This window comes from Cupriavidus sp. 2KB_3 (assembly GCF_052115685.1).
Lineage (GTDB): Bacteria > Pseudomonadota > Gammaproteobacteria > Burkholderiales > Burkholderiaceae > Cupriavidus > Cupriavidus campinensis.
The window spans coordinates 1-44346 of the sequence record NZ_JBFRHD010000034.1; the positions used below are offsets into that span (position 1 = coordinate 1).

37 protein-coding genes, 1 tRNA gene, 1 pseudogene, 1 riboswitch and 1 other annotated feature are annotated in these 44346 nt (G+C 65.6%); of the genes and pseudogenes, 22 read left to right on the forward strand and 17 right to left on the reverse strand.

From position 1 onward, the window contains the following. The 5 genes from AB4120_RS26655 to AB4120_RS26675 all read left to right on the forward strand — a co-directional run. Positions 1-2007 (forward strand): hypothetical protein (locus AB4120_RS26655; RefSeq protein WP_441643043.1); only part of this gene is annotated, 2007 nt, incomplete at its 5' end. A 78-nt stretch (positions 2008-2085) separates the two neighbouring features. After that, positions 2086-3096, forward strand: a complete 1011-nt coding sequence (locus tag AB4120_RS26660; RefSeq protein WP_441643044.1) for a formylglycine-generating enzyme family protein — start codon at positions 2086-2088, stop codon at positions 3094-3096. A gap of 44 nt (positions 3097-3140) precedes the next feature. After that, entirely contained in the window at positions 3141-3404 is a 264-nt protein-coding gene (locus AB4120_RS26665) for a PAAR domain-containing protein (protein WP_149138371.1), read from the forward strand. 3 nt (positions 3405-3407) lie between these two features. Next, positions 3408-4592, forward strand: a complete 1185-nt coding sequence (locus AB4120_RS26670; RefSeq protein WP_441643045.1) for a hypothetical protein — start codon at positions 3408-3410, stop codon at positions 4590-4592. Between the two features lies 1 nt (position 4593). Further along, positions 4594-8082 carry an ImcF-related family protein gene (locus tag AB4120_RS26675; protein WP_441643046.1) on the forward strand — a complete coding sequence of 1163 codons (3489 nt, stop codon included), beginning with the start codon at positions 4594-4596 and terminating at the stop codon, positions 8080-8082. Between the two features lie 31 nt (positions 8083-8113). Here the strand turns inward: AB4120_RS26675 and AB4120_RS26680 are convergent, their stop codons facing one another. Further along, positions 8114-8335 carry a DUF2188 domain-containing protein gene (locus tag AB4120_RS26680; protein WP_144197672.1) on the reverse strand — a complete coding sequence of 74 codons (222 nt, stop codon included), beginning with the start codon at positions 8333-8335 and terminating at the stop codon, positions 8114-8116. A gap of 212 nt (positions 8336-8547) precedes the next feature. Here AB4120_RS26680 and AB4120_RS26685 point away from each other — a divergent pair, with 212 nt between their 5' ends. Together AB4120_RS26685 and AB4120_RS26690 are read left to right on the forward strand one after the other, a co-directional pair. Then, on the forward strand, positions 8548-8859 hold the full coding sequence (locus tag AB4120_RS26685) for a hypothetical protein (protein WP_149138368.1): 312 nt from the start codon (positions 8548-8550) through the stop codon (positions 8857-8859). A 58-nt stretch (positions 8860-8917) separates the two neighbouring features. Then, positions 8918-9598 carry an alpha/beta hydrolase gene (locus AB4120_RS26690; protein ID WP_149138367.1) on the forward strand — a complete coding sequence of 227 codons (681 nt, stop codon included), beginning with the start codon at positions 8918-8920 and terminating at the stop codon, positions 9596-9598. Between the two features lie 4 nt (positions 9599-9602). On the opposite strand, the gene AB4120_RS26695 is transcribed toward AB4120_RS26690, so the two are convergent. Both AB4120_RS26695 and AB4120_RS26700 read right to left on the reverse strand, forming a co-directional pair. Continuing rightward, a complete protein-coding gene (locus AB4120_RS26695) occupies positions 9603-10418 on the reverse strand; it encodes a MipA/OmpV family protein (protein WP_262389901.1) in 816 nt (271 codons plus the stop codon). A gap of 227 nt (positions 10419-10645) precedes the next feature. Beyond that, positions 10646-11107 carry an ion channel gene (locus AB4120_RS26700; protein ID WP_149139326.1) on the reverse strand — a complete coding sequence of 154 codons (462 nt, stop codon included), beginning with the start codon at positions 11105-11107 and terminating at the stop codon, positions 10646-10648. A 131-nt stretch (positions 11108-11238) separates the two neighbouring features. Here AB4120_RS26700 and AB4120_RS26705 point away from each other — a divergent pair, with 131 nt between their 5' ends. Beyond that, positions 11239-15594, forward strand: coding sequence for a response regulator (locus tag AB4120_RS26705; protein ID WP_441643047.1), 4356 nt, complete (start codon positions 11239-11241; stop codon positions 15592-15594). A gap of 235 nt (positions 15595-15829) precedes the next feature. On the opposite strand, the gene AB4120_RS26710 is transcribed toward AB4120_RS26705, so the two are convergent. Together AB4120_RS26710 and AB4120_RS26715 are read right to left on the reverse strand one after the other, a co-directional pair. Continuing rightward, a complete protein-coding gene (locus tag AB4120_RS26710; protein ID WP_149138365.1) occupies positions 15830-16300 on the reverse strand; it encodes a copper resistance protein CopQ in 471 nt (156 codons plus the stop codon). 429 nt (positions 16301-16729) lie between these two features. Then, entirely contained in the window at positions 16730-17446 is a 717-nt protein-coding gene (locus AB4120_RS26715) for a CerR family C-terminal domain-containing protein (protein WP_149138364.1), read from the reverse strand. Positions 17447-17559: 113 nt separating this feature from the next. Here AB4120_RS26715 and AB4120_RS26720 point away from each other — a divergent pair, with 113 nt between their 5' ends. The 5 genes from AB4120_RS26720 (at position 17560) to AB4120_RS26740 (ending at position 24547) form a co-directional block, all read left to right on the forward strand. Next, positions 17560-18717: an HlyD family secretion protein gene (locus AB4120_RS26720; protein WP_149138363.1), complete on the forward strand. Its 1158-nt coding sequence runs from the start codon at positions 17560-17562 to the stop codon at positions 18715-18717. Further along, the gene (locus AB4120_RS26725; RefSeq protein WP_187645289.1) at positions 18710-20323 is read left to right on the forward strand and encodes an MDR family MFS transporter; all 1614 of its coding nucleotides are present in this window, start codon (positions 18710-18712) and stop codon (positions 20321-20323) included. The genes AB4120_RS26720 and AB4120_RS26725 overlap by 8 nt, the downstream gene beginning before the upstream one ends. A 25-nt stretch (positions 20324-20348) precedes the next feature. After that, entirely contained in the window at positions 20349-21797 is a 1449-nt protein-coding gene (locus AB4120_RS26730; RefSeq protein ID WP_149138362.1) for an efflux transporter outer membrane subunit, read from the forward strand. Between the two features lie 186 nt (positions 21798-21983). Then, positions 21984-22814: a mechanosensitive ion channel domain-containing protein gene (locus AB4120_RS26735; protein ID WP_441643048.1), complete on the forward strand. Its 831-nt coding sequence runs from the start codon at positions 21984-21986 to the stop codon at positions 22812-22814. Positions 22815-22909: 95 nt separating this feature from the next. Further along, positions 22910-24547, forward strand: coding sequence for a phospholipase D family protein (locus AB4120_RS26740; protein WP_262389874.1), 1638 nt, complete (start codon positions 22910-22912; stop codon positions 24545-24547). On the opposite strand, the gene AB4120_RS26745 is transcribed toward AB4120_RS26740, so the two are convergent. Further along, positions 24542-24961 (reverse strand): hypothetical protein, encoded by a 420-nt coding sequence (locus AB4120_RS26745; RefSeq protein WP_149139323.1) that lies wholly within the window; start codon positions 24959-24961, stop codon positions 24542-24544. The genes AB4120_RS26740 and AB4120_RS26745 overlap by 6 nt on opposite strands. A 200-nt stretch (positions 24962-25161) precedes the next feature. On the opposite strand from AB4120_RS26745, the gene AB4120_RS26750 reads away from it, so the two are divergent. Then, entirely contained in the window at positions 25162-25470 is a 309-nt protein-coding gene (locus AB4120_RS26750; protein ID WP_262389873.1) for a DUF2917 domain-containing protein, read from the forward strand. Here the strand turns inward: AB4120_RS26750 and AB4120_RS26755 are convergent. Then, on the reverse strand, positions 25429-26379 hold the full coding sequence (locus AB4120_RS26755; protein ID WP_149138360.1) for a LysR substrate-binding domain-containing protein: 951 nt from the start codon (positions 26377-26379) through the stop codon (positions 25429-25431). The two genes, AB4120_RS26750 and AB4120_RS26755, sit on opposite strands and share 42 nt — an antisense overlap. Positions 26380-26551: 172 nt before the next feature. On the opposite strand from AB4120_RS26755, the gene AB4120_RS26760 reads away from it, so the two are divergent. The 4 genes from AB4120_RS26760 (at position 26552) to AB4120_RS26775 (ending at position 30279) form a co-directional block, all read left to right on the forward strand. Next, positions 26552-27856, forward strand: coding sequence for an MFS transporter (locus AB4120_RS26760; protein ID WP_149138359.1), 1305 nt, complete (start codon positions 26552-26554; stop codon positions 27854-27856). A gap of 46 nt (positions 27857-27902) precedes the next feature. Further along, complete coding sequence (locus AB4120_RS26765) at positions 27903-28445, forward strand: hypothetical protein (protein ID WP_149138358.1); 543 nt, start codon at positions 27903-27905, stop codon at positions 28443-28445. A 98-nt stretch (positions 28446-28543) separates the two neighbouring features. Further along, positions 28544-30136 carry a GGDEF domain-containing protein gene (locus tag AB4120_RS26770; RefSeq protein WP_149138357.1) on the forward strand — a complete coding sequence of 531 codons (1593 nt, stop codon included), beginning with the start codon at positions 28544-28546 and terminating at the stop codon, positions 30134-30136. Between the two features lie 56 nt (positions 30137-30192). Further along, positions 30193-30279 (forward strand) — tRNA-Leu (locus AB4120_RS26775). A 59-nt stretch (positions 30280-30338) separates the two neighbouring features. On the opposite strand, the gene AB4120_RS26780 is transcribed toward AB4120_RS26775, so the two are convergent. The 3 genes from AB4120_RS26780 to AB4120_RS26790 form a co-directional block, all read right to left on the reverse strand. Next, positions 30339-31613, reverse strand: coding sequence for a D-amino acid dehydrogenase (locus AB4120_RS26780; protein ID WP_149138356.1), 1275 nt, complete (start codon positions 31611-31613; stop codon positions 30339-30341). A 163-nt stretch (positions 31614-31776) separates the two neighbouring features. After that, positions 31777-31875, reverse strand: a riboswitch (glycine riboswitch). Between the two features lie 57 nt (positions 31876-31932). Further along, the gene (locus AB4120_RS26785) at positions 31933-32484 is read right to left on the reverse strand and encodes a cytochrome b/b6 domain-containing protein (RefSeq protein ID WP_149138355.1); all 552 of its coding nucleotides are present in this window, start codon (positions 32482-32484) and stop codon (positions 31933-31935) included. A gap of 2 nt (positions 32485-32486) precedes the next feature. Then, positions 32487-32753 carry a PepSY domain-containing protein gene (locus tag AB4120_RS26790; RefSeq protein WP_149138354.1) on the reverse strand — a complete coding sequence of 89 codons (267 nt, stop codon included), beginning with the start codon at positions 32751-32753 and terminating at the stop codon, positions 32487-32489. Between the two features lie 168 nt (positions 32754-32921). Between AB4120_RS26790 and AB4120_RS26795 the strand changes: the two genes are divergently transcribed. After that, positions 32922-33923: a LysR family transcriptional regulator gene (locus AB4120_RS26795; RefSeq protein WP_149138353.1), complete on the forward strand. Its 1002-nt coding sequence runs from the start codon at positions 32922-32924 to the stop codon at positions 33921-33923. Positions 33924-33943: 20 nt separating this feature from the next. Here the strand turns inward: AB4120_RS26795 and AB4120_RS26800 are convergent, their stop codons facing one another. Together AB4120_RS26800 and AB4120_RS26805 are read right to left on the reverse strand one after the other, a co-directional pair. After that, entirely contained in the window at positions 33944-34450 is a 507-nt protein-coding gene (locus AB4120_RS26800) for a DUF6630 family protein (protein ID WP_149138352.1), read from the reverse strand. 33 nt (positions 34451-34483) lie between these two features. Further along, positions 34484-35173 (reverse strand): ArsR/SmtB family transcription factor, encoded by a 690-nt coding sequence (locus AB4120_RS26805; RefSeq protein ID WP_149138351.1) that lies wholly within the window; start codon positions 35171-35173, stop codon positions 34484-34486. Between the two features lie 762 nt (positions 35174-35935). Between AB4120_RS26805 and AB4120_RS26810 the strand changes: the two genes are divergently transcribed. Beyond that, positions 35936-37161, forward strand: a protein-coding gene (locus AB4120_RS26810) for an IS3 family transposase (protein WP_149138350.1) whose coding sequence is annotated in 2 segments (ribosomal slippage) — positions 35936-36224 and positions 36224-37161 — 1227 coding nt in all. Because the reading frame shifts where the segments join, the coding sequence is not laid out codon by codon here. Then, positions 36214-36330 (forward strand) — a sequence feature (AL1L pseudoknot). (Overlaps the previous gene by 117 nt.) Before the next feature lie 127 nt (positions 37162-37288). On the opposite strand, the pseudogene AB4120_RS26815 reads toward AB4120_RS26810, so the two are convergent. From AB4120_RS26815 to AB4120_RS26825, 3 genes and pseudogenes are all read right to left on the reverse strand, one after another. Then, positions 37289-37663, reverse strand: a pseudogene (locus AB4120_RS26815) (DUF4238 domain-containing protein); the annotation flags it as partial. Positions 37664-37678: 15 nt separating this feature from the next. Further along, complete coding sequence (locus tag AB4120_RS26820) at positions 37679-38305, reverse strand: hydrolase (RefSeq protein ID WP_149138349.1); 627 nt, start codon at positions 38303-38305, stop codon at positions 37679-37681. Between the two features lie 96 nt (positions 38306-38401). After that, a complete protein-coding gene (locus tag AB4120_RS26825; RefSeq protein WP_149138348.1) occupies positions 38402-39604 on the reverse strand; it encodes an MFS transporter in 1203 nt (400 codons plus the stop codon). Between the two features lie 397 nt (positions 39605-40001). On the opposite strand from AB4120_RS26825, the gene AB4120_RS26830 reads away from it, so the two are divergent. After that, positions 40002-40931: an MBL fold metallo-hydrolase gene (locus AB4120_RS26830; protein WP_262389900.1), complete on the forward strand. Its 930-nt coding sequence runs from the start codon at positions 40002-40004 to the stop codon at positions 40929-40931. A 97-nt stretch (positions 40932-41028) separates the two neighbouring features. Here the strand turns inward: AB4120_RS26830 and AB4120_RS26835 are convergent, their stop codons facing one another. After that, entirely contained in the window at positions 41029-41322 is a 294-nt protein-coding gene (locus tag AB4120_RS26835) for an ATP-binding protein (protein ID WP_441643049.1), read from the reverse strand. A 95-nt stretch (positions 41323-41417) separates the two neighbouring features. On the opposite strand from AB4120_RS26835, the gene AB4120_RS26840 reads away from it, so the two are divergent. Beyond that, positions 41418-42952 (forward strand): IS3 family transposase gene (locus AB4120_RS26840; RefSeq protein ID WP_149138345.1). Its coding sequence is split into 2 segments (ribosomal slippage): positions 41418-41441 and positions 41444-42952, totalling 1533 coding nucleotides; the frame shifts between segments, so codons are not numbered across the junction. 478 nt (positions 42953-43430) lie between these two features. Here AB4120_RS26840 and AB4120_RS26845 read toward each other — a convergent pair. Then, a complete protein-coding gene (locus AB4120_RS26845; protein ID WP_149138344.1) occupies positions 43431-43658 on the reverse strand; it encodes a DUF3606 domain-containing protein in 228 nt (75 codons plus the stop codon). Between the last annotated feature and the right edge of the window lie 688 nt (positions 43659-44346).

Genomic DNA, 44346 nt, shown 5'->3' on the forward strand with positions numbered 1-44346 from the left:
GCATCCGATGCGCCTGAGAAGCCAAAGGAAGACAAGCAGAGCGCAGCCGGGGCCGGCAAGAAGCTTGTCGAGTTGATCGCCTTGAAGCATGACAACCGGAAGGAGCAACGGAGGAAGGCAGCAGAGGATACGAAGGGAAATTTCGACGAGGGATCGTTCAAGAAAAAGATTGCGTCGGTCAAATCCGCGGATGGCCTGCGGCAGTTCGCGAAGTGGCCAAAGACAATGCCGGAGAAACTGGTCTACGTGGAGTCCGGCAAGCTGAAACCGAAATGGCCGAAGTTCAAGGATACCGACAAGACCAAATGGTCCGAGGTCTACCAAAAGGGAAATAACGGGAAGCGGAGCCTGGACAAGGCAAAGCTGCGCACCTATGTGAAGGAGCAGGTCGCCAAACAGACCACCATCACGCCCAAAACGCTGTTTGGCGAAGATCTGGAGGGTGGCGCAAGCATCACGCTGGGCCAGTGGGCAGATAACTGGAACCAGGCGCATCAGCTTGAACGGCACGGATCGGCTTCATACGACGCGGCGCAGATTGCCGACATCGAGCTTGGCGCGGGTGCCCAGCTGATGCGCTTCTCCTATGGCGGCAGTCTCAACGGCGACATGTCGATGATGGATCGCCGCCTCAGCGTCAAGGCCGAGGGTCACGCCGCCGTGGACTTTGCCAAGGCTGAGGCGAAGCTCGACCTCTTCTTTCCACGCAAGGACGGTTGGTTGTGGACCGTTACTGATGGCGACGGCAGGACATTCAAGCTGATTGCGGCCCGTTGCCGGGTCACCGTGGAGGTGTCGGGCGTGGTGGGCGCCAGCATTGCCGCCGAACTGGCCATGAAGATCGAAGTCTCGCCTTTGGACAAGAACATGCCGAAAGCGGCCGGCAAGCGTGGCCGCAAAGACAAGAAGGCCCGCAGGAAGCAAACGGTGTCGATCAATACCAATGACGAGGCCGACGTTGCCACGCTCGATGCCTCCGCCAGTGCGTTCGCGGGGGTGAAAGCCAATGGCACGTTGACGGGCGAGCTCGAATGGCGGGATCCAAAGGACGAGAAGAAGGAATTCGCCAGCATTGCGAGTATCGCGCCTACCGTCGGGGGAATGGCCGGCATTGGGGCAGGGGCGAAGTTCAAGATTGAATACACCCGCGGAATCTTTCGACTCAGGGCGCACGCCAGCCTGTGTGTGGGCGTGGGTGCGGAAGGCGGATTGGATTTTGCGGTGGGAGCTGAGCAAATGGTGCGGTTCTTCCGCTGCCTGTTTTACAACATCGCGTACTGGCAGTTCAAGAATCTGAAGATTATCGATGAAGATGCCTTCGAAGCGCTGAAGGGTATTCAGTTCCTGGCGGTGCAAACCGGCCGCGCAATCGAGAGCTACTACGGGGATCCCTCTGAGAAAATTCAACGAATCGTTGCAAAGGTCGACGAGGACATGCAGAAGGCCAACGCCAGGCTGGAAATGGCCAACCGTATCCTCGGCAATCCAGATTCACTGAGGTATGTCACGCCCGAGGCAAAGGGCATGCTCATCTATCAACTGACGCGTCATAGCTACGCGGATGTGGTGGCTGGCGGTGCGATGGCCGGCGACAACTATCTGGGGCCTCAGCGAAAGGCGGTGCTGGCCGTTATCCAGACCGCCGTATCCAAGCCCGAGCTTGAGAACATCATCCAGCATGTGGGCAGGAGCGGAGCAAAGGGCGATATCGCAGAAAATCGGGCGAAGCTGAGGGCGTTCTTCAAGACGGAAGCCATTCGCGACATCGATATTCCGGTCTATCAATCGCCCTATCTGCGGGAATTCGATGCCCTGGAAAAGCTTGCGATGAATGGCGATTTCGATGGCTGGTATCAGGCCTTCGCCAATCATCTGATGGATGTTGTGCCACGCGGCTACGCGCTGGCCGACGCGACTTCCCCGGCCTACGAAGCGCTGCGGGGCGCGAACGACCATCCCTTCTTTGCGTCCACCGGTTGGAACGCCTATTACACCAGCGAGGCTTGAATGCACTTCAGAACGATAGTATCCATTGCTGCCGCGTTGACACTCCTCCTCGGGGCCGCTCAAGTGCAGGCCTCAGCATTGGCCGACGTCCAGCCACCACGCCAGCCCATCATGTCGGAAGACCCGGGCGAGGACGCGCCGATCTTGCATCAGCCTCCGGCACTCACAGCTGAGCTGCTGGCCTTGACGGAAGGCAGCATCGAGGAACGCATAGCAAAGCTCAAGCGCAAGGTGCTGAAGGACCTGATCCGGGTCGAAGGCGGCAGCTTCATGATGGGCGATTTCGGGCTCGGGTGGACCCCGGAGGGGTTGTACTACACGAGCGGACTCGATAACAAACCGCCCTTCAAAGTCACGCTGACGGGTTACAACCTTGCCCGGTTCAAGACCACCTATGCCGAGTACGACGTGTTCGCCGACGCCACCGGGCGACCCCGGGCGGGGATGGAGTTGGACCCGGGTTACGAGTCGCTACAGGGCGCCTACCGCCATCCGCTGGTACCGGCCGGCATGTACTGGCAGCAGGCCAGGGACTATTGCCAGTGGCTCGGCGAGCAGACCGGCGTGCCTTTCGGCCTGCCGACCGAAGCGCAATGGGAATACGCCGCCCGTAGCCGTGGCCAGAACTTCCTCTGGGCGACGGACAACGGGCATATGGACAAGGGCCGCAACATGGCTTCCGATGAGCAAAAGGAAAAGCTCAGGCCGGTGGTTCGGACCCGCCCTCATGAACCTTCCTATGCCCTCCGGGCCATGCTGTTCCCGGTCGGGATCTTTCCACCCAATCCGCTCGGGTTATATGACATGAACGCCAACGGATGGGAGTGGATGCAGGACTGGTATGACGAGGACTGGTACCGCGTAAGCCCGGAGCACGATCCGAAGGGGCCGCCGACCGGATCCTTGCGTTCAATTCGGGGATATTCGGGGGGCGACTATATCTCTGGCCTCAACATCAAGCGCTTTAAGCGCGATCCCATGATGACTGGGAAAGACATCCGAACGGGCGCCATTGGACCCGGATTCAACGTATCGCACACTGTTCGCTGTGTGGCAAACATCGACCACGCTATCGCACAGCCGCAATGACCCCATCGCCCAGCGTCTTCCCATCCACGAACCGAGGAGAAATCATGAATGCAATCGTATTTGAAGGGGATCCGACCGATCATGGCGGCTATGTGATGACAGCAACGTCCACCATTTTCGAAGGCGGAAAGCGCGCGGCGCTCCTTGGTGATCTCGTGTACTGCCCACGGGAAGGGCATGGCGTGAACCCGATCATCGAGGCTGATGAAACCATGTTTTCCGATGGGAAACGTCTGGTCACCCATCTCTGCAAATCGGCGTGCGGATGCACGATCTTCGCCACGCACTCCACACTTTCAGCCGGTTGATCCATGTCGTGGTCCATCCCCAGCGTTCCGCCGCGTCAGCGACCGGAAGCGCTCAAGCTACACATATGGCTGCCCATCCTCGTCGTGATCATGGGGATTGGCGCAGCAGCCGTACTACTGTTCTGGCCGCAAGACAGATCGACTCACACGCCGAAGTTTTGGCTGCTTCTGGTCGGTGCCCCCGCCAGCGTCTGCGCAGTGCTATTCGGCATGATCCTCACGCGGTGGGAGCGGAAGCAAGTCGTTGCCGAAGAGAGCGAGCGGGAGGCGACGCGGCTGGCTTCACTTTGGCGTGCGTGGGCCAGACATCATCTGGGGGCAGTGCGCGCAGTCGCGTTTCTGCCAACCATTCAAACGGCGGAGCAGCTTGTCGCGGGTGAGGTGGCCATGCCGGTGAACCTGCAACGCTCGGTCGGCTTCTACTGGGGCGAGAAGGACAAGGCCGACATCCGGCGGGATCGACTCCTTGGTTTGGTGGTGGACCGGTTTGCCGATGATCTGGCCAATGTTCGGTCCCTTGAGGTCGTGCTGATCCTGGATGGCACATCACAGGCGGGCGCGGCCCAATGGAAAGCCGAGAGCGGACGCCTGCTGGTGGAAGCATTGCCTGGGATCGCTTGCGACATCCGCGTTGCCGACGCCACAAGCTGCGTGGCGCGACTGGAAGCCAATCTCGGTCAGGATCAGATGCCCGCACAGCTGATTGTTGCCGCGCAGATCTGGGCAGATGCCGGCGAGAACACCTTCAGCGAAGGTGGCGCGGCAATACTGCTGAGTCCCCGCACGGCCGGTCGCTCAGTGTTTGGCGCGCAGCCTGAGGAGTTGGCAGGACGTATCTGTCGGCCCATGACATCGCAATCCTCTGCCATGGTCGATGATGTTTCGACGATGTTGAACATGCAGGTCGCGCCCGGCAGCTTGCAACAAGTCTGGTCAAGCGGTTTGAATCGGGCGTGCGGTGCCGCGATGTTAAGCGCGCTATCCACCGGAGGCGCGGATAGCCAGACGGTTATTCAGCTGGAAGACGCGCTGGGCGTCCCGGGGCCCGTCAGCGGATGGATGGCCCTTGCCCTTGCACTGGAAGCAGCACGGCACGGCAAGACGCATCAGTTGGTCGCGTGGCGGGACTCCGACGCGGAGCGCGTGCACTTGTGCGTGGTCGCGCCGGTACAGCCTGGAGGAGCGTGAATTGCGAAGCTACACACTGGGACGATGTCTGATTCTTGCGGGCGCGTTCGTTGCGGCAGCCATCTACGTCGGCCTCTCGGTGGAGGCCAGTCAGATCCGTCCTTGGTTGACTGAGCATCGTGTAGCGCTTGCAGCCATAGGTTTGGGCGCGTTGATGTGGGCCGTTGTTGCATTGTTTCGGCGGCGACTGGTTCGCCGCGAAGTTCAGCAGGCGTCTAAAGCGCAGGGATTGGAGCCCCCCGAGGCTGCCAGCGAGGCAATCATGGAGGCTAAGGCCGGCACTGCGTCGGCGGTAGAGAATCTGCTAGAACTCCGGGCAGTGCTGCGCGCGCAGAGGGGCTTCCGCTGGCGTGACCCCCTGCCGTGGCTACTGCTGACTGGGGACGACGCGGCAGTCGGCCGGCTGGTTCCCGGACTGGACCGACAAGGCTGGCTGATCACCCCTGATGCGGTGCTGCTGTGGAGCAAGGCAGGCAAGGACGGCCAACCGGATATCGCCTGGCTCACGCAGCTCTATAAACTTCATCGCCGTCGTCCCATCGATGCTGTGCTGCTCGTCACCAACGGCGAAGCTGAACTGCCGTCGCAACGCCACATCACGCATCCCCATCCCCTCACCCTCGCCCGCATCGCCGAGACACTGCGCTGGTCCGCACCGGCTTTCCTGATCGATGTGGCGCAGGAGAATGCCGCTCCCGACGGGGATAGCGCGCCAGTCGGCTGCGAGTTGCCGCGCCGATGGGATGCCGATGCCGTCAGGCGTGCACTGACCACCCTGCGCAACCGGCTATCGGATCACAGCATCGAGCAACTGATTCAGAACCCCCGCCATCGCCACATGGCCGAACTGTCCGCTCGTCTCGATACCCGCGCCACGGCCATTGCCGATTGGGTAGGGGGATGGGTGAACCGCCACCGGCGGCGCATCCCGTTGCGCGGCGTCGTGTTTGCGCGGTATCCGGCAGCGATTGGCGATGCAGAGAGCGAGGCCGGCATCGACCTGCCGCTCTGGCAACACATCGGCGCAGCCGCAAGGCGCCATGCCGGGCGGCGCATGGGGTGGCATCCGGCCACGGTGTTGTCGGTGGTGGCCCTAGCGGCCATCGGCCTGTGGAGCGCCGGCATGCTGGCGTCCGGCATTCATAACGGGCGGGACATTCATGCCGCACAGCAGGTCATCGACGGCCTCCGGTCGGCGCCTGACTCGGCCGCCCGCCTGCACGCGCTGCTCGCCCTGCAGCAGCAGATCGAGCGCTACGTCGATCGCACCGAACATCATGCGCCCATCGCGACGCGCTTTGGCCTGAACCGTGATGCGACGGTGCTGGAAGCGCTGTGGAAGCCCTATGCGCAGGCCAGCCGCCAGTGGCTCACTTTGCCCGTGCAGCAAGATTTGGAAGCCTCGCTGGCCGACCTGGCGCAGATGCGCACGAACGCGCTGGACGAGGAGACCAGCCGGTGGGCGCTCGACGGTCGGCAAGGGCTCAAGACCTACCTGATGCTGGCCCACCCCGAGCGGGCCGAGCCGGAGTTTCTGGCGCCGCAGCTGGCGCGCCACTGGTCTACCGACGCGCGGCTGACGCCCGGCGCGCAGCAGGATCTTGCCGAACGGCTGTTCCGCTTTCACGCGCAGTACCTGCCGGCCCATCCGGGGTGGCGCATCCTCCCGCGGCCCGAGTTGGTGGCGGGCGCGCGCCAGACGCTGCTGGCGGTCATCGGCGAGCGCAATGCCGTGGGTGCGATCTATCAGGGCATTCTCGATGGCTTCGACGGCAAGTACCCAGACCAGACCCTGGCCTCGCTGACCCCCGGCACGGATGCCCGCGGACTGGTCCGGACAGCGGCCAGCGTGCCCGGCGTCTTCACCCGCCAGGCCTACGAGGGCGATATCGCCGCCGCGATCGAGACGGCTGCCAGCCGCACGACGGTCGCCAGCGACTGGGTCTTGACCGACGGCAGGCCGGAGGACGCGCCACAGCCCGCGGGCCGCTCGCCCGAGGCCCTGCAGGCCGCGCTGACCGAACAGTATTTTGCGGACTATGCGGACCACTGGCGCGGCTTCATGAACAGCATGCAGTGGGCGCAGGCGCCGACGCTTCCCGCAGCCATCGACCAACTCAAGCTGATGGCCGATGCACGTCAGTCGCCGGTGATCGCGTTGATGAAATCACTCGCCAACCAGGGTGGTGCTGGCGCGCGCAAGGATTCGCTGTCCGATACGCTCGTGGCCAGGGCTCAGGATCTGCTCGGCAGGAAGGCGGCGGGGGCCGAGGCCGCACAGCCAGATCCGGCAGGGCCGCTTGGCGCCGCCTTCGGCCCGGTGCTGCGGCTGACGGCTCAGGCTCCGGGCACTAACGACGACCTGAGCCTCCAACGTTTCCTCGACCGCGCCACCGCGCTGCGGCTACGGTTGCAACAGATCAGCCACAGCGCCGATGCCGATGCACAGGCGCGGCAGATGGCGCAGGCGCTGTTCCAGGGCAAGGCGTCAGCGCTGGCCGATACCCAGTCCTATGCACAGTTGATGGCGGCCAGCCTTGGCAGTGAATGGGCCGGTATGGGCGAGGTGCTGTTCGTGCGCCCCATCGCCCAGGCCATGCAAACCGTGTTGCAACCCGCGCAAGCCAGTCTGAACGACGCCTGGCGGCAGGGTATCGCCACGGCGTGGGGCCGATCGTTCGCGGGGCGCTACCCCTTTGCGGACACGGCCAATGATGCCTCGCTGACGGAACTGACACGCTTCCTGCATCCGCAGACCGGGTTGCTCGCGGCGTTCCTCGGCACCCATCTGGCCGGCGCGCTGGAATTGCAGGGCGACCAATGGGTACCGGTGACGCCCGGCGGGCAGACGGGGGGCGAGGTACTCGCCTTCGACCCGGCCTTCCTCAGGGCAGTGAACGCTCTGCAGCGTGTGGCGGCCCACATGATGGCGCAGAGCGAGCCCCAGTATCGCTTCGAGGTCAAGCCGATCCCGTCTCCGGGTCTGACCGAAACGGTGCTGACCCTGGATGGTCAGAAGCTCCACTACTACAACCAGCGCGAGCGCTGGCAGGCCATGCGCTGGCCGGCCAATACGGTGGAGGAACCGGGTGCTCGCCTGCAATGGCAGAGCGAGGCCGCCGGCACGAACCGACACTACGAGTTTGGCGGCTACTGGGGATGGGTGCGAATGCTGGAGCGGGCGAGTATCGAGCCACTGGATAGTGCGACCTATCAGTTGACCTGGCATGGAATGCCGGAGACGCGCGCGGCGGCCACCGGGCCGGATAGCGCCGATGCCGATGCGGAAAGCCTGATGGCACGCGCCGCCAGACGATCACCGCCAGCGGATATGGGCTATCCCGTGAAATACCTGATGCGCACCGATGTCGGGCAGGGACCGCTGGAGTTGCTGGCGCTACGCGGCTTCGTCCTGCCGTCGCGGATCTTTGTGGGACGGGCCCCGCATGGCTTGGGGCGCAGCGTTCCTGCGACGGTGCCGAAGGGATAGTCGAAGCCTGCGGATGTGGGTCCGACCCCACCTAGCCAGCCACCTCCCTCGGATCATGGCCGTAGCTGTCGCGTTCGCGGATCTTGCCGTCGACGCCATGGATCAGCAACTCCACTTTCTGGCGCCGGGCCAGTCCGGTGCCGGCCTGGATGGCCTCATCCTGCGTGGCATGGTGCGACTCGGCGTAGCGGGCGCCCTCGTGGATCACGTCCCAACCGGAGCCGTGCGGCACGACATGGAGGTTGGTCTGCATGATGGTTCTCCGGGATCGTATGATCCTTCCATTATGGCTGCCATGGCGCAGAGCACAATCCGGCGCCGTCTGACACGCCACCCACGCCACCCGGGAAGCACCGCACGGGCGGCGTGCGCATCGCTTGTGTCCGGGGCGTGACGGTTTACCGTGCCTTTTCGGGGCGCCCCTATATATTCTTGTAGGGAAAACAACGCGCAGGAGACACAGCCATGCAAGCGAGGTTTGCGCGCGGCATTGCGCAGATGCCACTGACGGTGGCGGCCCGGGAATCCCTGCTGGCGGAGAAGGCCGCCATGCCCGAGGTCGGCGACCTGGTGACGGTTTGCAGCCAGGATATGGAAACCGAGTTCAGCGTCCGCCTGACGGCGGTGGCCGGACCCGAGCTTTGGTACGGCGTGATTCATGCCATCACGCGCGGTGCCGAGATGCTGGTCGTGGCCGAGGGCCTGGAGCTGGACGACGTGGTCAGCGTGCGGCGCCAGGAGATCGCCTCGGTGGTCAAGGCCAGTCACCACCATTGATCGTTCCCGCCGGGAGCGGGTATGCTGCGGATGCACATCCATCCGTCGCCCCCGCTTTATGTCTTCCGCCTACACCACGCAAGCTTCCACCCCCGTCTTCATTGCCGGCCCCGCCGGCCAGATCGAAACCCTGCTCGACACCCCCGCCGGCCCGCCCGTCGGCATTGCCGTGGTGGCGCACCCCCACCCGGGGCAGGGCGGCACCGCCGAGCACAAGATCCCCCAACTGCTGGCGCGCACGCTCCAGGCCCATGGTTTCGTGACGATGCGGCCGAACTACCGGGGCGTGGGGCAGAGCGAGGGCGCCTACGATGGCGGCCCCGGCGAGTCCACCGATGTGGAAGCGGTGCTACGCCATCTGCAGGCCGAGTATCCGGGCCTGCCGGTGGCGCTGGCCGGGTTCTCGTTCGGTGCCTTCGTGCAGACGCTGATGGTGGCGCGGCTGACGGCGGCGGGAGACGCTGCGGCGGAATCGATCCAGCATCTGATCCTGACCGGCATGCCGGCTGGCGCGCTGTCCGAGACGCTGTCCTACGACACCCCGCCCGTGCCGGCCCACACGCTGGTGGTGCATGGCGAAAAGGACGAGCGCGTGCCGCTGATCAACGTCTTCGACTGGGCCCGCCCACAGGAGCTGCCCGTGGTGGTCCTGCCGGCCGCCGGGCATTTCTTCACCGGCAAGCTGCCGGGGCTGCGCCGCGTGGTGGAGGGGTACCTGCGGCGCCCGGCCCAGGGGTGATCGGTCAGAACTGGTAGACCACGGAGACATCCCCGGTCAGGTTGGTCGTCCGCTGCACGATCGGGCTGTTTTTGGCATCGCCCACCAGCGCCGATACCCCGAAGTCCGCCGTGGCGAACCAGTGCTTGTTGATGAACCAGATGGCCGAGACGCCGCCGCCATAGGACTTGATGCCGGCGCTGGCGCGGTATTCCGGGTGGCCGGAGCGCGCCGCCTGCTCGGGCGTCACGCCGAACCAGCGGCCCATGTAGGCGGAATCAGCCACCGTCATGGTCGGGCCGGCGAACCAGAAGAACTTCTCGGAGCTGCCCGGCAGCGGCATATAGGCGCCCAGGTCGCCAATCCAGCCGTTGGCGCCTCCGAACTGGCGCCGCGCGTTGGCCCGGATCACCAGCGGGAACGACTTCGACACCACGTAATCGACAAACAGCTTGGTCTCCGCCGCCATGCCGATATTGCCCATGCCGGCCAGGTTGTCGTGGTCCTTCTTCTCGCGGCGGCCCAGGTCGTAGGTCAGGGCGATGCCCGCGCGCCAGTGGTCGTTGGAGACGATGTTCCAGCCCAGCCCTTCGCCGGTAGACATGAAGAACTTGTCGGCGTAGCGGATGTCGATGGTCGGCCCGCCGAAGACGTAGTAGTCGTGCGCACCGTCGTAGCGCGGCCGCACGGTCATGGCCGCGCCGAGCCGGAATTTCCAGCCCTCGGGCTGGCCCTGGAACATTTCCACCAGCGGCACGCCCACCGAGTACTGCCATTCGGCCAGCGGCGCGGGCGTCTGCGCCCGGGCGGCCGGTGCGTGCAGCAGGGCCAGCGCGAGCATCAGCGCGGTCAGCCAACCCGCCAGCGGCGAGTGGGGTTCCGGATGTCTGGACACGTCAGGGTCCTCCCGTTGATTGTTGTGGTTCGCATGACGGCAAATCATCTTTTCACCGGCGCGCCGCCCGCGCAACTTCCTCGAATCCCACAAGCGTGTAGGAAGGACGCCGATTTCAGCGGCGGCCCCCGTTGCCTACCATCCACCTACCGTCCAGTCACCGTGGCCGCATGCTAGTCGCGGTCGGCCAGTTCGTCCGTACGCCAGTCGCGCCGCATCACCAGGAACGTAAAGGAGGTGGACCAGCCGATCAGCATCAGGCCCACCAGCGGCTGCACCGACGCCACCAGCCGCAACTGGCCCATCGGAATGATGTCGCCGATACTTTGCGTGGTGAAGGTCTCCAGCGAGAAATAAACGTAGGCCGCTGCCCCATGGTCGTGCATGCCCTTGAGTTCGCCGATGCCGAACACGTCCGCGCCGAGCCAGTAGCCGGTGCTGAACAGCACCGCTTCCAGCACGTGGGCCAGGATGATGAGCAGGATCATCACGCCGATGTTGACCTTGCCGCTCCAGTGCTGGGGGTGCATGGCCGAGATCAGGCGCAGGGCTTCGTAGTGCACGGCCACGCAGACGATGGTCAGCGTGGCCGTGATCAGGATGGCAATCAGGTAGGGGGAGGCCGTGGCTTCCATAGTCGGCAAGGGTGGTTTTCTGACGCGGTGTTTCCCGGCAGACTATAGAAGCCCCCGCATGCTGACAATGCACCATGCGGCGCATGCCAGAAAAGTGAATAGAGAGATACATGCCGGAATCCGGAGGTTCCATGAAGAACACGGTGGGCAATGTGCCGCCGCTCCATGCCGAAGGCATCGCCCCTGCCTTCCTCGCCGGGGGCGGCGAGATGGGCGCGCTGATCCGCGCGCACGACTGGTCGGCCACGCCGCTGGGCGTGCCCGAGACCTGGCCGCAGAGCCTGAAGACGGCCATCCGCATCATGCTGACCTCGCGCCAGCCGATCTGGGTGGGCTGGGGCGCCGACCTCCGCTTCTTCTACAACGACCCGTACAAGGCGATCATCGGCGGCAAGCATCCGGCGTCGCTGGGGGAGCCGACCGAGCGCGTCTGGAGCGAGATCTGGCCAGAGATCGGGCCGATGCTGGACGCGGCCATGGAGGGCAGCGAAGGCAGCTTCGTCGAACAGAAACTGCTGATCATGGAGCGCAACGGCTACCCCGAGGAGACCTACTACACCTTCTCCTACAGCCCGGTGCCCGACGATCACGGCGGCACGGGCGGCATCATCTGCGCCAACAGCGACGACACCGAGCGTGTGGTGGCCGAGCGCCAACTCAAGCTGCTGCGCGAACTGGCCTCGTCGGCCACCAATGCCCGCTCCTGGGACGAAGCCTGCGCGCTGAGCCTGCGCGCGCTGGGCGCCAATCCGTTCGACATTCCTTTCGCGCTGCTCTATCTGGGCGAGCGCGGCGCCGGCACGGCCACGCTGTGCGGCCACCATGGCATCGAAGTGGGCCACCCGGCCGCGCCGGCGGAGATCCCCACCGGCGGCGGCCCCTGGCCGTTTGCCGAGGTACTGGCGCAGGGCGAGGTGATGCTGGTGGAAGACCTGTCCGCGCGCTTCGGGGCGACGCTGCCCGGCGGCGCGTGGCAGTTCGCGCCGCGCCACGCAGCGGTGGTGCCGGTCATGCCTTCGGGCGAAACCACCCGCAGCGGCGTGCTGGTGGTCGGCCTGAACCCGTGCCGGCTGTTTGGCGAGCGCTACCGCGCCTTTCTCGACCTCGTGGCGGGCCAGATCGGCCAGGCCATCAGCTACGCGCACGCCTATGAGGAAGAGCGCCGCCGCGCCGAGGCGCTGGCCGAGATCGACCGCGCCAAGACCACGTTCTTCTCGAATATCAGCCATGAGTTCCGCACGCCGCTGACGCTGATGCTGGGGCCGCTCGAGGAACTGCTGAACCGCGCGGACGAGACGGGTGGCGCCGGCGACGCCGACCGCCAGCTGGTGGAGATTACCCACCGCAACGGCCTGCGGCTGCTGAAGCTGGTCAATGCGCTGCTCGACTTCTCGCGGATCGAGGCCGGCCGGGTGCAGAAGCACCCCCAGCCGACCGACCTGCCCGCGTTCACGGCCGAGCTGGCCTCGCTGTTCCGCTCGGCCATCGAGGGCGCCGGCCTGCAACTGGTGGTGGATTGCGCGCCGCTGGGTTTCCCCGTGTCGGTGGACCGCGACATGTGGGAGACCATCGTCCTGAACCTGCTCTCCAACGCCTTCAAGTTCACCTACACCGGGGCGATTGCGGTGGCGGTGCGCGAGGCGGAAGACGGCGGCGTGCAGTTGAGCATCCGCGATTCCGGCATTGGCATTGCGGCGGATGAGCTGCCCCGCCTGTTCGAGCGCTTCCACCGGGTGTCCGGTGCCGTGGGCCGGTCGATCGAGGGGAGCGGCATCGGCCTGGCGCTGGTGCTGGAACTGGTGCGCCTGCACGACGGCGAGATCCGCGTGGAGAGCGAACTGGGCGAAGGCACGTGCTTCGTGGTCACGCTGCCGCGCACGGCCCGGGCGGCCGCGCCGCAGCCAGCCGCATCCGGGTCTGCGTCAAACCTGTCGTCACACGCCAGCCAGCAGGCGCTGGCCTACGTGGAAGCCGCGCGGCGCTGGACCCCCGAGGCAGAGGCGATGCCGGCTGCCGCGCTGGCCATGCTCGCGCCTCCGCCGGACGCGGTGCCCGGCGCGGTGCGCGGGCATGTGATGGTGGTCGATGACAACGCGGACCTGCGCGAATACATGCGTCGCATCCTGGGCGCGGCCGGGCACACGGTGGAGGTGGCGGCCGATGGCCAGGAGGCGCTGGACATGGCCCGCACGCACGCGCCGGACCTGATCGTCTCGGACGTGATGATGCCGCGCCTGGACGGCTTCGCCCTGGTGCAGGCCGTGCGCGCCGACGCGGCGCTGCGCGAGACCCCCGTGGTGCTGCTCTCCGCCCGCGCGGGCGAGGAAGCGCGCGTCAGCGGCCTGGCCACTGGCGCGGATGACTACCTGACCAAGCCGTTCACCGCGCGCGAGCTGCTGGCCCGGGTGGCCAGCAATCTGCAGTTGTCGCACCTGCGCCGCACCACGGAACGCCGCCTGCGCGAGGAAATCGCCATGCGCACCCGGGCGCAGGAGGCGCTGCGCGAGCTGAACGATTCGCTCGAACGCCGCGTGGCCGAGACCGTGGCAGACCGCGACCGCCTCTGGGAGCTGAGCGAAGACCTGCTGATGGTGGCCAGCTTCGACGGCGTGCTCGAACGCTTCAGCCCGTCCTGGCGGCGCACGCTCGGCTATGCGGACAGCGCGCTGCTGGGCCGCTCGTGCATGGCCTTCGTCCACCCGGACGACCTGGTGGCGGTGACCGAGCAGATGATCGCGCTGCGCCACGATGGCACGGCGGTGCGCTACGAATGCCGCATGACGCGGGCCGATGGCGGGCTGCGCTGGGTGGCCTGGACGCTCACGGTGGACCCCGCCACGGGCCGCATCCACGGCGTGGGCCGCGACGTCACCAGCGACAAGGAAGCCGCCGAGGCCCTGCGCCATGCCGACGAGGCGCTGCGCATGGCGCAGAAGATGGAGGCCATCGGCAAGCTGACCGGCGGCGTGGCGCACGACTTCAACAACCTGCTCCAGGTGATTGGCGGCAACCTGCAACTGCTGGCGCGCGATGTATCCGGCAACGAGCGCCCCGAGGCGCGGGTGCGCAACGCCCTGGCCGGGGTGGCGCGCGGCGCCAAGCTGGCATCGCAGCTGCTGGCGTTCGGCCGGCGCCAGCCGCTGGCGCCGAAGGTGGTGAACCTGGGCCGCTTTATCCGCGGGCTGGACGACATGCTGCGGCGGGCGCTTGGCGATGGCATCGAGATCGAGACCGTGGTGGCGGGCGGCCTCTGGAACACGCTGGTGGACCCGTTCCAGGTGGAAAACGCGCTGCTGAACCTGGCGATCAACGCGCGCGACGCCATGAACGGCCACGGCCGGCTGACCATCGAGGCCGGCAACGCGGTGCTCGACGATGCCTACGCGCGCCGCAATGCCGATGCGGCGCGCGGCCAGTACGTGATGGTGGCGGTGACCGATACCGGCACGGGCATGTCGCCCGAGATCCAGGCGCAGGTGTTCGAGCCGTTCTTCACCACCAAGCCCGAGGGGCAGGGCACCGGGCTGGGCCTGAGCATGGTGTACGGCTTTGTCAGGCAGTCCGGCGGGCATGTGAAGATCTACAGCGAGGCGGGGCAGGGCACCACGGTGCGGCTCTACCTGCCGCGCGTGCGCGAGGAGGAAGACCTCGAGACCGATGTGGATGCCGGGCCGGCAGGCGGCGGCACGGAGACCGTGCTGGTGGTGGAGGATGACGAGGACGTGCGCGCCACCGTGGTGGATATGCTGGCCAGCCTGGGCTACCGCGTGCTGAAGGCGCGCGACGCGCTGAGCGCGCTGGCCATCGTCGAGAGCGGCGTGCCGGTGGACCTGCTGTTCAGCGATGTGGTCATGCCCGGCCCGCTGCGCAGCACCGAAATGGCGCGCAAGGTGCGCGAGCGGCTGCCCGGCATCGCGGTGCTGTTCACGTCGGGCTATACGGACAACGCCATCGTCCACAGCGGGCGGCTCGACGAGGGCATCGAATTGCTGAGCAAGCCCTACACGCGTGAGGCGCTTGCCCGCAAGGTGCGCCACGTGCTGGTGAGCGGCGGGGCCGAATTGGGCCCGGCGGCGCCTGAGGCACCGGCTTCGATAGCCATGGAGGTGCCTGATACACCCCCCACGATGCAACTGGCGCCGCAACGCATCCTTTTCGTCGAAGACGACGCACTGGTGCGTGCCAGCACCGCCGAGCTGATGCGGACCTTCGGGCTAAGCGTGGTGGAAGCGAGCACCGATGCCGAGGCAATGGCCGTGCTGCGCGAGGGGCCGGTCGATGTGCTGCTGACCGATGTGGGGCTGTCCGGCGCCTCCGGCGTGGACCTGGCGATGGATGCCTGCCGGCTGCAACCGGCGCTGCGGGTGATCTTCGTGAGCGGTTACGACGTGGTGCTCACGCCCGTGCAGCGTGCCGCATTGCCAAACGCGGTCACGCTGCGCAAGCCCTACGCGCTGCCGGCGTTCATCGGCGTCTTGCAGGGCTGACCGGAATCGGTCCTGTGGCGAAGGGGGGTGGCGTTCAGATCAGCGTCTGCGCGACCACGGCGGCGGCGGAACCGCTCGCCACGACGACGGCGACCCAGCCGCCGACGATCACTGCACTGTTACGGAAAGTCATGATGGACTCCAGGAATGACAACCCGGAGCCCGCCTCGGGGAGCCCCGAGGCTAGTGCTCCGTTTGTCTGACTTGCTGCCAATCCGCCGTCATCGGGCGGGACTCAGGCGTTGGCGCCTTCGGTGAACGGGTCAAACTTGCCCTGGCGGGCGCCGTCCAGGTACGGATCAGCGGTGCGGGCCGGGCTGGCCGAGACACCGGTGCGATCCAGGCCGGCTACCGTGCGGGCGCCTTCCGTGAACGGGTCGAACGTGCCTTGGCGGGCGCCGTCCAGGTACGGATCAGCAGTGCGGGCCGGGCTGGCCGAGACACCGGTGAGATCCAGGCCGGCTACCGTACGGGCACCGTCGGTGAACGGGTCAGCCTTGCCAACGCGGGCACCATCCACATACGGGTTGCGCGGTTCGTTCACGCCGCTGGCACGGGCGCCATCGGTGAAGGCGTTGCGGGCGTCGTTCACGCGGTAGGTGTAACCGTAGACTTCACCGGTCTTGTTGGCGGGTGCGGCTTGCGCAGCGCCAGTCACGAAGGCGGCGGCGAGGGCGGCGGCGGTAAGGATGGTCTTGGCGTTCATGGTGTAGCTCCTTGTCTTCGTTTGGGCCGGGCGATCTCGGTAGGAGGTGGATCGCGGGGCCGTCGGTGCTGCGTTGTTTTGCTGCGTTGTGGCTGTCTCTTCTTTTGCTGCTATCTACTGGTAGGTAGATTTTCAGGGCTAAAAAAAAAGACCGCCTTCCGGTACTGATCGACAACTTGTACTGCGTGGACCGGTACTGCATCGCGGGGCTTGTTTCTGTTTGCCGGGTGGTGCAGCGCTGTCCATGGCTCGAATATTATCTACTACTAGATAGACAGGCAAGGACTTTTTGCGCCGCGCAATCGTATTTCGTTGAAAAAGTGGACGGTCTGCCCCGGCGGGCTGGAAGGTGTGATGACCTAAGTTATTGATTTATCGACACAACCACAAAGGTTCCATCCCACTACCCCGGGAGTTAGAGTAAACGCTCTACCCTCGTAGATCCTTTGCATTGCGCTGCGCAACGAGGGCTTCGAGCAACGTCCGTGTCTGCTCACGGATCACTTCCCGTACCCGGGCGGTCTCGGCTTCACCGAAGGCGTCCCAGTTCAGCGCCCTGAGTACGTGGCGTCGCATGACCTTGAATGCGGCCACCTGGCTGTCGATGGCGATGGTGCGGATGCGCGTGGCCTCGTCGGTGGCCGGCTGGCCGGTCAGGCGCCCGATTACCTGCGATGTCACCGCGAAAATGCGGCGGTTGATGCCCGCGTCGATGCGCTCGAACGCGGCGGGCGGCCCCAACCCGGCACGTTCGCGGGCCATGAACTGGCGCCAGTGGTCGGTGTCCGGGCATTCATGCAGGAAGGTGGTGAAGCGCAGTTGCAGGCCCAGGTAGGCGTCGATCAGTTCGGCGTCGGTGGCGTCCGGGCGGGCCGCGACGGCCTCGGCGCCGATCACCACATCGGCGAGCAGACCCCAGGCACGGTCCACGAAATAGTCGATGCACGCCAGATACACCCCTTCCTTATTGTCGAAGTAGTACTGGAGCGCTGGCGCGTTGACCCCGGCCTCGCGGGCGATGTCGCGCGTGGAGGCCCCGTCGAAGCCGTGCGCGCCAAACAGCCGCAGCGCAGCTTCGATGATCCTTGCGCGCGTCTCTTCGCCGCGCTGGTAACCCCCTTCGGTGGCGGGCTTGTGTCGGGCCATGTTGCGTTTTCCTCAGTCCGTGGGCAGGCAGAAATATATCAGTTGACACAATTATTCCAAGTGGAATAATTGCGCGGTCCCCCTCAATAGTGCTGTCCAAGCCCCGCGCCCCCATGTCTGCCCCCCAATCTTCCGCCGCCGCCAATCCGGCTGCCGGCCTTCCCGTTTCTGCTGGATCTTCGGCGCGCAGGCCGCGTGCCGTCTCGCGCCGCCGCACCGTGCTGCTCGCCCTGGGCGTGCTCGCGCTGCTGGCCGGCGTGGTGTTCGGCACGAGCTGGTGGCTGGTGGGCCGCTTTATCGAAAGTACCGACGATGCCTACCTCCAGGCGGACAGCGTGACGGTGGCGCCGAAGGTGAGCGGCTACGTGGCCGAAGTCTTCGTGCGCGACAACCAGCAGGTCACCGCCGGCCAGGCGCTGGTGCGGCTGGACAATCGCCAGTACCAGGCTGCCTTCGATGAGGCGCAGGCCACCGTGGCCTCGCGCCAGGCGGACGTGGCGCGGGCCGAGGCCGACCTCGCCCAGCAAAAGGCCCGCATCGCCCAGGCCGGTGCCGAGGTGGACGGCGCCCGTGCCAACGCCCGCTACGCCGCCTCGCAGGTGGAGCGCTACGCGCCGCTGGTGAAGTCCGGCGCCGAGACCGAGGAACGCACCGCCGAACTGCGCAACGCCCAGACCCGCGCGGGCACCACGCTGGCCGCCAACGAGGCCGCGCTGCGCGTGGAGCAAAGCCAGGTGGTGACATTGCAGGCGCGGCTCCAGCAGGCGCAGGCGCAGCTGGAAGTGGGGCAGGCCAGCGCGCGGCAGGCCCGGCTCGACCTGGACGACACCGTGGTCCGCGCCACCAACGCCGGCCGCGTGGCCGACAAGGGCGTGCGCGTGGGCCAGTTCGCCCAGCCCGGCACGCGCCTGCTGACCGTGGTGCCGGTGCAGGACCTCTACCTGACCGCCAATTTCAAGGAAACGCAGGTGGGCCGCATGCGCCCCGGCCAGCGCGTGACGCTGCATGTGGATGCGCTGCCCGGTGAAGACCTGCACGGCGTGGTGGACAGCCTCTCGCCCGGCACCGGCTCGCAGTTCGCGCTGCTGCCGGCGCAGAACGCCACCGGCAACTTCACCAAGATCGTCCAGCGGGTGCCGGTACGTATTCATGTGGATGTGACCCCGGAGGCACGCGCGGTGCTGATGCCGGGCCTCTCCGTGGTGGTGGATGTCGATACGCGCGACCTGCATCCGGTGCAAGCCCGCGCCGGCGAGGCCCGCCATGGCTGAAGCGGCGCTCCCCGCCGGGGCTGCCCCCGCCGCCCCTGCCACTCCACCTGCCGACAAGCCCGCCAACGCCTCCGCCGCCGACTGGATCGCCGTGGCCGCCGGCTCGCTCGGCGCGCTGCTGGCCACGCTCGACATCTCCATCACCAACTCGGCGCTGCCCCAGATCCAGGGGCAGATCGGCGCGGCCGGCACCGAGGGCACGTGGGTCTCCACCGGCTACCTGATGGCCGAGATCGTCATCATCCCGCTCACCGCGTGGTTGACGCGGGTGTTCGGGCTGCGCCGCTTCCTGATGTGGAACGCGCTGCTGTTCACGGCGTTCTCGATGATGTGCGGCCTGTCCCATTCGCTGCCGGAGATGGTCATCGGCCGGATCGGGCAGGGCTTTGCCGGCGGGGCGATGATCCCCACCGCGCAGACCATCGTCCGTACCCGGCTGCCGCGCCACCAGATGCCCATCGGCATGTCGATGTTCGGCCTGATCGTGCTGCTCGGGCCGCTGCTGGGCCCCGTGGTGGGCGGCTGGCTGGCCGAGAACGTGAACTGGCGCTGGTGCTTCTTCCTGAACCTGCCGGTGACCGCCGTGCTGGTGCCGCTGCTGTACTTCGGGCTCAAGCCCGAGCGGGCGGACCTGTCGGCCTTCATCAAGGCGGACTGGCTCGGCATTATCGGGCTGGCCATCGGCCTCAGCTCGCTGACCGTGGTGCTAGAGGAAGGCCAGCGCGAGCAGTGGTTCGAGTCCTCGGCCATCGTCTACCTCTCCGCGCTGTCGGCCATCGGCCTGCTGATGATGTTCGTCGCCCAGTTCACGGCAAAAACGCCCATCGTGCGGCTGCGCCTGCTGTTGAACAAGCACTACGCGAGCGTGATTTTGATCGTCTCGGTGGTCGGGGCGGGGCTGTATGGCGTCTCCTACCTGCTGCCGCAGTTCCTGGCGACGATTGCCGGCTACAACGCCGAGCAGGCCGGCGGGATCATGCTGCTGTCCGGGCTGCCGGCGTTCCTGATGATGCCGGTGCTGCCGCGCCTGCTCGGCAAGGTGGACAGCCGCTGGCTGGTCATTACCGGGCTGGTGTGCTTCTTCGGCAGTTGCATGCTCGACATTGGCCTGACCACGGACAGCGTGGGGCATGACTTCACGCTGTCGCAGATCCTGCGCGGCTTCGGGCAGATCCTGGCGATGATGCCGCTGAATCAGGCGTCGATGGCCGCCGTGGCCACCCATGAGGCCGGTGACGCCGCCGGGCTCTACAACATGGCGCGCAACCTGGGCGGGTCGATCGGGCTGGCGCTGCTCGGCACGCTGATCGACCGCCGCAACGCCTACCACGACGCGGTGATCCGCGAATCGGTCACGGCCAACAGCGCGATCGGGCAGGAGCATATGTCCTCCAGCATCGCCAGCTTTGTGGCGCAGGGGGGCGACTACGCCCACGCCAGCCTCCAGGCCGTGGCGCAGCTGTCTGGCGAGATCGCCCGGCAGGCCGCCGTGATGACGTTTTCGGAAACCTTCTATGCGCTCGGGCTGGCGCTGCTCTGCTGCGTGCCGCTGGCACTGCTGCTGAAGCCGCCCCGCCCGGGCGCCCCGGTCGAAGCCGGTCATTGAATCGATAAATAAAGCGGTACCTAATATGTACGCACCCCTTCGCGCCGCCCGGCCGGCGCTGCTTCTCCTGGTTGCCGCCCTGGCCGCCGCCGGCTGCACCGTGGGCCCCGACTACCGCAGCGCCCCGGAAGTGGCTGGCAATGCGGTGGCGGCCGGCACCTTCCCGCACGCACCGACACTGGCCGAGGCGCGCCAGCCTGACGTGGCCGACTGGTGGCACGCACTGGGCGACCCGCTGCTGGCCAACCTGATCGACACCGCGCTGCGCGACAGCCCGGACATCCGCGCCTCACGCGCCCGCGTGCGGCAGGCGCGTGCCGGGCTGGCCGGGAATCGCGCCAACCTGATGCCGAAGGTGAACGCCAGCGCCGCCATGCTGCGCACGCGCGAGCCGGACCTGGCCTCGTTTGGCGGCGAGGGTGGTGGTGGCGGCGGCCGGGGGCCGCTGTCGCTCTATATCGCCGGGTTCGATGCCAGCTGGGAACTCGACCTGTTTGGCGGCACGCGCCGCGCCATCGAGGCGGCATCCGCCGAGGCCGAGGCCGCCGATGCCGAACTGGCCGACGCCCACGTGCAACTGGCCGCCGAAGTGGGGCAGGCCTATGTCACGCTGCGCGAGCAGCAGGCCAGCCTGGCCCACCTGCGCGCGTCGGAGACGCTGGAGGCCGACATGCTCGACCTGACCCGCCAGCGCCGCGCGCGCGGCGTGGCCTCCGAACTGGAAGTGGAACGGCTGCTGACGCAGTTGGAGAACACGCGCGCCCGCATCGCGCCGGTGGAAGCGGGTTTGATCGAATCGTTCGACCAGCTTGCACTGCTCACCGGCCGCTCGCCCGGCACGCTGGACACCGCACTGGGCCCCGCGCGCGACCTGCCCACGCTGCCCGAGACCGTGGCCGTGGGCGACCCCGCCACGCTGCTCAAGGCCCGGCCCGATATCCGCGTGGCCGAACGCCGGCTGGCCTCGCGCACGGCGCAGATCGGCGAACGCAAGGCGGACTGGTTCCCGAAGGTGTCGCTGCTTGGCTCGCTCGGCTTCAGCGCGATGGACCCGGGCCACCTGGTCCGCAAGGAAAACGGCACGTGGCTGACGCTGCCGCGCCTGCAATGGAACATCCTCGACTTTGGCCGGGTGGCGGCGAGCGTGGATAACGCCGAGGCCGGCCGGGACGAAGCCGAGGCCAGCTACGAAAGCGTGGTGCTCAAGGCGCTGCGCGATGCCGACGTGGCGCTCTCCCGCTACGGGCACCAGCGCGACAACGTGGTGGTGCTGCGCCGCGTGGAGGCCTCCGCCGAGCGTGCGTCCACGCTCCAGCAGCAGCGCTACCGGGCGGGCACCGCCAGCATGCTCGAATGGCTGGACGTGGAGCGCACCCGCGTGGTGGCCCAGCAGGACCGCATTTCGGGCGATGCCAACCTGCTGAAGGACTACGTCTCGCTGCAGAAGGCGCTCGGGCTGGGCTGGCGCACCTAAGAAAACACCTACACGCAAACCAGACACCCACCGCTGTTGGCGCCGCCGCGCGCCCGGCACAGTGGCGTGTGGATAGAATCCGGGTGGGCGGCATCGCATCTGATCAGCTGGCGCCGCCCCCGCGCCGTGGTTTGCAACAATGTGTTACAGATCCCGCCGGCGCGCGCCCCCGGATGCCCGCCCGCCATGCACTTCAACGCCAACGACAGTCTCCTGATCAACGTGGTCGCCAGCATGGTGGTGGTCCTGGCGGGCACGCTGGTGGTCAAGCTGATCAACCGCTTCTTCTCGGGGCGGCTGCAGGCGGACAACCGGGGCGCCTATCGTGCCTGGACCGTGGCGTCGCGCAACGTGGTGGCGGCGGTGATGTTCCTGCTGTTGCTCGGCATCTGGGTGTCGGAGCTGAAGAGCGTGGCCATTTCGCTGGCGGCGTTCGCGGCGGCCCTGATCCTGGTCGGCAAGGAACTGGTGATGTGTTTCCTGGGCGCGTTCATGCGGATGATTACGCGCCCCTACCAGCTGGGCGATCTGGTCGAGATCGGGCCGTTCGGCGGGGAGGTCATCGACATGGATGTCATGTCCACCACGCTGGTGGAGGTGGCGCCCACGCGCCAGTACACGGGCTTTACGGTGCAGGTGCCGAACAGCCTGCTGCTGACCACGGCCGTGCGCAACCATTCGCAGGCCGGCAAGTACACGCTGGACATGGTGCGCATTCCGCTGGCGGTGGGCATGGACCCGGACGTGGTGGAGGCGAAGCTGCTGGCCGTGGCGCGCCAGGCGTGCGAGCCGTTCATGGAAGAGGCTGGCCGCACGCTGCGCCGCTACGGCGACATGCGCTTCGTGGACCTGTCGCAGTTCGAGCCGCGCGTGCTGTTCGAACCTGTGGACGCCGAGCGGGTGGACGCCATCGTGCGGTTCCCGGTGCCGGTGAGCGCGCGCCTGCCGGTGGCCCAGCAGATCGTGCGCGGGTACTACCGCGCGTGCACCCTCCCGCAGGTGGGGGCGGCGGTATAAGGTGGAGTGAAGGGTGTCGATTGGGGAGTCGGACGCAGAGCCGTTCCCGCAATGCAGCAAGATGGCCTGACGGGGATCTTCGAGGAGAGCGGATCATGGCGCCGATGCTGAGGCTCTGGATGGACGGGGTGGGCAGGCCGGGCTGGGCCGGCTGGCGGCGCGGACGCTCGCTGGCGGCGCTGCTGCTGACCGCTCTCTGCCTGGCCGCGCTGGCCGGTTGCGCGAGCCTGCCGGCCAATGCCGGCCGCACCCCCAGCTACGCCGCCAAGGACACCAGCAACACGCTGCTGGCCCGCACACTGGCGCCCCGGCTGGCGCAGAACCCCGGAAAGTCGATCTTCTATCCGCTCGGCGCCGGCCCGGACGCGCTGGCCGCCCGCATGGCGCTGGCGCGCGCCGCCCAGAAGACGCTGGACATCCAGTACTACATCTTCGACATCGACAACACCGGCAGCGTGCTGATGGGCGACCTGATCGACGCGGCCGACCGGGGCGTGCGCGTGCGCATCCTGATGGATGACATCCACACCGGCAAGCAGGACAAGACCTGGGCCGCCGTCGACTCCCATCCCAATATCGAGGTGCGCATCTTCAACCCGTTCGCCAGCCGCCACGCGCGCTGGTTCGAACTGGCGTTTGACTTCGGCCGGCTCAACCGCCGCATGCACAACAAGCAGATGACGGTGGACAACCTCGTCACCATCGTCGGCGGGCGCAATATCGGTGACGCCTATTTCTCGGCCAAGCCGGACATGGATTTCAGCGACCTGGACGTGATGGTGGCCGGCCCCGCCGTGCCGGCCGCGAGCGCCGTGTTCGACGAATACTGGAACAGCGCGAGCGCCTACCCGGTGGCCACGCTGGTGCCGGAGGGCAAGGAGGCGCCGGACGAGCTGCGCGCCTTCCGCAAGGCCATCGAGGCGCGCGGAGACCAGGTGCGCGCCAGCGAGTTCGTGCAGGAACTGCTCGACTCGGGGCTGGCGCGCGGGATCGAGCTGGGGCATCTGCCCGGCTACGTGGGCGGCGCGCGCATCATCGCGGACAAGGCCGACAAGGTGGAGGAAGACCCGGATGACCCAACCTCCCACGCCATTCCGCAGTTGCGCGCGATGATGGAAAAGGCAGAGCACGAGCTGGTGCTGGTGTCGCCGTATTTCGTGCCCGACGACGAGAACATGGCCTGGCTGGCCGGTATCGCCAAACGGGGGGTGAAGATCCGCGTGCTGACCAACTCGTTCGCCGCCACGGACGTGGCCGCCGTGCACGCCGGCTACGCGCCCCGGCGCAAGGCGCTGCTGCGGGCCGGCATCGAACTCTATGAACTGAAGCCCACCGCGAACGCCGAGCTGGCGCGCGGCCGGGCGCGCAAGAGCCGGATGTTCGCCTCCAGCCGCGCCAGCCTGCACGCCAAGACCTATGTGGTGGACCGGCGCCTGCTGTTCATCGGCTCCCTGAACCTGGACCCGCGCTCGATCAAGCTCAATACGGAGATGGGCGTGGTGCTGGACAGCCCCCCGCTGGCCGAGCGGCTGGTCAAGAGCATGGATGACGGGCTGCTCGACATTGCCTACAAGGTCGAGCTGCGCAAAGGGGAGGGCGGCGGGGAGTCCATGACGTGGACCACGCGCGAGAAAGGGCAGGTCTCCACCGTGGAGAGCGAGCCCGACATGAGTGTGTGGCAGCACATGGGCATCGGCATCCTGCGGGTGCTGCCGGTGGAGGACCAGCTATAGGGATGGGGCGGATGGGGCGGAATCGGCTTCGGGCGGCTCGGAGGACTGGAGCAGATGCTCCTGAAGCCGTGACAGCTCCTGGGCGATGCCGCCCGGAAAGCCTTGCCGGCCCCCGCGCTTGTCGATCAGCAGGTCGGCCAGGAAGAGCGTGATCGGGGTCGGGTAGCCCTGCTGCCCGGCCAGCGCGGCAAGCTGGTTGCCGATACGCGCGTAGGTATGGAACAGCTCCAGCGGGCGCACCTCGCGCGGCAACTGCGCGAGCCATTTCAGCGCGGCGGGTGTCAGCGCCTGCGTGGTCGGGTCCGGCGGCTGGCGGGCGTCGCGCCAGTCCACGATGCCGGCGGTCGGCACCTCGCCGTCAAGAATTTTCTTGGCTTCCTCGACGGAGACAAATTCGAACGAGATCGGGTCCATGGCAATCGGTGGCAAGACGGCACGGAATCCGCGCCGACACCGCATTCTATCGGCATCCCCTGCCGGAAAGTTGACGTCTTGTTGGCGAAAGCCAGCGCGAAAGTCAGCACGAAAGTCGGCGCGAAAGTCATGCGAGCGCGCCGCAACCCTCATGGCACCGGCCCGGCCGGTCGACGACGATGAAAGCGTTGCCGGAGCCCATGATGACCTACACCCTGATGATCGAGAATGACTGCCTGCCCATGGCCTTGCGCGCCGGGGCCGAACTGGCCTGCGCCGGGGGCACGCTGTGGCTGACGCTGGAAGGCGCCCGGCCGCGGCGTTCGCCCGATATCGTGCTGACGGCCGGGCAGCGGCACCGCGTGACCGAAGACGCCACCTATTTCCTGACCGCGCTGGGTCACGGGGCGGTGACCGTGTGCCGGGTGAGCGCCCCGCCTGCTCCGCCTTCCCTGCCTACGCCGCGGCTACGGCCCCGGTGGCGCTGGCACAGCCTGCCGCTGCGCTGAGGCGGGCGCCACCCGGGCGGCCTCGGCGCGAATCCAGGCGGCCACGCGCGCCACGTCTTCGCGCGGATGGTCCGTGGCGTGGATCAGCCAGAACGCATTAGGGCTGGCCAGCGCGGCGCCGGGCATGTCCACCACCGCCAGCTGCCCGCCGGCGATCAACGGCTGGATCAGTTCGAGCCGCCCCAGCGCCACCCCCTGGCCGGCCAGCGCCGCGTGAATCATCTGGTCGTACTGGTTGAAGCGCAGGATGCCGCGCCGGCTGGCCTGCCGGTAGCCATGCGCGCCGAGCCAGTTGCGCCAGTGCAGCCAGGGGCGCGGATCGTCGAATTCCAGCAGGGGCAGCTGGGCCAGCGCTGCCACGGTGGTCAGCCGGTGCGCGCCCAGCGACGGATGGGCAACCGGGGCGATGGTTTCATCGAACAGGCGGATGGCGTCTGCCGGGGCGTCGGCCTCGCGGCAATAGCGGATGGCGAGGTCGATGCCGTCCGCACGGAGGTCGCTGATCTGGTTGCTCGCGGAGAGCCGCACGTCGAGCTGCGGATGGGCGCGCTGCAGGCTGCCCAGGCGCGGCAGCAGCCACAGCCCGGCCACGCCGATGCTGGCCGTCACGGTCACCGGCTGGCGGCCATCGCGCTTGCGCAGTTCGCCGGCCACGTCCTGGAGCTGCTGCACGGCGCCATCGGCGCTGCGGAACAGCCGCTCGCCCTCGGGCGTGAAGGCCACGCCGCGATGCTGGCGCACGAACAGGCGCACCTGGAGGTGGTCTTCCAGCGCGCGGATCTGCCGGCTGACGGCGGACTGCGTCAGGCACAGGTCGTCGGCGGCCTGAGTGATGCTCATGCGCCGGCCCACGGCCACGAAGCCCTTGAGCAGATCGAGCGGGAACAGCCGGGCGAGCGGGACGGACATGGGGGGATGGGATGGGCGGGATGGTGTGGTGGGATTAAAGCACGGGAGACCCGCCGCTGCCATGAGCGCTACGCATGCCAGGCGGGCCGAAATGTCGCTTGAGCCTGCGCCGCCGATGGCCTGAAATAGAGCAATCCTGCGACCTGATCGCCATCTTCCGGACTCCATCGCCATGACCGACCGCCCCGCCTCCCATGCCGCTGGCGCATTGCCGGCCGATTCGCCGCCCTGGTGGCGCACCGCCTGGTTCCTGCTGCTGGCCGGCGGGCTGGTGATGGGGCTGGCGCTGGGCGCGCGCCACGTGCAGGGCCTGTTCATGCTGCCGATCATCACGGACCGGGGCTGGACGCGCGAAACCTTTGCCTTCGCCATGGCCGTGCAGAACCTCACCTGGGGGCTGGCCCAGCCGTTCACCGGCATGGTGGCGGATCGCTTCGGCTCCGCCCGGGTGATGCTGGCCGGCCTGGCGCTGTACGCGGTCGGCCTGTTCCTGATGGCGCAGGCGGCCACGCCGGCGGCCTTCGTCTGGTCGGCGGGGCTGTGCGTGGGCGTGGCGCTGTCCGGCACCACCTTCGGCGTGGTCTACGGCGCCTTGAGCCGGATGATTGCGCCGGGGCAGCGCAGCCGGGCGCTGGGCCTGGCCGGGGCGATGGGCGGCATCGGCCAGTTCCTGCTGGTGCCGGGCGCGCAGGCCATGATCCTCCAGGCGGGCTGGCGCGGCGCGCTGCTGATCCTGGCCGTGACCGCCGCCGCCATGCTGCCGCTGGCGCTGCCGTTCCAGGACCGGGCACAGCCGGCTGGCGGCGCCGGAGGCGGAGGCGGAGGAGGAGGAGGAGGAGGAGGAGTTGGGGGCGCCCAGCCGCCGCTGCTCGGGGCGGTGCGCGAGGCCTTCCGCCATTCCGGCTTCTGGCTGCTCAACCTCGGCTTCCTTGCATGTGGCTTTCAGTTGGCTTTTATCGCCAATCACCTGCCGGCCTACCTGCGCGACAAGGGCATGCAGCCGTCCGAGGGCATGGCCGCGCTGGCGGTCATCGCGCTGGCCAATATTGCCGGGACGTACTGGTTTGGCGTGCTGGGCGGGCGGCATTCGCGGAAGTATCTGCTGGCCGGTATCTATTTAGTACGGACGGCGGCGATGGCGCTGTTCGTGCTGCTGCCGCTCAGCGCCGCCACGCTCTACGGGTTTGCGGCGGTGATGGGCTTCCTCTGGCTCGGCACCGTGCCGCTGACCAGCGGCATCGTCTCGCAGGTCTTCGGGGTGCGCTATATCACCACGCTGTTCGGCTTTGTGTTCTTCGGCCACCAGCTGGGCTCGTTCCTGGGGGTCTGGCTGGGCGGGGTGGTATTCGAGGCTACGCGCTCCTATGACCTGGTGTGGATGGGGGCGATGGCGCTCGGCGTGGTGGCAGCCGCGCTGCACTGGCCGATCGACGACCGGGAGATCGTCCGCGCGGGCTGGCCGCAGCCGCAACGCTGAGTTCAGCCGGCTGGGCTATGCTTGGCATGGACTCTGGAGACATGCCATGCCCAACCCGTTTTCCGTGCGCGCTGCCCGCGTCGCGCTCCTGGCCGCTCTGGCCGCCGTGGCCGCCGTGGTGCTGGTCGGCTGCGCCACGCTCCAGCCGGTGCAGACCGCCCAGTCGATGCTCGGCAGCCCGCAAAGCGCGGTGCGCGAGACCTTCGGCAACCCGACCGAGACCTACCAGCTGGCGGACGGCACCCAGCGCTGGATCTATTCCAAGCAGCCCTACGGCTTCGAGGTCTACGCCGCGGACTTCGACGCCGCCGGCAAGCTGACCGGTTTCCGCCAGACCCTGACCGAGAAGGAGATCTACGAGGCGCGCCCCGGGGTCTGGACCAAGCGCGACATCGCCGAGCGCTTCGGCCTGCCGCGCGAGCCGGTGCAGTACTTCACCCTGATGAAGCGGGAGGCGTGGAGCTACCGGATGTACATGGCCGGCAACCTGCCGGCGCACTTCAGCGCCTATTTCGACGACGCCGGCGTGCTGGATCGCACCATGATCATCATGGACTCGCGCGGCGGGGACCGCAGCCGCTCCAGGTAAGTGGGGGGCGATGGGGTGGCGCCCCGGCTAGCCCCTATAATGGGGCGCCTCCGCCATGTCGGGCGCGGCGGCTCTTCATCAGGTTCCCCGCCGTTCTCATGCCCTCGTACCCTCTTGTCCTTTGCCTGACCATAGCCGTGGTGTGCAGCGTGGGCATGGTTATCGCCACCTGGCCGCGCCGTGACGATCCCACGATCAAGGCTTTCCTCGTGCTGGCCGGCGGCGTGGCGATCTGGAGCGGCGGGCGGCTCCTGGAAGTCAGTTCGGCCGACCTGGACGGACGCATCTTCTGGGCCAAGGCCCAGTACGTCGGTATCGTGATGGTGCCCATCGGCTGGCTGGTGGCGATGATCCACCTGAGCCGGCCGCGCTACGTGGTGCCGTGGTCGCGGCTGTGGCTACCGGTGCTGGCGGCGGTGGTGTCCGTGGTGCTGGTGCTGACCAACGAGCGGCATCACCTGATCTGGACGCGCATCGACCTGATGCCGGCCGGCGTCTCGCCGGGCGCCATCTTCCACCATGGCCCCGGCTACGTGGTGATGGCGGCGTGGACCTATTTCATGCTGCTGCTGAGCCTGGTCTTCCTGCTTACGGCGGAGGTGCCCAATGCGGCGCTGACGCGTTGGGGCCGGGCCATCGTGGCCAGCAGCCTGACCCTGCCGCTGCTGACCCACATGGCCTACCTGCAGCGCTGGACCAGCCCGCTGGGCGGCGACCTGACCCCGGCCACGTTCTCCCTGATGACGGTGGTGGTCTGGATCTGCGCGCTGCGCACCCATCTGGACGACATCGGCCACTACGCGCGGTTGCGCGTGTTCGACACGATTGGCGATGGCTGTGTGATCGTCGACACCAAGGGGCGCATCGTCGAGTTCAACCCGGCCGCCGTGCGGCTGGTGCCCGACCTGCGCCGGGGACAGCCGATGCCGGCCATGTGGGACGAGGCGCTGCGCCAGCCACGCGAGGCGGGGGCCGGCGACGACGCCATGCCCTACATTCCCCAGGACGCGCACTACGAGGTGACAGCGGAGCCGGTAATGCGGCTGGACGGCAAGCGCATCGGCACGCTGGTCTTCATGCGCGACATCAGCCGCTACCAGTCGCGCGAACTGGCGCTGACGGCCCAGCTCGGCCAGACCGAGGCGCGGCTCTCGCGCGTGGAGGCGGACCTCGACATCGACGCGCTGACCGGCATTCCGAACCGGCGCTTCTTCCAGCGCGAGTCCCTGCTGGCCGTGACCCGGGCCTTCGAGACGGACGCGCCGATCGGGCTGCTGATTCTCGACGTGGACCTCTTCAAGCAATACAACGACCTGTACGGCCACCCCTGCGGTGACGACTGCCTGCGCCGGGTGGCCACCGCGCTGACCAGCGTGCTGGCGGGGGAGCAGTTCTGCGCGCGGCTGGGCGGCGAGGAGTTCGCGGTGGTGCTGCCGGACGCGTCGCAGGACGAGACGCGCAACGTGGCGCGCCGCATGGTGGCGGCGGTGCGCGACCTGGAGATCCCGCACAACGGCACGCCGGTGCAGCCGTTCGTCACGATCAGCGTGGGCGCGGCCTGCGCGGTGCCGGACGCGCCACGGCTGGAGCCCCTGCTGCACCGGGCGGACAGCGCGATGTACCAGGCCAAGCGCGCCGGGCGCAATCGCTTCGTTCAGGATGGGAAGATCTACATGGGCCTGCAGGCGTAGTGGCGCGCGGGGGCTTGCAAAATCCGCAAGGTCATGTAGAATGCGCCGCTCACCTTGCCCAGGTGGCGGAATTGGTAGACGCACTAGGTTCAGGTCCTAGCGGTGGCAACACTGTGGAGGTTCGAGTCCTCTCCTGGGCACCAAAGTTTCAGCAAAAAAGCCCGCGACGAAAGTCGCGGGCTTTTTTGTTTCCTGCGATCGATCAGCCCTCGCCAGCCAGTGCCAGGCCCGTCCGCACCGTCGCGCGCTCGCCTGCCGCCTGCCGGATGACATCGCCCACCATCTCGGCCGTCACTGCCGACAACGTCCACCCCAGATGCCCGTGCCCCGTGTTGTAGAACACGTTGGCCTGCCGGCCACGCCCCACGCGCGGCATCATGTTCGGCATCATCGGCCGCAGCCCCGCCCACGGCACCACGCTGCGCGTGCTCACGCCGGGGAAGCAGGTGTTGACCCAGTCGATCAGCGGGCGGATGCGGTCCGCGCGGATGTCGCGGTCGATGCCGTTGAACTCGGCCGTGCCGGCCACGCGGAAGCGGTCCACGCCCAGCCGGCTGGTCACGAGCTTGGTCTCGTCGTCGAGCAGGCTGACCGTAGGAGCCGCAGCCTGGCTGGCGGCGTCGGGCAGGTTCACCGTGATCGAATAGCCCTTCACCGGGTAGATGTTCACGCGGTCGCCCAGCTGCGCGGCGAACTGCCGGCTGGCCACCCCGGCGCAGACCACCACGGCGTCGAAGGTCGTCGAGGTGGTTGCGGTGCCCTGCGCGCCGTCGCGGACGGTGATGGTGGCCCTGCGGCCGTCCGACGTGACCGTCTGCACGTCCTGGCTGTAGCGCGTGACCACGCCGAGCCGCTGGGCCGCCGCGGCCAGGCCGGAAGTGAATTTGTGGATGTCGCCGGTGGCGTCGCTCTCGGTGTAGTAGCCGCCGTAGTACTGGCCGGCCAGTGTCGGCTCGATCGCACGCATTTCCTCGGGCGTGACCGCGCGGCGCGGCAGGCCGCCCTCGGCCAGCAGGCGGGAGACCTCGCCGGCATGGTCGAAGCCCGCCTTGTCCCGGTAGATATGGAGGATGCCCTGCCGCTTGAGGTCGAAGTCGATGCCTTCCGCCTCGGCCCAGCCGAACAGGTGCGCCCGGGCGGCGATGGCCAGCCGGGCGGTCTCGATCGTGTTCGCCCGGTAGTGCGGCATGGCGGCGATGAATTCGGCGAACCAGCTCAGCTTGTGCCAGGTGGGACGGGGGTTCACGAGCAGCGGCGCGTCGTTGCGCAGCATCCACTTGATGCCCTTGACCAGCGTGGAGCGGTGGGTCCAGACCTCGGCGTTCGACGCGGAGAGCTGGCCGCCATTGGCGAACGAGGTTTCCATGGCCGCGTAGCGATGGCGCTCGAGCAGCGTGACCGCGAAACCACGTTTGGCGAGGGCGTAAGCGGTCGTCACGCCGGTGATGCCACCGCCGATGACTGCGATTGTCTTCATGTTGTCAGGTCTTCCAGGACGTCATGGATGGGGGGTACGTGGCGCACCATGCGCGACGCACGCCCCCTCTGTCCTTGACCTGAGAGATTCACGATGCGCGCGGGCGCATCGCTTGCTCCTTCGGTACCGTCGGCTGACGCGAGCCGGGGTTCTTCAGAGTGCAATGGCGTTACCGGTCCTTTGGCCTGAGAGTTTCCGGGGCGGTTGCTCCTTCGGCGCCGGCCTGCCGGGCGGCAGGAACGGTCTCTCCCGATAACGCGGGTAAAACGGGTACGACGGGGGCACTATGCCACGGGGATCGCTGCTCCGGCAACCCCGGCTAGTCGAGGTTGCGTGGCTTGCGGCCGGTAATCATCGCCCCGATCAGGTTTTCCTTGCCGGCCACGCTGGCAACGATGGCCACCAGCGCGTGCACCACCACCAGCCCGAGCAGCGTGTTGGAGAGCCAGCGATGGATGTCGATGGGCCAGTCCTCGCCCCAGAACGGGTCGAGGCGGGAGAGCCAGCCGGTGACGGCCAGCAGCAGGATCAGCGTCCACATCGCCAGCATCATCACCGCGCCGAGCGGCGTGTGGCTGATGAAGCGCGGCGCGCGGCGCCGGGCCATGGCCCGGGCATGGGCCAGCACGCCGGCAGGGCGCGGCAGCCAGGCGCGGAAGCGCGCGTGTTCGCTGCCGATGAAGCCCCAGAGGATGCGGAACAGCACGAGTCCGGCGGCCACGTAGCCCAGCAGGCGGTGCATCTGGTCGCCGGAATCGTCGATGATGCCGTAGCACACGATGGCTGCCACGCTCCAATGCGTGAGCCGCACCACGCCGTCCCAGACGCGGAGCGTGGCGATTTCGCGCAGCTGGCCAGCCGGGACGGACATGCTTACTTCTCGATCTCGGACTTCACGATGTCGAGCGTCTTCGTGTCGAAGTAGATCTCGGCCTTCTTGCCGTCCTTGGTGGTGCCGTAGATCTCGTAGCAGTTGCCGTCCACCTTGAATTTCTTGATGTTGTAGCCCTGGGCGACGATCTTGGCCTTGGCGTCGGCCTCGGGCATCCATTCGGACTTCGGATGCTTGTCGCACTTGGCGCCCGCGAGCGCACCCGTGGAAAACGCACCGGCGATGAGAAGGACGGCGACTTTCAGCATTGCAACTCCACAAGACACCCCACTCGGGGCGGATGCGGGAATCGTATGCGGTAACACGAATTGTTATCAATCAATGTTTTCCCGAGCCTTGAGTCTCAACCGGCAGGATTGTTCGTGCTGTGGGACAATCCGGCCGTGCCTGGAGGCACGCGAAGACCAAGGTGTTGCATGAAATCGATCGACTGGAAAGACTGGGAAATCTTCTGCCGCGTAGTGGAAGGGGGCGGCTTCACGCAGGGAGCCGAACTGGCGGAAGTGCCCAAGTCATCGGCCAGTGCGGCGGTTGCCCGGCTGGAAACCCAGGTTGGCGTGCGCCTCTTCGAGCGCACCACGCGGCGCGTGCGCGTGACCCAGCGCGGCCAGCAGCTCTATGACCGCGTAGCGCCGCTGTTCGGTGAACTGCGCGAGATCAGCGCCGAGGCTGCCTCGGTGAGCGCCGAGGTCAGCGGCACGCTGCGCATCGCCACACCTTACGAGGTGGGCTCGCAGCACCTCTCGGCCTCGCTGTCGAGGTTGCTCAAGCTGCACCCGTCGCTGCACGTGGAACTCGACATGAGCTGGGATCAGCCCGACCTGATCCGCCACGGCTACGATCTCGCCTTCGTCATGACCGACACCAACCTCCACGACAGCTCGTTCGCGAGCAAGCGGGTGGTGCTGATCGAGCGTGCGTTCTATGCGGCACCCGCGCTGATCCGCGAGCACGGCCTGCCGCGTGCGCCGCAGGACCTGAAGGGCTGGCCGACGCTGGGCAACCTTGACGACGTGCAATGGGAATTTCTGCGCGACGGCGTGGAAACCTTCGCCATGGATGTTTCGCCGCGCATTTCCACGCATAACGCCGAAGTCCGCCTCAAGGCCGCGCTGGACGGGCTGGGCGTGGCGCGCATGTCGCCGCGCTTCGTGCACGAGCATCTGGTGCACGGCCAACTGGTGCGCGTGCTGCCCGGCTATACGTCGTCCCCGCTGAAGGTGTACGTGCTGATGCCGGCCCGCAAGCTGATGCCGCCGAGCGTGCGGGCCTTCCTCACCGTGCTGGAGGAAACGCTGGGCGTGCCGGAGACCCGGCGCCCGGCGCCACGTGCCAAGGCGCTGGCGGGCACGGATGCCCCCGACATTGCGGATACCCCGGACGATGATGGCGGCGCCGTGGTGATCGGGCTCGACTGAGTTCCCGCGCGGTCGGCTGGTCAGTAAGGCTGGTCGCCGGGGCGGATGTCGAAGCCGAGCGTCTCGGCGATCTCGAGCATCTCCTCGTCGTCCTCGCTGCGGGTGATCCAGCCGCCGTAGGCGTCGCCGCCGGTATCCCAGTTCCATAGCGTGTAGCCGGCCATGCGCAGCTGCGTGGTGACGATTTCCATCAACTCGGGCACGCTCGTGCCTTCCAGAAAGTCCTCGTCCTCGGTGTCCTCGGTGCCCCAGTCCACCTCGAGGTCGATCCGCTCGCAAAGCTGGTTCAGGCAGCCGATGAAGGACTCGGCGTCTTTCCAGTCGACGTAGTAGCCGGATTCCCAGTCGATGATGTCCTTGACCTGCCAGAGCAGGCCGGCGGCATCGATCTCGTCTTCCTCGGCGTCTTCCAGCGCTTCCTCGAATAGCGAGAATTGCCGGCTGGTCTGGGCGCTATCGCCGAGGTTGATCAGCGCGAATAGCCGGCTGATGGCGTCTTGCGCGTCGTCGTCCAGTTCAATTGCCATCTGCTCCTCCTCTGGCTTCGGTATTCATATCATTCATGCGGCCACGTTCACGATTTCGCGCTGGCCGCGGGGCGTCACGCGCAGGGCGCGCGACGTGTCCGTACGCTCGATCCACCCATGAGCCAGCAGGCTGTCGAGCAGCGCGGCGCCGAGCGCCCCGCCCAGATGAGGCTTGCGCTCGCTCCAGTCCGGGCAGGTGCAGGCAAACTGCCGGCGCTTGCGGCGGGTGGCGCCCAGGTCGATGCCAAGCTGCCCCATCGCCTCCGCGCCGGGGGCGCTGAGGTCGACGGTGCTGCCCGACACGATCAGCCAGCCCGCTTCGGACATTCGTTCGAAAAGACCCACCGCAAGTTCCCCGGCCAGGTGGTCATAGCAGGTGCGCGCCTGGCGCAGCGCCGGCGGCGCGGTGCGGGAGACCGGCACGGCACGCACGCGCGGCGGCTGGCTGGCCAGCGACGCCGACGCAAGTGCCTCGATCGCCACACCGATTTCGGGCGTGGCCAGCCGGTAATAGCGATTGCGCCCGCGCGTCTCCACGGCCAGCAGCCCGCCTTCGGACATGCGGGCCAGATGACCACTCGTGGAGGAGGCCGACAGCCCGGCAATCATCGCCAACTCGCCGGCAGGCCGGGCGCTGCCATCCATCAGCGCCCACAACATGGCCGCACGGCCGGGATCGGCCAGCAGGCCGGCAAGCTGGCTGATGCCGGGAGCGTATTCCATAGTTCAGTGTGCAGTGAAACGACGGATGAATTATAGAGCCCCGCAGAAGCGCGGTTGACCTCGGACATTAAACCCCCGTTTGCACATTAAAACGCTGTTGGAAACATTAGAGCGCGTTCATGAGCATTAGTGGGCTTTCCAAATGTATGGTCTCACCCCTCCAGACGCCTGAAAATTCCCTTAGCCACGCCATTCGCCGTGCCCGGCTCCCCGTGGTGTGCTATTGCCCACGAGCTTCCTTAGAGGATCGCTGAGTAGATGCTTCGCACGCACAAGCTTCGAACACGGATCTTCCACCAGGCGATGCCCTCTATCGAAGCAACGCGGAAAGTGAGTTTTCGCTAACGTCTGAGGTACGTACGCCGTTCCGCCCCAAATCCAGCGCCAAGCCTTTGGGCGAAAGCAGCATGAGAAGCCGAAATCTGACCGACGCGGCTGACCCACTTCGGCGGGGTGAAAGCGACGGCACGGTGACAAGGACAAGCTAAGCAAGGATGTGGTGTCATGGGTGGGGTGACGACGATGCCCGTGAAGGTCCGCTGTTCGATGCAGAGCCGCCGCTCGAATGACCGGTCCACAGCGATGGCGAGCGGCGGAAACTGGCCGTGGATTCAATGGGTCGATGCAACACTAGATGCTGCGTGAGCAGTGGAGGTGTTGAAAATGAAACAGAGGCGCAGGATCTACTACACCGAGACTCAAAAGGCACTGAACCGCCCCGGGTTTAGTGGAGGCTCCACTTCTTGAGAGAATGGAGCCACGATGAAGAAACCAGTCAAGTTTTCCCCGGAGGTTCGCGAGCGAGCCGTGCGCATGGTTGCCGAGTCGCGAGGCGATCATCCGTCCCAGTGGGCGGCCGTAGAATCCATAGCCGCAAAGATAGGATGCACGCCGCAAACGCTGTTGAACTGGGTTCGCCAGCATGAGCGGGATACGGGGCAGCGGGAAGGCCCTGGCACGAGCGAGCAGCAGCGTATCAAGTCGCTGGAGCGTGAAGTCAAGGAACTGCGCAAGGCCAATGAGATCCTGAAGCTGGCCAGCGCGTTTTTCGCGCAGGCGGAGCTCGACCGCCGATTGAAGTGATGAGAGCCTTCATCGACAAGTACCGAGACAGCTTCGGGGTCGAGCCGATCTGCAAGGTGCTGCGGATCGCCCCGTCGGGCTATTGGCGTTACGCGGCGCAGCGGTGCAATCCCGCCCTGCGCAGTGCCAGAGCCCGGCGTGACGATGTTCTGATCGCGCACGTCGAGCGCGTCTGGCAAGCCAACATGCAGGTCTATGGCGCCGACAAGGTCTGGAAGCAATTGAACCGTGAGGGCATTCCGGTGGCCCGTTGCACCGTCGAGCGGCTCATGCGCCGCCGAGGGCTGCGCGGTGTCGTCCGCGGCAAGGTGGTGCGCACGACCACAAGCGATACGCGAGCGCCGTGTCCGCTTGATCGCGTCAATCGACAGTTCAAGGCCGACCGACCCAATCAGCTTTGGGTTTCCGATTTCACCTACGTCTCGACTTGGCAGGGCTGGCTGTACGTGGCCTTCGTCATCGACGTGTTCGCCCGGCGCATCGTTGGTTGGCGGGTCAGCAGTTCCATGAACACCGATTTCGTGCTCGATGCCCTGGAGCAGGCACTGTACGCCCGGCAGCCCGAACCGGCGAATGCCTTGATCCACCATAGCGACAGGGGTTCGCAATACGTATCGATTCGCTATAGCGAACGCCTGGGCGAAGCCGGCATCGAGCCTTCAGTGGGCAGCAGGGGCGACAGCTACGATAATGCGCTGGCCGAGACGATCAACGGCCTGTACAAGGCCGAGTTGATTCACCGCCGTGCTCCGTGGAGGACCCGGGAATCGCTTGAGCTGGCAACGCTGGAATGGGTGTCCTGGTTCAACCATCACCGGCTGCTCGGCTCCATCGGGTACGTGCCGCCGGCCGAGGCCGAAGCAACGTATTATCGGCAACTTACCGAACAGGCCGCCACGGCCTGACTTAAACCAACCAGCCCCCACGAAAGCCGGGGCGGTTCAGCCTTCCGAGCCGCCATTGGCTATGTAAACGCGGCGTGGGAATTTGGCAAGGCAATTTCCTCTAGACCTTCCGAGTGGTTTTGCGTTTTCACACAGTTGCCGCGCCAGATCGAAACTTTGGCTTCCACTTTGTGTTTGCTAAATTGAGCGCCTCGGATATCGACTTGAGAAGGGCCTCATCCCGCCCCACCACAAATCGCTGGCATCGCCGCGCATAGTGAATGTTGGCCATCCGGATATAGTCACGATCTACGACTTTGTGGGCCAATCTTCCGGCGCTGCCGACCATCTCGAGGGCGCAGGATTGATGCAGTGGGAAAGATATGAATGCGTTGGGGCTGCCAAATCCAACCCCGTACAGGGGGTGCGGCTGGGTAGTTGAGGTGAGGTAAACGGGCGCATCCGTGGTGAGAAAGGAAAGCTTGTCCGTCTTGCGACGGATAACTCGCCAGTCCCGCCCAGCAAGGTGAGGCGCCGATCAAGCGGGCTTGATCATATCTCGGGCGTATGCCAAACCTGTTCCGTAGCCGCCGCCATGCTCCACAACGATCGCGCGTGCTGCTTCGTAGGTGTCGTGGCGAGTCCAGTCGCGCTGGAACTCAAGCAGTAGCTGGAGCCACGATGTCAGGATGGCACCTGCCGCCGCCATCCTACGCAGGGCGAGCTCGTGGCTTGCGGGCGTCAGACCGCCACAGGCGTCGGCCACCACGACTACGCGATATCCCTCCGACAGTGCGGATAGCACTGGAAAACTCACGCAGGCTTCAGTCAGCAGGCCGGCGACGATCAGGGTGCGCCTCCCGGTTCCCACGACGGCGCCACGAACCGCCTCGTCCTCCCAAAGGTTCATGTTGCGACGTTCGATCGGTGTGACATCCGTCAGCACTGCGCGGAACGCAGGCATAAGCGGCCCGCTGTACACCTTTGACGCCGACGTCGAAATCACGATCGGCAAGCCGAAGGCAACTGCGGTTTTTGCTACCGCGAGGCCGTTACTGCGGAGCAATTGCGGGTCCTGAGATCCCGCTGCGAAAGCGAGTCCCGCTTGCTCGTCGACAAGGACGAGTGCGCATTGAGTTGGTTCGAGCAAAGGTAGTTCGGACATGAGGAGTTGCTCCTGGTTAAGAACGGGATGACGCTCCCGTCACGCGTCGTGCTTACGCACAAGGGCATCGCCAGAGGACGTGTCGGGACCGCCCAGTTATTCCCCTGATACTGCACGGTGTGCGGCCGCACGAACCCAGACGGTCGCAATCAGCGCCAAGGCCGCGCAGAGAAGGCCAGCTATGGCCACACCTTGCCATCCATACCGACCGCCCGCAAACGTCCCAACTGTGGACCCTGCGGCGCCGCCGAGGAAATAGCAACTCATGAAGATCGTGTTCAGACGCCCGCGCGCCGCCGGAAGTAACGCATATAGCCTTGTCTGGTTCGCGACGAGATTCGCCCGGCTTCCCAGATCAAGCACGACCATACCGGCGATGAGCCACGCGATTGACCACATCGATCCAGCAACAAGTCCGAACGCAAGCATCACCAATATTGCGGCCCCGCCGACGACCCGGCGCCCACCGAAACGATCCGCAATGCGGCCGACGGTGGGCGACGCGAACATCCCGACCAGGCCGACAAGCCCGAAGAGCCCAGACACCTCGCTTCCCCAGCCATAGGGCGGCCTGGCAAGCATCATGGCAAGCGCCCCCCACAAGACGTTGAACGCCGCGAACAAGAGAAAACCAGTCAAACAGGCCTCGCGTAGAATCGGCTCGCGTGTGAACAGCTCCACCAATGACCGGAGCAAGCGTCCGTATGGCAGGTCACCATCCGATCCGGCACGTGGCAAGTGAAGCCAGGCCACTGCGATCACGACGAGATTCAGAATCGCCGCCAACAGGAACATCGAGCGCCAGCCCGCGTGAGCGCCGACATAACCACTGACCGTGCGCGCTAACAGCGTGCCGGCGAACAGTCCACTCAACAACCGCCCCACCGTCTGCCCTCGTTGAGCGGGCGCCACTTGCCCCGATACTGCAGGAATGATGACTTGGGCACTCATCGCCGTGAGCCCCAGAAGAACACTGGCGGCCAGCAACCAAGGAAGATTTTGGGCGGACGCGCACAACAGGAGGGCAGCCATGTTTGCCAGCAGCAGGACCGCAACCAATCTTCGGCGATCGAGCCGATCCCCCAAGGGGCCAAACAGCAGCAAACCACTGGCATAGCCGAACTGCGTCAGCATGGCGATGGCGCCTTGCGCCTCGGCACCGGCGTCGAAGGTCGCGGCCATCGCTGGAAGCAACGGCTGACTGTAGTACAGGTTCGCCACGGCGAATCCGCATGCAGCGGCCAACACCAGCACGCTTCGCCCCGACAAGGACGTGCCGTCCTGTTCCTTGTCAATCATGGTTCAAGTTCTCAAAGATGGATGTGCTATCTATTCTTCCAAAGATAACTGAAATTTTCTCCCCGATCCTAGTAAAGCCGACTAACACCAAGGTCGTAGGTCGCATCGCTATTGCCTGCCCCGCATACAAGCCGAAAACGTCGCTCGTACGTCAGGACACCCGTGGTGGGCCCATGTGTGCGACGCATGCAGCGAGGAAAATTCGATAGCTAGTTTCGTATTTTTTCCTATCTCGGAGCGTGCATTCTCGGCCTGACGAATGCTAGGATTTGTTCCAGCGAGGTCGTTCCGACTACCGTCCCGAGGGCCAAGCCCTGCCCATCTCCTTGCAATATCCGAAGACATGAAGAAAATCCTCAAGCGCCTGGCGCTCGCCAGCACACGACTGTTTTTCACAATGATACTGAGTGCATCTGTTCTGCCTTCCGCGCTGGCTGCGGCACCACAGGTGCGAACACAGGGTCCCGGCTTTCACCGCGTCATGGTCGGAGACTTCGAGGTGACGGCGCTCCTGGATGGAACGCATGCGTTTCCGATAGACGCGGTTGTTGAAGGGGTGTCCAAGACGAAGATCAAGCGCGATCTCGATGAGGATTTTCTGCAAGCCCCCGTTCAGGGTTCCATCAATGCTTTCTTGATCAACACTGGCGAAAAACTCGTCCTGGTCGATGCCGGGGCGGGCGTGCTCTATGGCGACTGCTGCGGACACTTGTTGGCCAACCTGCGAGCGGCTGGCTATCAACCGGAACAAGTTGACGAGATCCTGCTGACGCACCTGCACAAGGACCACGTTGGTGGTGTCGGCGCCAGCGGAAAGATGGAGTTTCCCAACGCCATCGTGCGCGTGAACCAGGCCGAAGCCGACTACTGGCTCAACCCAGCCGGCAAATCAGAAGCGCCCGACTTCCTCGCAACGTTCTTTGATGCGGCCATCGCATCGCTCGCTCCCTATGTGGCGGCAAACAAGGTCCGCCCGTTCAACGGGGATATCGAACTGGATGCTGGAATTCAGGCGATGGCATTGCCCGGCCACACTCCCGGACACACGGGGTATCTGATCCGAAGCAAAGGGGAGGGAATGTTGGTGTGGGGCGATATTGTCCACGTTGCCTCAATTCAAATGCGAACACCCGAGGCGACGGTCAAGTACGATAGCACCGCGACCGGGGCGCAACGCTCGCGCCGCTCGGTCATGGATATGCTGGCAACCCATCATTACGCGGTAGGTGCGGCCCACATCGCCTTCCCCGGCTTGGGCCACATTCGGAGTGCGGGAAGCCATTATGAATGGGTGCCCCTGAACTATGTCGCAGAACCCGGGAAGTAACCCTGCCGTTTGTGGCGGATGATGACCGAATGGTGGCACCTAATTCATCGATATCCGGCGATAGCCATGAAAATTGCATGGCTGGATCTTGCCCTTATCAAACGTGATTTCGTTGCAGAGCGAGGGGCAGGCTGAACTGAAAGCTGGCGCCGGGTCCGGTGTGATTCGAGGCCCACACCCGCCCGCCGTGGGCCTCGATAATGGAGCGGCAGATCGACAAGCCCATCCCCATGCCATCAGGCTTGGTAGTGAAGAACGGATCAAATATCCGGTTGACGATCTCTGGCTTGATGCCGGTCCTGGAGTCGTGCACCGCGACGACCACATCACCTTCGTCGTCTTGGCGCGTCCTGATCACCAGTTCGCGTGGTCCGTCGGTGATGCCGTCCATCGCTTGAATGCCATTGTGTTGATTTGCACCGAATCTTGACCCACCCAAGGTAGGTGGGGATACGGACAAAATCTTGGACTACCTGGAGGTAGTTCATGTATTCATACGAAGAGCGCATCCGCGCGCCGTTAGGCTCTACGTCAAGCTGGGAAAGCGAGTAGCTGCAACCATTCGACAGCTCGGTTACCCGACAAAGAACGCATTAAAGGGCTGGTACCGAGAGTTCGAGCAGCGCCAGGACCTGCCCGTCGGCTACGTGCGTTCGAAACCCAGATTTTCGGCGGAGCAAAAGAGGCTCGCAGTTGAACACTATTTGGAGCACGGCCGCTGTATTGCACTCACGATCAGGGCAATGGGCTATCCTGGGCGCGCATCGCTCCATACCTGGATTCAAGAGTTGAGGCCTGTGGAACACAAGCGCATCGTGGGCCGATCTGAGGCGGTATCGCCTGTCCTGAAGCGGGCAGCGGTCATTGCATTGTGCATGCGAGAAGAAAGTGCACAGGCAATTGCTCAACGGCTTGGCGTGTGCAGGCCGACGTTGTACAACTGGAAGGACGAGCTACTAGGTCCCGGGGTTTCCGCATCCATGAAGCGCCATCGAGATTTGCCGCCAGATCCAGAGCGGGAGGAGTTGGAGCGCCAACTCGAAGCGCTGCGACACGACGTTCGACGCTTGCAACTGGAGCAAGACCTCCTGAAGAAGGCGAATGAAATCTTAAAAAAAGACACGGGCATCTTCCAGCAATCCCTGACCAATCGGGAGAAGGCACTGCTGGTTGATGCCCTGAGGCGAACATACAGCCTGACGGAGCTCCTCGAAGGGGTTGGGCTGGCACGCAGCTCCTACTTCTACCATCGAGCGCGTCTCGATGTCGCTGACAAGTATGTCGAAGTGCGTCGCACCATCGCCGACATCTTTGAACGTAATCATCGTTGCTACGGCTATCGTCGAATGCAGGCTTTGCTCACCCGACAACGCGTGCGAATCTCGGAGAAGGTCGTGCAGCGTCTGATGAAGCAGGAACGCTTGGTCGCCGCAGCGCCGAAGCGGCGCCGATACGGCTCCTATATGGGAGAGATTGGTCCAGCACCAGAGAACATAGTCAACCGCGACTTCGACGCGGCGGCACCCAATATGAAGTGGCTTACAGACATTACGGAGTTCCAGATTCCCGCCGGCAAGGTATATCTGTCACCAGTGATCGACTGCTTCGATGGAATGGTCGTAAGCTGGTCGATCGGCACGCGGCCGGACGCTGAGTTAGTGAACTCAATGCTGGATGCGGCCATCGAGACGGTTGCGTCCACTGGCGACCAGCCCATTGTGCACTCGGACCGTGGTGCCCATTATCGTTGGCCGGGCTGGCTATCTCGCATCGCCGGCGCGAAGCTGGTTCGCTCGATGTCGCGCAAGGGGTACTCACCTGATAACGCCGCGTGCGAAGGCTTCTTTGGAAGGTTGAAGAACGAGCTCTTCTATCCGAGGAACTGGCAATCTAGCACCATTGAACAATTCATCGAGGCGCTGGACTCGTACATCAGGTGGTACAACGAAAAGCGGGTCAAGATCTCGCTGGGCTATCGCAGTCCCGTCGAGTACCGAGAAAGCTTAGGATTCTCTGCCTAACCAGTCCAACTTTTTGTCCGCATCCCCCCTGGGTCAGGATTCAGTGCAAATCAACAACCGCGAATGCGCTCTCCTACGGGCACCGGCGCGCGGGAATCGACTTCCAGGATCCCAATTTCAAGGCCAGGAAATGCACAGCGTACGTCCGCGAGCAACGGATCCGGTGGCCGCCGGGCGCCTTTAGCAACTCAGCGAGCAACTGACCGGCGCACGCATCGATTGAGATTGTCGGCAGCCGAAAATTATCGGCGCATGAGTCGCGACCTGATCCTCCGCGGTCCGCGGGTCATCGCTCATTAGGTAGGGCAGTGTCGACGCCCTAATTCCTGTCGCGGAGTAGCTTACCAAGATCTCGGCGAGCTCATCTCGCTGCACAAACCTAGCAAGAATGAGAGGCGGTTGCCGACCCTTAGAAGAAACGGCCCACCGGCTCCGCAGTTATCAATTTCGATATTGGTGCTAGTGCTAGACGTATGGGTCAAATGGTCTCACCGCCTTTGTCAGCATCGCGATGTTGATTGCGTGGCTGGCTCGCTTCCAAATGGTTTCGCACGGCCGCAATGTGATAACCGGCCGCGTTTACGGCGTTCTCCAGATCGCGCTCGGTGCAGCCAAACTCGCGACACCAGTACTGAACTTCAAGAGGATCCGTAAGGTTGATGCGGCCTGGATCCAACGGCCTAAGTTGGCTAGTACTATCCATCATGCTTTCCTCTTGTCCGTGTCTTGGCATGACATATGCCGTTGCAAATATAAGCGGCCTTGGCTGGATGGCGGTGCTTAGTTCCAAGATAGTGGTGGGTCTGATCGTCATCAAGGAGAGCCTCGGACTGCCCAAGTGCTTCCTCATGCGTATCCGTGGTCTTCAGGTCACCCGCATGCATAGTCATTGTTCGACCAATCCGACCCGCATCCATCTAATCTTAGCAACTAATGCACGAATGCCTGAACAATACCGGCCAGCGCACAGCATGTAACGACGACGAATGGCGGAACCTTCGAGGGTAGAGCGCGGCGCCTTTTTTGCCGCCCGCTGACCGCATTTCCCGAGCACAAGGTCTGAAGTTCATTGCACTTCGGCCGGTCGAACGCAATTGGTGTCGGGCCGTTACTGGCCGGTCTCGGTCGCCTGAACTGCCGCCGCTGGGCGCGTTGGGCGGGGGACTGCATCCGACCCTTCTGAGACAATCGACGCGCAGCGTGTTGGACGCCCGTTCAATAGCGCGAACCGGCCGTTGTAATCGAATGGATCAGCCCCTTGAATCACCGGACACGGTCGCCCACGTAAAATAGCGGGTAGGCATACGACTGTGTTAATGGGATGGTCGCCCCCGCCTCCGCGAAGCGCGTACGCTACGGAGATCTTTACCGAAGGGGAACCATCATGGAAGACG

Bases quoted from the DNA above. Each gene is read 5' to 3' on its own strand.
- AB4120_RS26665 (WP_149138371.1), top strand. From the start codon at position 3,141: ATGAATGCAATCGTATTTGAAGGGGATCCGACCGATCATGGCGGCTAT.
- AB4120_RS26670 (WP_441643045.1), top strand. From the start codon at position 3,408: ATGTCGTGGTCCATCCCCAGCGTTCCGCCGCGTCAGCGACCGGAAGCG.
- AB4120_RS26680 (WP_144197672.1), bottom strand. From the start codon at position 8,335: ATGCAGACCAACCTCCATGTCGTGCCGCACGGCTCCGGTTGGGACGTG.
- AB4120_RS26685 (WP_149138368.1), top strand. From the start codon at position 8,548: ATGCAAGCGAGGTTTGCGCGCGGCATTGCGCAGATGCCACTGACGGTG.
- AB4120_RS26690 (WP_149138367.1), top strand. From the start codon at position 8,918: ATGTCTTCCGCCTACACCACGCAAGCTTCCACCCCCGTCTTCATTGCC.
- AB4120_RS26695 (WP_262389901.1), bottom strand. From the start codon at position 10,418: ATGCTCGCGCTGGCCCTGCTGCACGCACCGGCCGCCCGGGCGCAGACG.
- AB4120_RS26700 (WP_149139326.1), bottom strand. From the start codon at position 11,107: ATGGAAGCCACGGCCTCCCCCTACCTGATTGCCATCCTGATCACGGCC.
- AB4120_RS26705 (WP_441643047.1), top strand. From the start codon at position 11,239: ATGAAGAACACGGTGGGCAATGTGCCGCCGCTCCATGCCGAAGGCATC.
- AB4120_RS26710 (WP_149138365.1), bottom strand. From the start codon at position 16,300: ATGAACGCCAAGACCATCCTTACCGCCGCCGCCCTCGCCGCCGCCTTC.
- AB4120_RS26715 (WP_149138364.1), bottom strand. From the start codon at position 17,446: ATGGCCCGACACAAGCCCGCCACCGAAGGGGGTTACCAGCGCGGCGAA.
- AB4120_RS26720 (WP_149138363.1), top strand. From the start codon at position 17,560: ATGTCTGCCCCCCAATCTTCCGCCGCCGCCAATCCGGCTGCCGGCCTT.
- AB4120_RS26725 (WP_187645289.1), top strand. From the start codon at position 18,710: ATGGCTGAAGCGGCGCTCCCCGCCGGGGCTGCCCCCGCCGCCCCTGCC.
- AB4120_RS26730 (WP_149138362.1), top strand. From the start codon at position 20,349: ATGTACGCACCCCTTCGCGCCGCCCGGCCGGCGCTGCTTCTCCTGGTT.
- AB4120_RS26735 (WP_441643048.1), top strand. From the start codon at position 21,984: ATGCACTTCAACGCCAACGACAGTCTCCTGATCAACGTGGTCGCCAGC.
- AB4120_RS26740 (WP_262389874.1), top strand. From the start codon at position 22,910: ATGGCGCCGATGCTGAGGCTCTGGATGGACGGGGTGGGCAGGCCGGGC.
- AB4120_RS26745 (WP_149139323.1), bottom strand. From the start codon at position 24,961: ATGGACCCGATCTCGTTCGAATTTGTCTCCGTCGAGGAAGCCAAGAAA.
- AB4120_RS26750 (WP_262389873.1), top strand. From the start codon at position 25,162: ATGATGACCTACACCCTGATGATCGAGAATGACTGCCTGCCCATGGCC.
- AB4120_RS26755 (WP_149138360.1), bottom strand. From the start codon at position 26,379: ATGTCCGTCCCGCTCGCCCGGCTGTTCCCGCTCGATCTGCTCAAGGGC.
- AB4120_RS26760 (WP_149138359.1), top strand. From the start codon at position 26,552: ATGACCGACCGCCCCGCCTCCCATGCCGCTGGCGCATTGCCGGCCGAT.
- AB4120_RS26765 (WP_149138358.1), top strand. From the start codon at position 27,903: ATGCCCAACCCGTTTTCCGTGCGCGCTGCCCGCGTCGCGCTCCTGGCC.
- AB4120_RS26770 (WP_149138357.1), top strand. From the start codon at position 28,544: ATGCCCTCGTACCCTCTTGTCCTTTGCCTGACCATAGCCGTGGTGTGC.
- AB4120_RS26780 (WP_149138356.1), bottom strand. From the start codon at position 31,613: ATGAAGACAATCGCAGTCATCGGCGGTGGCATCACCGGCGTGACGACC.
- AB4120_RS26785 (WP_149138355.1), bottom strand. From the start codon at position 32,484: ATGTCCGTCCCGGCTGGCCAGCTGCGCGAAATCGCCACGCTCCGCGTC.
- AB4120_RS26790 (WP_149138354.1), bottom strand. From the start codon at position 32,753: ATGCTGAAAGTCGCCGTCCTTCTCATCGCCGGTGCGTTTTCCACGGGT.
- AB4120_RS26795 (WP_149138353.1), top strand. From the start codon at position 32,922: ATGAAATCGATCGACTGGAAAGACTGGGAAATCTTCTGCCGCGTAGTG.
- AB4120_RS26800 (WP_149138352.1), bottom strand. From the start codon at position 34,450: ATGGCAATTGAACTGGACGACGACGCGCAAGACGCCATCAGCCGGCTA.
- AB4120_RS26805 (WP_149138351.1), bottom strand. From the start codon at position 35,173: ATGGAATACGCTCCCGGCATCAGCCAGCTTGCCGGCCTGCTGGCCGAT.
- AB4120_RS26820 (WP_149138349.1), bottom strand. From the start codon at position 38,305: ATGTCCGAACTACCTTTGCTCGAACCAACTCAATGCGCACTCGTCCTT.
- AB4120_RS26825 (WP_149138348.1), bottom strand. From the start codon at position 39,604: ATGATTGACAAGGAACAGGACGGCACGTCCTTGTCGGGGCGAAGCGTG.
- AB4120_RS26830 (WP_262389900.1), top strand. From the start codon at position 40,002: ATGATACTGAGTGCATCTGTTCTGCCTTCCGCGCTGGCTGCGGCACCA.
- AB4120_RS26835 (WP_441643049.1), bottom strand. From the start codon at position 41,322: ATGGACGGCATCACCGACGGACCACGCGAACTGGTGATCAGGACGCGC.
- AB4120_RS26845 (WP_149138344.1), bottom strand. From the start codon at position 43,658: ATGATGGATAGTACTAGCCAACTTAGGCCGTTGGATCCAGGCCGCATC.